General features: G+C 44.8%; 54 protein-coding genes (2 of these 54 running past the window's edge). 23 read left to right on the top strand and 31 right to left on the bottom strand.

Annotated elements, in window-relative coordinates; translation table 11 throughout:
- Positions 1-206 carry the final stretch of a DMT family transporter gene (locus JHD45_RS05245; RefSeq protein WP_199475445.1) on the top strand. Its footprint begins 733 nt before the window's first position, so only the last 206 of its 939 coding nucleotides appear in the window; the start codon falls outside the window, past its left edge; it ends in the stop codon at positions 204-206.
- 113 nt (positions 207-319) lie between these two features.
- Here the strand turns inward: JHD45_RS05245 and JHD45_RS05240 are convergent, their stop codons facing one another.
- The 6 genes from JHD45_RS05240 to nagB form a co-directional block, all read right to left on the bottom strand.
- On the bottom strand, positions 320-2,029 hold the full coding sequence (locus tag JHD45_RS05240) for an ArnT family glycosyltransferase (RefSeq protein ID WP_199475444.1): 1,710 nt from the start codon (positions 2,027-2,029) through the stop codon (positions 320-322).
- Positions 2,026-2,694 carry a TVP38/TMEM64 family protein gene (locus tag JHD45_RS05235; protein WP_199475443.1) on the bottom strand — a complete coding sequence of 223 codons (669 nt, stop codon included), beginning with the start codon at positions 2,692-2,694 and terminating at the stop codon, positions 2,026-2,028. The genes JHD45_RS05240 and JHD45_RS05235 overlap by 4 nt, the downstream gene beginning before the upstream one ends.
- A 3-nt stretch (positions 2,695-2,697) precedes the next feature.
- Positions 2,698-3,435, bottom strand: a complete 738-nt coding sequence (locus tag JHD45_RS05230) for a glycosyltransferase family 2 protein (protein WP_199475442.1) — start codon at positions 3,433-3,435, stop codon at positions 2,698-2,700.
- Positions 3,436-3,900: 465 nt separating this feature from the next.
- Positions 3,901-5,067, bottom strand: coding sequence for an N-acetylglucosamine-6-phosphate deacetylase (gene nagA / locus JHD45_RS05225; protein WP_199475441.1), 1,167 nt, complete (start codon positions 5,065-5,067; stop codon positions 3,901-3,903).
- On the bottom strand, positions 5,064-5,945 hold the full coding sequence (locus JHD45_RS05220) for a BadF/BadG/BcrA/BcrD ATPase family protein (RefSeq protein WP_199475440.1): 882 nt from the start codon (positions 5,943-5,945) through the stop codon (positions 5,064-5,066). The genes nagA and JHD45_RS05220 overlap by 4 nt, the downstream gene beginning before the upstream one ends.
- A complete protein-coding gene (gene nagB / locus JHD45_RS05215) occupies positions 5,942-6,742 on the bottom strand; it encodes a glucosamine-6-phosphate deaminase (protein WP_199475439.1) in 801 nt (266 codons plus the stop codon). The genes JHD45_RS05220 and nagB overlap by 4 nt, the downstream gene beginning before the upstream one ends.
- Positions 6,743-6,965: 223 nt before the next feature.
- Between nagB and JHD45_RS05210 the strand changes: the two genes are divergently transcribed.
- From JHD45_RS05210 to JHD45_RS05190, 5 genes are all read left to right on the top strand, one after another.
- On the top strand, positions 6,966-8,240 hold the full coding sequence (locus JHD45_RS05210) for an ABC transporter substrate-binding protein (RefSeq protein ID WP_199475438.1): 1,275 nt from the start codon (positions 6,966-6,968) through the stop codon (positions 8,238-8,240).
- Between the two features lie 94 nt (positions 8,241-8,334).
- On the top strand, positions 8,335-9,270 hold the full coding sequence (locus JHD45_RS05205) for a carbohydrate ABC transporter permease (RefSeq protein ID WP_199475437.1): 936 nt from the start codon (positions 8,335-8,337) through the stop codon (positions 9,268-9,270).
- Between the two features lie 10 nt (positions 9,271-9,280).
- Positions 9,281-10,144: a carbohydrate ABC transporter permease gene (locus tag JHD45_RS05200; protein ID WP_199475436.1), complete on the top strand. Its 864-nt coding sequence runs from the start codon at positions 9,281-9,283 to the stop codon at positions 10,142-10,144.
- A gap of 32 nt (positions 10,145-10,176) precedes the next feature.
- Entirely contained in the window at positions 10,177-11,292 is a 1,116-nt protein-coding gene (locus JHD45_RS05195) for an ABC transporter ATP-binding protein (protein WP_199475435.1), read from the top strand.
- A 59-nt stretch (positions 11,293-11,351) separates the two neighbouring features.
- On the top strand, positions 11,352-12,107 hold the full coding sequence (locus JHD45_RS05190) for a GntR family transcriptional regulator (protein ID WP_199475434.1): 756 nt from the start codon (positions 11,352-11,354) through the stop codon (positions 12,105-12,107).
- Between the two features lie 89 nt (positions 12,108-12,196).
- On the opposite strand, the gene JHD45_RS05185 is transcribed toward JHD45_RS05190, so the two are convergent.
- From JHD45_RS05185 to JHD45_RS05175, 3 genes are all read right to left on the bottom strand, one after another.
- On the bottom strand, positions 12,197-12,817 hold the full coding sequence (locus JHD45_RS05185; RefSeq protein ID WP_199475433.1) for a MarC family protein: 621 nt from the start codon (positions 12,815-12,817) through the stop codon (positions 12,197-12,199).
- Between the two features lie 73 nt (positions 12,818-12,890).
- Positions 12,891-14,228, bottom strand: a complete 1,338-nt coding sequence (locus JHD45_RS05180) for a DUF3422 family protein (RefSeq protein WP_199475432.1) — start codon at positions 14,226-14,228, stop codon at positions 12,891-12,893.
- A 129-nt stretch (positions 14,229-14,357) separates the two neighbouring features.
- Positions 14,358-15,311: a diguanylate cyclase gene (locus JHD45_RS05175; RefSeq protein WP_199475431.1), complete on the bottom strand. Its 954-nt coding sequence runs from the start codon at positions 15,309-15,311 to the stop codon at positions 14,358-14,360.
- A gap of 521 nt (positions 15,312-15,832) precedes the next feature.
- Here JHD45_RS05175 and JHD45_RS05170 point away from each other — a divergent pair.
- Both JHD45_RS05170 and JHD45_RS05165 read left to right on the top strand, forming a co-directional pair.
- The gene (locus JHD45_RS05170) at positions 15,833-16,399 is read left to right on the top strand and encodes a hypothetical protein (RefSeq protein ID WP_199475430.1); all 567 of its coding nucleotides are present in this window, start codon (positions 15,833-15,835) and stop codon (positions 16,397-16,399) included.
- 254 nt (positions 16,400-16,653) lie between these two features.
- The gene (locus JHD45_RS05165) at positions 16,654-18,138 is read left to right on the top strand and encodes a glycoside hydrolase (RefSeq protein ID WP_199475429.1); all 1,485 of its coding nucleotides are present in this window, start codon (positions 16,654-16,656) and stop codon (positions 18,136-18,138) included.
- Between the two features lie 13 nt (positions 18,139-18,151).
- On the opposite strand, the gene JHD45_RS05160 is transcribed toward JHD45_RS05165, so the two are convergent.
- Positions 18,152-18,721 carry a hypothetical protein gene (locus JHD45_RS05160; protein ID WP_199475428.1) on the bottom strand — a complete coding sequence of 190 codons (570 nt, stop codon included), beginning with the start codon at positions 18,719-18,721 and terminating at the stop codon, positions 18,152-18,154.
- Between the two features lie 300 nt (positions 18,722-19,021).
- Between JHD45_RS05160 and JHD45_RS05155 the strand changes: the two genes are divergently transcribed.
- Positions 19,022-20,323, top strand: coding sequence for an EAL domain-containing protein (locus JHD45_RS05155; RefSeq protein ID WP_199475427.1), 1,302 nt, complete (start codon positions 19,022-19,024; stop codon positions 20,321-20,323).
- A gap of 55 nt (positions 20,324-20,378) precedes the next feature.
- Here JHD45_RS05155 and JHD45_RS05150 read toward each other — a convergent pair whose 3' ends face one another.
- Complete coding sequence (locus JHD45_RS05150) at positions 20,379-22,016, bottom strand: NAD+ synthase (RefSeq protein ID WP_199475426.1); 1,638 nt, start codon at positions 22,014-22,016, stop codon at positions 20,379-20,381.
- Positions 22,017-22,089: 73 nt separating this feature from the next.
- On the opposite strand from JHD45_RS05150, the gene JHD45_RS05145 reads away from it, so the two are divergent.
- Positions 22,090-22,353, top strand: coding sequence for a PP0621 family protein (locus JHD45_RS05145; protein ID WP_199475425.1), 264 nt, complete (start codon positions 22,090-22,092; stop codon positions 22,351-22,353).
- A 13-nt stretch (positions 22,354-22,366) separates the two neighbouring features.
- Here the strand turns inward: JHD45_RS05145 and JHD45_RS05140 are convergent, their stop codons facing one another.
- The 5 genes from JHD45_RS05140 to JHD45_RS05120 all read right to left on the bottom strand — a co-directional run bounded on the left by JHD45_RS05140 (position 22,367) and on the right by JHD45_RS05120 (position 25,684).
- Positions 22,367-22,843, bottom strand: a complete 477-nt coding sequence (locus JHD45_RS05140) for a hypothetical protein (RefSeq protein ID WP_199475424.1) — start codon at positions 22,841-22,843, stop codon at positions 22,367-22,369.
- A 34-nt stretch (positions 22,844-22,877) separates the two neighbouring features.
- Complete coding sequence (locus tag JHD45_RS05135) at positions 22,878-23,798, bottom strand: hypothetical protein (protein WP_199475423.1); 921 nt, start codon at positions 23,796-23,798, stop codon at positions 22,878-22,880.
- The gene (locus JHD45_RS05130) at positions 23,791-24,252 is read right to left on the bottom strand and encodes a hypothetical protein (protein ID WP_199475422.1); all 462 of its coding nucleotides are present in this window, start codon (positions 24,250-24,252) and stop codon (positions 23,791-23,793) included. Before JHD45_RS05130 ends, JHD45_RS05135 begins: the two co-directional genes overlap by 8 nt.
- On the bottom strand, positions 24,243-24,749 hold the full coding sequence (locus tag JHD45_RS05125; RefSeq protein ID WP_199475421.1) for a GspH/FimT family pseudopilin: 507 nt from the start codon (positions 24,747-24,749) through the stop codon (positions 24,243-24,245). The genes JHD45_RS05130 and JHD45_RS05125 overlap by 10 nt, the downstream gene beginning before the upstream one ends.
- 68 nt (positions 24,750-24,817) lie before the next feature.
- Entirely contained in the window at positions 24,818-25,684 is an 867-nt protein-coding gene (locus tag JHD45_RS05120; RefSeq protein WP_199475420.1) for an alpha/beta fold hydrolase, read from the bottom strand.
- Between the two features lie 71 nt (positions 25,685-25,755).
- Here JHD45_RS05120 and pabB point away from each other — a divergent pair, with 71 nt between their 5' ends.
- From pabB to JHD45_RS05105, 3 genes are all read left to right on the top strand, one after another.
- Complete coding sequence (gene pabB, locus JHD45_RS05115; RefSeq protein WP_199475419.1) at positions 25,756-27,174, top strand: aminodeoxychorismate synthase component I; 1,419 nt, start codon at positions 25,756-25,758, stop codon at positions 27,172-27,174.
- 8 nt (positions 27,175-27,182) lie between these two features.
- Positions 27,183-27,842, top strand: coding sequence for an NUDIX hydrolase (locus tag JHD45_RS05110; protein WP_199475418.1), 660 nt, complete (start codon positions 27,183-27,185; stop codon positions 27,840-27,842).
- A gap of 112 nt (positions 27,843-27,954) precedes the next feature.
- Positions 27,955-28,689, top strand: coding sequence for a phosphoadenylyl-sulfate reductase (locus JHD45_RS05105; protein ID WP_199475417.1), 735 nt, complete (start codon positions 27,955-27,957; stop codon positions 28,687-28,689).
- 64 nt (positions 28,690-28,753) lie between these two features.
- Here the strand turns inward: JHD45_RS05105 and JHD45_RS05100 are convergent, their stop codons facing one another.
- Complete coding sequence (locus JHD45_RS05100) at positions 28,754-29,056, bottom strand: LysR family transcriptional regulator (RefSeq protein WP_199475416.1); 303 nt, start codon at positions 29,054-29,056, stop codon at positions 28,754-28,756.
- A 102-nt stretch (positions 29,057-29,158) separates the two neighbouring features.
- Here JHD45_RS05100 and JHD45_RS05095 point away from each other — a divergent pair, with 102 nt between their 5' ends.
- A complete protein-coding gene (locus JHD45_RS05095; protein WP_233407581.1) occupies positions 29,159-30,514 on the top strand; it encodes an anti-phage deoxyguanosine triphosphatase in 1,356 nt (451 codons plus the stop codon).
- A gap of 9 nt (positions 30,515-30,523) precedes the next feature.
- Here the strand turns inward: JHD45_RS05095 and JHD45_RS05090 are convergent, their stop codons facing one another.
- The 3 genes from JHD45_RS05090 to JHD45_RS05080 are packed head-to-tail and all read right to left on the bottom strand — an operon-like array spanning position 30,524 to position 32,945.
- Entirely contained in the window at positions 30,524-31,015 is a 492-nt protein-coding gene (locus JHD45_RS05090; protein ID WP_199475415.1) for a GNAT family N-acetyltransferase, read from the bottom strand.
- Between the two features lie 28 nt (positions 31,016-31,043).
- Complete coding sequence (locus JHD45_RS05085; RefSeq protein ID WP_418903772.1) at positions 31,044-32,084, bottom strand: DUF2333 family protein; 1,041 nt, start codon at positions 32,082-32,084, stop codon at positions 31,044-31,046.
- Positions 32,085-32,102: 18 nt separating this feature from the next.
- A complete protein-coding gene (locus tag JHD45_RS05080) occupies positions 32,103-32,945 on the bottom strand; it encodes a tetratricopeptide repeat protein (RefSeq protein WP_199475413.1) in 843 nt (280 codons plus the stop codon).
- A 105-nt stretch (positions 32,946-33,050) separates the two neighbouring features.
- Between JHD45_RS05080 and dsbD the strand changes: the two genes are divergently transcribed.
- The 9 genes from dsbD to purD all read left to right on the top strand — a co-directional run bounded on the left by dsbD (position 33,051) and on the right by purD (position 44,025).
- Entirely contained in the window at positions 33,051-34,865 is a 1,815-nt protein-coding gene (dsbD, locus tag JHD45_RS05075) for a protein-disulfide reductase DsbD (RefSeq protein WP_199475412.1), read from the top strand.
- 296 nt (positions 34,866-35,161) lie between these two features.
- Positions 35,162-35,614 (top strand): acetyl-CoA carboxylase biotin carboxyl carrier protein, encoded by a 453-nt coding sequence (gene accB / locus JHD45_RS05070; RefSeq protein ID WP_199475411.1) that lies wholly within the window; start codon positions 35,162-35,164, stop codon positions 35,612-35,614.
- Between the two features lie 21 nt (positions 35,615-35,635).
- Positions 35,636-36,976 carry an acetyl-CoA carboxylase biotin carboxylase subunit gene (gene accC, locus JHD45_RS05065; protein WP_199475410.1) on the top strand — a complete coding sequence of 447 codons (1,341 nt, stop codon included), beginning with the start codon at positions 35,636-35,638 and terminating at the stop codon, positions 36,974-36,976.
- A gap of 152 nt (positions 36,977-37,128) precedes the next feature.
- The gene (gene prmA / locus JHD45_RS05060) at positions 37,129-38,022 is read left to right on the top strand and encodes a 50S ribosomal protein L11 methyltransferase (RefSeq protein WP_199475409.1); all 894 of its coding nucleotides are present in this window, start codon (positions 37,129-37,131) and stop codon (positions 38,020-38,022) included.
- Positions 38,023-38,120: 98 nt separating this feature from the next.
- Positions 38,121-39,443 (top strand): DUF3426 domain-containing protein, encoded by a 1,323-nt coding sequence (locus tag JHD45_RS05055; RefSeq protein ID WP_199475408.1) that lies wholly within the window; start codon positions 38,121-38,123, stop codon positions 39,441-39,443.
- A gap of 156 nt (positions 39,444-39,599) precedes the next feature.
- A complete protein-coding gene (dusB, locus tag JHD45_RS05050) occupies positions 39,600-40,589 on the top strand; it encodes a tRNA dihydrouridine synthase DusB (protein ID WP_199475407.1) in 990 nt (329 codons plus the stop codon).
- A 92-nt stretch (positions 40,590-40,681) separates the two neighbouring features.
- Positions 40,682-40,960, top strand: a complete 279-nt coding sequence (fis, locus tag JHD45_RS05045) for a DNA-binding transcriptional regulator Fis (RefSeq protein ID WP_067015664.1) — start codon at positions 40,682-40,684, stop codon at positions 40,958-40,960.
- A gap of 91 nt (positions 40,961-41,051) precedes the next feature.
- Positions 41,052-42,629 (top strand): bifunctional phosphoribosylaminoimidazolecarboxamide formyltransferase/IMP cyclohydrolase, encoded by a 1,578-nt coding sequence (gene purH, locus JHD45_RS05040; RefSeq protein ID WP_199475472.1) that lies wholly within the window; start codon positions 41,052-41,054, stop codon positions 42,627-42,629.
- 109 nt (positions 42,630-42,738) lie between these two features.
- Entirely contained in the window at positions 42,739-44,025 is a 1,287-nt protein-coding gene (purD, locus tag JHD45_RS05035; protein ID WP_199475406.1) for a phosphoribosylamine--glycine ligase, read from the top strand.
- A gap of 109 nt (positions 44,026-44,134) precedes the next feature.
- Here purD and nuoN read toward each other — a convergent pair whose 3' ends face one another.
- From nuoN to nuoC, 11 genes are all read right to left on the bottom strand, one after another.
- The gene (nuoN, locus tag JHD45_RS05030) at positions 44,135-45,595 is read right to left on the bottom strand and encodes an NADH-quinone oxidoreductase subunit NuoN (RefSeq protein ID WP_199475405.1); all 1,461 of its coding nucleotides are present in this window, start codon (positions 45,593-45,595) and stop codon (positions 44,135-44,137) included.
- Positions 45,596-45,601: 6 nt separating this feature from the next.
- Positions 45,602-47,143, bottom strand: a complete 1,542-nt coding sequence (gene nuoM, locus JHD45_RS05025) for an NADH-quinone oxidoreductase subunit M (RefSeq protein ID WP_199475404.1) — start codon at positions 47,141-47,143, stop codon at positions 45,602-45,604.
- Positions 47,144-47,194: 51 nt separating this feature from the next.
- Entirely contained in the window at positions 47,195-49,036 is a 1,842-nt protein-coding gene (nuoL, locus tag JHD45_RS05020) for an NADH-quinone oxidoreductase subunit L (protein WP_199475403.1), read from the bottom strand.
- Positions 49,033-49,335, bottom strand: coding sequence for an NADH-quinone oxidoreductase subunit NuoK (gene nuoK, locus JHD45_RS05015; protein ID WP_067015680.1), 303 nt, complete (start codon positions 49,333-49,335; stop codon positions 49,033-49,035). The genes nuoL and nuoK overlap by 4 nt, the downstream gene beginning before the upstream one ends.
- Entirely contained in the window at positions 49,332-49,850 is a 519-nt protein-coding gene (gene nuoJ / locus JHD45_RS05010) for an NADH-quinone oxidoreductase subunit J (RefSeq protein WP_199475402.1), read from the bottom strand. The genes nuoK and nuoJ overlap by 4 nt, the downstream gene beginning before the upstream one ends.
- A gap of 11 nt (positions 49,851-49,861) precedes the next feature.
- A complete protein-coding gene (gene nuoI / locus JHD45_RS05005) occupies positions 49,862-50,404 on the bottom strand; it encodes an NADH-quinone oxidoreductase subunit NuoI (RefSeq protein WP_199475401.1) in 543 nt (180 codons plus the stop codon).
- A 14-nt stretch (positions 50,405-50,418) separates the two neighbouring features.
- The gene (nuoH, locus tag JHD45_RS05000) at positions 50,419-51,396 is read right to left on the bottom strand and encodes an NADH-quinone oxidoreductase subunit NuoH (protein ID WP_199475400.1); all 978 of its coding nucleotides are present in this window, start codon (positions 51,394-51,396) and stop codon (positions 50,419-50,421) included.
- On the bottom strand, positions 51,393-54,116 hold the full coding sequence (gene nuoG / locus JHD45_RS04995) for an NADH-quinone oxidoreductase subunit NuoG (protein WP_199475399.1): 2,724 nt from the start codon (positions 54,114-54,116) through the stop codon (positions 51,393-51,395). The genes nuoH and nuoG overlap by 4 nt, the downstream gene beginning before the upstream one ends.
- Positions 54,117-54,185: 69 nt before the next feature.
- Positions 54,186-55,517 carry an NADH-quinone oxidoreductase subunit NuoF gene (nuoF, locus tag JHD45_RS04990; protein WP_199475398.1) on the bottom strand — a complete coding sequence of 444 codons (1,332 nt, stop codon included), beginning with the start codon at positions 55,515-55,517 and terminating at the stop codon, positions 54,186-54,188.
- The gene (gene nuoE / locus JHD45_RS04985) at positions 55,514-56,029 is read right to left on the bottom strand and encodes an NADH-quinone oxidoreductase subunit NuoE (protein ID WP_199475397.1); all 516 of its coding nucleotides are present in this window, start codon (positions 56,027-56,029) and stop codon (positions 55,514-55,516) included. The genes nuoF and nuoE overlap by 4 nt, the downstream gene beginning before the upstream one ends.
- Positions 56,030-56,031: 2 nt before the next feature.
- Positions 56,032-57,671 carry the 3' portion of an NADH-quinone oxidoreductase subunit C/D gene (gene nuoC, locus JHD45_RS04980; protein WP_199475396.1) on the bottom strand. It continues 160 nt past the right edge of the window, so the window shows 1,640 of its 1,800 coding nt (coding positions 161-1,800); its start codon lies beyond the right edge, outside the window; its stop codon occupies positions 56,032-56,034.

Genomic DNA, 57,671 nt, shown 5'->3' with positions numbered 1-57,671 from the left:
TGTGCTGCACTGTTTTTGCCTTGTTTGCACAAAACTTTGGAGTGAAACATACCTCGCCATCACGCGTTGCCTTGCTTACAGGGTCTGAGCCAGCCTTTGGCGCTTTATTTGCCTACTACTGGTTAGGTGAGTCATTGGGGGCTATACAAATGCTAGGGGCGGTTTGTATTTTAGCGGCGACAATCATGGCAACTCTAAGAAAATAAATACCGTTTAAGCAAAAAAAGTCCCAGCAAGACTTTCATCATACTGGGACTTTTTTATTTTGTTTGCCATCGGATAAGGTCAAACCAATGGCAATAGATCACTCAAAAAGCCCTTAATAAAGTGTTTTCATCGGCAAATAATAGCGTTTTATCGTCTTAGGCCTTGGACAGGTTGGCGTCATCGCTTTTTCACTCAATAAAATCCAATCCTTACCGTGCGCCCGGCCTAAATCTTTCGCTTTGCTTAAATCAAAACATTGAATATTCTTGTCTCTTGCCGTCATCACATAACGATCGGCCTTCTCACTCATCCATAGCCAAGCATTTCTATCTTGCTCTTGAGTACTCGCCAAGTAACTAAATTGAGTAAGCGGTATCGGCGAGAAGAGCAAAAACTGTTCTTTAAAGCGTGTCATGCCAAGCTGACCATTGGGGCCAATATCATGGGCAACCGCCGCCATAATGCCTTTTGCCGGGGTTCTGATCGGATTAAACAACACGTATCCTACCGTACTGTACAAGATCCATGTAATCGCAAATGCCGCCCAATAAGCGCTAAGATCGACTTTATTACGTTTCCATAACAAAATAACAAACCAGCATAAAGACGCCGCCAAAAACAGCATACCAAATGGAAGAGTATGATCTCCCACCTGTTTAGTTACCGCATGAGATTTAGTAAAACACATCACCGCCGCAACCATAAAAAGCGAGCCCAGCAGAACAAAACCCACTTGTAAGACACGCTTAAACCAAGTTTGTAATCCTGTCTTAGTAAAATGCCCCCCCATTACCAAAGCCATTACTGGCAATGCAGGCAAAATATATAAATTACGCTTACCAGGACTGATACTGAAGAAAACAATCACTAGTACAACCCATAGCAACATACTGAATACAACAGGAGAAACCTTCACCTCACGCCAAAAAGATTTAGTAAATAAAAAGGTATAGAGCGGAAACCAAAGCAGAGGAATCACATCGACTAAAAAATAATACCAAGGCTGAATATGGCCCCAAGAGTCTGCATAGCGCTGACCTGTCTGCTTAAATAAAATATTATCACGATAGGCAATAAAATCAGGATTATTACTATGATCAGCAATATACAGCATAGGTAATAACCACGCAGCAACGACCAATAGCATCATTAATGGGCCAATTAATAACGACCAATTTATCTGTGCTTTTTCAAAGCGATGTTTCCCAGTGAAGTGCAAAAACAATACAGGAACAAGCAAGAATAACGGCAAAAAGCCAACCCCTTTGGTGATAATCCCTAGTCCCATAAAAGCCCAGCTTGCTAGATACCATTTAAAACTGGCTTGATAAAAAAAATGTCGTAACAAGCCATACATGGCAATCATAATCCAGCAAGCAACAGTGGCATCAATCTGAGCAGACTTTGATTGGATAATGAATTGTGGGGTAATAAGCAACAGCAAACAAGCATTGCGGGCCGTCTTAACATTCCAAAGTTTTGCCGCAATATCGAAGACGCAAAACAAAGAGACTAAACTCGCCAACGCATCAGGAATCAGGAACGTCGCCTTTAAGCTGCCAGTCAACCAATACAAAGAGGCCAGCAACCACATAAAAACAGGCGGCTTATCAGGGTATAACTCTCCGCCGCGCATGGGGAAAAACCAATTGCCAGAGTTCACCATTTCCTTTGCTACTTCCACAAACCGAGGCTCATCGGCTGGCCAGGGATCACGTAACCCAATTCCGGCTAAAATGACCACGGCAGCCACTAAAAATAACAACCAAAAGGTTCGTTTATAATCATAATCCGTGTTATGCATCGATTGAGGCGACATCATAAGTTACTTTCCACATTCAGTTTTGAGAGTTTATGTTTCAAATGATCTCTGTAAATTAAGCCTGTTAACACAAAACTTAATAGGGACAACCCAACACTAAGATAAATCATGCTTTGGTTGGCAGCATTAATACCGCCACCAACCAAAGCAAACACCAATGTTTGCGGAAAATACCCCAATACACTGGCCCCTAAAAAAGCGGTCAATGGCACACCAACACTGCCCGATAATAGATTGGTGACCAGATTACTCCCGACGGGTAACAAGCGAAGCGTCAGAATTTTCATGAAAGGAGCGCGGCTCGCAAATTGATTAAACTTATGCATGCGAAGGGGGAAACGGCGTGCAAGCACATGAGCGAAAACCACCCTAGCGGCCAAATAATTCCCTAAAGCAGCCATCAAGCAAACACTGATAGCAATTACAAGACCCACAGTCACCCCGTAGATGTACCCAAACATAAAAGCGACGGCTTGCCTTGGGCCGCCTAAACCAACAAACAGCATCGCCGCAATCGCCACTAGGGCATGACCAGTCCAACCATGATGCTGCAAATACTGGGACAGCCAGTTTTTATCAGATAAATGCTCCAATATGGGGTTGAGGCCTCCAGTCAATAACAAAGCCACTAACAGAGCGACAAGTACCCACTTTAGCCACTTCATGGATTAGTCCTGATTTGAAAAAGTCTTGGCAATAACTGGGTGTTTAGCTCGTTTATTCAACCAGATAACGCCCATAATATCGACAATCCCAACCCAAGCACGGTTCCATGCATTGTAGTTAGAAACCCCCGCGTTACGATCCCGATGGTTCACTTGGCACACCACCACTTCACCATCTATCCGTTTAATCAAGGCTGGCAGGAAACGATGCATATGATCAAAGTAAGGCAATGTTAGAAAGGTCTTCTTAGGAAATAACTTAAGCCCACAACCTGAATCTGGCACCCCATCATTGAGTAATTTTTGACGAATGTTATTAGCAACTCGAGATTGAAAACGAACCCAAGCGGTATCTAGACGCTTTTTGCGGTAACCAGCAACACAGAAATGTTCACTGTTTAACTGGGCAGCTTGCTGAATAAGTTTAGGATAGTCATTTGGATCATTTTGGCCATCCGCATCAGAAGTAATAATCCACTCACCCTTTGCGTGCTTGACAGCTGATAAAACGGCCGTGCTCTGACCGCAGCTTCTGGCGTGATAAATCACTTGCAGGTGACAACCAATCTCTTTCGCCGTATCGATAGCAACCTGTGCAGTGTTATCGTCACTCCCATCGTCTGTCAGTACAATTTCAAACGTATACTTAGAGGAGAGGCTTGCATATATTTCTCTTATCAATAATCCGATATTACCCTGCTCATTTTTAGCGGGTAATACAACGGACAAATACGGTACCATACCAACCTCATCATTCAGTCTTAATGAGCCTAGGGGGCTCGCACAAAACCCCCGAGCTAAACTTATTAATATAAAAAAACTGGCTAATGATCCCATGAATACAGTGAAAAAGCACAAAGCTTGACCGAAGATCAAATATTTTCCTTAATCTATGGCTTTTTCACAAATAGGAATAACGTTCCACTGTAATGCAAAAAAAAAGAGTTAGAAAATTACTTTTTAATTACATATTATTTGCATATTAAGTATTATATAAAATACTCCTTCAACTTAAATAAACTATATACAAATAAGATCGGAGAACCTTTGGCAAGATATGATATTTTATTATTATAAATATAACTAAAAAATATAGTTTATTATTGAGAGTAGAAAAACATGGCGCTAACAAAAGAGGATAATAGATCACCAGTGATGATTCTAAATTCACTATTAATTGCCGCCATGGGGTATATCTAAATTTAGCTATACAACGTTATTCATAGCAGTATACTGCACACCATCAATCCAAGTGGCCTGAACAAAGAAATCGTCATCCAATGCTACCACACTGGCACGAAACCCTGGCTTGATACGCCCAAAGTGATCGTCAATGCCTAAAAATTCTGCCGGCCTTAAGGACGCCATCTGCAATGCTTCTGTTGGTGTACGACCAATCAAAGAAATCGTATTGCGAACCGCTGTTGCCATATCTAAATCCGAGCCCGCTAGCGTGCCATCTTCTGTTGTTACCCGTCCATCGCTACGTAAAACCTTCTTCCCTAAAAAGGCCATTTCTTTTTCATGAGATCCCACACTTTGAATCGCATCGGTTACCAAAAGCATATGTTCGCACCCTTTCGCGGCCATTGCTACACGCATAGTGGCAGGGTGAACATGATGGCCATCGGCAATCAACCCACACCAAGTCAGCAAATCCGTTTGTAATGCAGCCCCTACCACACCTGGTTCACGACTCACTAACGGCGTCATGGCATTAAACAAATGGGTAAAACCACGTGCTCCGCTTTTTACTGCCTGCCTCGCCTGCTCATACGTGGCCGCTGAATGCCCGATACACACAATCCCCCCTTCGGACACAATCCATTCAATAAACCCATCAGGTACTTGCTCCGGCGCTAAGGTCATCATTAATTTGCCAAATTGGCTAACCTCTAACAATGACGACAGCTTGTTTTCTGTCGGTTTACGCAATTTAGATTCATTATGCACTCCTTTGCGAATGGGATTAAGATAAGGCCCTTCATAGTGAAGGCCGAGAATACCGCTCATTTTTTCTTTAAGCGCTTGACAAACCGTTTGATGCGCCTGAGACATAATCTCATAATCATCTGAAATCAAAGTCGGCATCATCGCAACGGTACCAAATTGAGCATGAACCAATACCATCCTTTCCAACGCCTCTAGAGTCGGCGTATGATTAAAAAGGCTTCCTCCTCCTCCATTGACATGTACATCAATAAAACCTGGCGCCAATACCGCCACTTGTTGCACTTTATCCGAGGACGGCACATCCATAGTAATAATGGATTCAATCACATCACCTTTCAGAGTGACTTGTTGATTTGTCAGCCAGTTTTCCCCATCAAATAATCGTTTGGCAAATAGAACTGTTACCTTATGTTCCATCATATTGCTTTCCTTCCTATCTGAGCTTTGGCCATTAAAATAGCACCAGCCATGGCATCACCTTGCGGCGGATAAAAGTAAGGCGAAAAACGCTCGGGCAAATACGCTAAAATAGCCTCTGACACACCTCCAACCAAGGCGATCTTCTGTGCCCCTTTGGTGATTAACGCGTCTAAATACTGGCTAATCCATTCCACTTGTTGCTGAATAATTTTTAGGGCAATAGGATCTTTTTGTTGAGCAAACTGAAACACTTGAACAGCAAAGGCACCGTATTCTTTCGGCAGTGGCGCACGGTTTTGATACAACACATACTCTTCTGCTGATAAAGCGAATTCAGCATTAATACTGTCAGTCAATGGTGTGGAAGGTGAAATGCCATCCAAAGCCGCTAATGAATACTCCAGGGCAGCAAGACCAATGCGTGCCCCACTGCCTTGATCAGACAAAGGAAAACCCCAACCGCCAACAATGCTGAACCTTTCGTTTTGATACACCACACCGCAGCTGCCAGTGCCCAATATCAATAAAGCGCCATCCCCACCGTTAAACGCCCCCAAACACGCTGCGTGAGCATCGGTTAATAAATAGCGCTGACCGAAAGGAGATTTTTGCGTAATAACTAACTCCTGCTCCAATGGTTGATTCGCACCCGCCAACCCCAAACCTAGCGTAATTTTTGCGTAGGCTTCAGGAGAAATATTGCCTTGGCGACACACTTCAAGACAGGCATTAATTATATTCTGCCAGGCTGCCTCAATTCCGATTCTTGGATTACCAGAACCCCCAACGGCTTCACCCAATACATTGCCATCACCATCAACCAAACGGGCTCGACAAAAAGTGCCCCCGCCATCTACACCAATGTATAAGCTGCTCATACCCAACTTCCCTCGTGCAATTGTTGACGTTTTTGTTCACACCATTGGTAATAGTCTTTTAAAGTAAGCTCACTCGCCGCCTCTTCATCCAATACAATGGTAGCGGCTGCATGCAGTTGCAAAGCAGACGCGGGACACATAGCGCTCAATGGCCCTTCAATCATGGCTTTTACTGAATTCGCTTTGCTTTGTCCTGTGGCCATCAGCAAGACGGCTTTGCTTTCCAAAATCGTACCAATCCCCATGGTTAGCGCCAGATGGGGTTGAAACTCATCGTCAGAAAAAAAGCGTTTATTCGCTTCTACAGTGGACTCTGCCAAGGTTTTAATGCGCGTACGAGAGGCAAAACTGGATGTCGGCTCATTAAAACCAATATGACCATTTACACCTATCCCAAGAATTTGTAGATCAATGCCTCCTGCGTTTTGTATTTTCACTTCATACTCTTGGGCATTACGCTGTAACTCGCTGACATTCGTGGTTTCCGCTAAGGGAACATAGGTATTCGCCAGTTCAATATCAATCTGTTCAAACAGATGGTGATTCATAAAGGTTCGATAACTCTGTGCATGAGTATCAGGAATACCAATGTATTCATCTAGATTAAAGGTCACACTTTGCTGAAAAGACACCTGACTGGACTGATAACGCGCGATAAGCTCCTGATACAAAGCAATAGGAGTCGACCCTGTCGCAAGCCCCAATACTGGGTTTGAACGGGTATTCAAGATATCCACTACACGATCAGCGGCATAGTTCGCTACGTGCTGAGCGGTTGGGAGAATGATAATTCGCATAGAAAGCTTCCTCTTAACAGATACCAATATAATACCAAATAAAGAAAAAGGTCAAAAAATATTCACTAATTTGCCATAAACATTTGCTTGACAGAAAAATTGGTGCTAATTTTCACAAAATAACGATACCTAAAAAATACCAATATTGGTATTTTTTAATAAAAACAAAACCAAGAGAACCACAAACAATCACAAGAGAACTGCAAACAATCGGAGAGTAACCATGTTAAATGTTCGTTCCGTTAAGCTCATGAGTAAATTCACATGCGCCACTGCTTTACTGCTTGGCAGCATAGGTTTAGCGCAAGCTGACAGTACGCTATCCATCGAAAGTTGGCGTAGCGACGATGCCAATATCTGGAATGATGTCATCATCCCAGCCTTTAATAAGAGCCACCCTGATATTAAAGTGACTTTCGCTCCAACACCTCCAACTGAGTACAACTCAGCATTGCAAGCGAAATTGAAAGCAGGCTCTGCAGGTGATTTGATTACTTGCCGTCCTTTCGATACCTCCCTTGAACTTTACAAACAAGGCTACCTAACCAACTTAGACAATCTAGCTGGCCTGAAAAACTTCCCGGAGGTGGCGAAAAGCGCTTGGCAAACAGATGACGGCAAAGATCAATTCTGTTTACCCGTTGCTTCAGTGATTCATGGTTTTATCTACAACAAGGAGATCTTTAAGCAGCTCCATCTAACACCACCAAAAACACGCGCTGAGTTCTTTAAGGTACTAAAGACAATTAAAAACAAAAGTCGTTACATCCCAATGGCAATGGGCACAGCGGATCAATGGGAAGCGGCGACAATGGGCTTTCAAAATATCGGACCGAACTATTGGAAAGGTGAAAAAGGCCGCAAAGCTCTATTAAGCGGCAAAGAAAAGCTGACGGACAAGCCTTATGTGGATACTTGGAAAGAGCTTGCGGAATGGAGGCCATACCTAGGTCGTGGTTTTGAGGCACAGAAATATTCTGATTCACAAAACCTCTTCACGCTTGGTCGTGCAGCCATTTACCCAGCAGGCTCTTGGGATATTCAAACCTTTAACAACCAAGCTGACTTTAAATTTGGTGCCTTCCCACCACCCGTCGCCAAAGCCGGCGACACCTGTTACATCAGTGATCACACTGACATGGGTATTGGCATCAATGCCCACTCTAAAAACCAAGCAGCGGCAAAAGTCTTTCTCAATTGGATGTCGAGCAAAGAGTTTGCAACGCTTTACGCAAACGCAGTACCAGGCTTCTTCCCACTGTCTAAATTCAAAGTGGATATTAAGGACCCTGTTGCACAAGAGTTCATGAGCTGGCGTAACAAGTGTAAGTCAACCATACGTAATTCGTACCAAATCCTTTCTCGCGGAACGCCTAACCTTGAGAACCAGTTATGGAACGTGAGTGCGCAGGTTATTAACGGCACCATGACACCAGAACAAGCCGCCAAAGAAACGCAAGATGGCCTAGAACAATGGTACAAACCTCAGCAGAAATAACAGGGAGCTAAACCTGATAGGAGACCGTCCTTCCCCAGAGACTGTCTCCTATATTTTGTCGCTTTTCGAGAATGTACTTTTACCGAGATACGTTATGACTTCATCCAACCAACATGATGAGAAAAAACCGTTTCCTTGGCACCTGGTGTTTTTCCTTGGGCCAGGTTTGCTCATCTACGTCGTTTTCAGTGTGTATCCTCTACTGGATACACTTGTCTTAAGTTTATATCAGGAGCAAGACGGCCATAGCAGCTTTGTTGGCCTACAAAACTTTATTACACTTATCACCGATGACACTTGGTCACATGCCTTTTGGAATGCCTTGGCCAACAATTTTGAATTCTTTGCGATTCATATGCTACTGCAAAACCCAATCGGCTTGATTTTAGCGGTTTTGCTGAGCTCACCTAAGTTACGTTTATCCAGCACCTATCGAACCCTTATTTTTATGCCAACCATGTTGTCCGTGGTCATTATCGGCTTTGTTTGGCAATTACTGCTCAGTCCCATTTGGGGAATTGCAGAGAATTTCCTTTACGACATTGGTCTGGGTCAATACTTCGATGCTTGGCTAGGCAAAGAAAGCAGTGCCCTAATTACCTTAGGCTTTATCTCAGTCTGGCAGTTTGTGGGCATTCCTATGATGCTAATCTACGCCACCTTACTGAATATTCCAGACGATATCATCGATGCAAGCGTGGTCGATGGAGCGAATTCATTCCAAACCTTCTGGCATATCAAACTACCTTTGATTTTGCCAACCATTGCCATGGTGTCAATTCTTACTTTCGTCGCGAACTTTAACGCGTTTGAACTCATCTATGCGGTGAAGGGAGCCCTCGCTGGCCCCAACTTCTCCACCGACTTAATGGGAACCTTCTTCTACCGAACCTTCTTTGGCTTCCAATTACAACAAGGTAGTGCCTCGATGGGGGCTGCAGTGGCGACGCTCATGTTCTTAATCATCTTGGTCGGCGTTATGTTGTTCCTATTCTTTATCCAACGTCGCATTCAGCGATTCCAGTTCTAAGGAAGTTATTATGAAACTGATTCATCGCCTTATGCCTTCTAACGGATTACGTCAATTACCTAAAAGTGTATCGGTTCATGCGGTGTTATTAGCCTATACCATCATCGCTCTGTTCCCAATTTTGGTGGTGGTGATTAACTCTTTTAAAGATCGCCGTGCTATTTTCCGAGACCCATTAGGTTTACCCACTCATGATTCGTTCACTCTTGTTGGTTTCCAACAGGTATTATTACGCTCAGACTTTGGCCTGTATTCATGGAACAGTCTAGTCGTCACGATTCTCGCCGTAGGCTTGGTTCTATTACTCGGCGCCATGGCGGCTTGGGCATTAACAGAATACAAATTCAAAGGCAATTTACTCATCACCTTTTTGTTTGCTATGGGCATCATGATCCCTATTCGTTTGGGTACCGTGAGTATTTTGAGTTTGATGGTGGATTTACATTTAGTGAATACATTGACAGCTTTGGTCTTGGTCTATATTGCCCAAGGTTTACCGCTCGCCGTCTATATCTTATCTGAGTTTGTACGCACCATTCCCAAAGAGCTGACCGAAGCAGCACGCTGTGATTCGGTAAGCGAATACAAAATTTTCTTCTGCATCATTTTGCCACTGCTTAAACCCGCGATGGCAACCGTTGCTGTCTTTACCATGATACCCATTTGGAATGATTTATGGTTCCCATTGATTCTTGCACCAGGCGAGTCGACTCGCACTATCACCTTGGGTGTACAACAATTTGTCGGCCAATACGTGACTGACTGGAACTCGGTTTTATCAGCTTTAACCATGGCGATTGTTCCAGTACTTATCCTATACACCATTTTTTCAAGACAATTAATCCGCGGCTTAACCAGCGGTGCGGTCAAATAATCTACTTAAACTGACCGCAGGAGACCCAATTTATGGCTAGTGTAAAACTGAATAATATTAAAAAACGATTTGGCAATGTCGACGTGCTGCACGGCATCGACTTAGATATTAAAGATGGTGAATTCGTTGTTCTCATCGGTGAATCGGGGTGTGGTAAATCCACGCTACTGCGTCTTTTATCTGGCCTTGAGGACATTTCAGAAGGCGACCTTTACATAGATGACGAGCGAGTGAATGGCCGTTCGCCCGCAAAACGCGGTATCGCCATGGTCTTCCAGTCTTACGCCTTGTATCCGCATATGAATGTGTTTAAAAACATGGCGTTTGGCTTGAAAATTTCAGGCAAGGACAAAAGCCATGTGAACGAAAAGGTCATTGAAGCGGCGAAAAAACTAAAAATTGATCACCTTCTGGATCGTTTACCACGGGAACTTTCTGGCGGCCAACGCCAACGTGTTGCCATTGGCCGCGCTATCGTGCGTGATCCTAAGGTATTTCTTTTTGATGAACCATTATCCAACCTAGATGCCTCCCTTCGAGTTCAAACTCGCGTAGAACTTGGCAAACTGCATCAGGAATTAAAAGCCACCATCATTTATGTGACCCACGATCAAGTGGAAGCTATGACATTAGGTGATAAAATCGTCGTGATGAACAAAGGTCGCGTAGAACAAGTGGGCGCACCATTGGATCTTTACCACCATCCCAAAACCCAATTTGTAGCAGCCTTTATTGGTTCACCGAAAATGAACTTTTTACAGGGCAAAGTCCAACAAGCTGACTCAGAGAATTCTCAAGTTGTGTTAGAATCTGGCCGCGTTATTCGAGCGTCAATTGACACATCATCGCTTAATGAAGGTGATACCGTCCAGTTGGGGCTGCGTCCAGAACACATTGCTTTGAACTGCAGTGAGAATACCTTTGAAGGCACAGTGACCTTGATTGAACACCTAGGTGAATTGTCTTATTTATATGTCGACGTTGGTCAAGAAGGTGAATTGGTCCTAAAGGTCAATGGTGATAATCAACATCAAGCTGGTGATCGAATTCAATTTGGTATTAAACCGAATTATTTGTATCTTTTCGACCATGAAGGCAAAGCATTAACGAGAATCAATGCTCATCAGTCTCCCTCTATTCCCTTGTAGAGAGACGAATGCAGCAACCCAGTTTTAATACGGAAACTCCATCCGTTTAGGAAGTAACCATGAGCAAAAATCGGGTTAACGAACTATTTGGTACAGCCGATGCTTTGAGAGAAAAAGGAATGCCTCTCTACATGCAGGTGAAAAAAGCCATTCAGGCTTCGATCACGGCTGGGCGCCTTTTAAGTGGAGACACACTCCCACCTGAGCGAGATCTTGCGAAATATTTAGATGTTTCCCGCGTCACCATTCGACGTGCTATTGATGAGTTAGTAAAAGAGGAAGTTCTGACTCAACGCCAAGGTGCGGGGACATTTGTCAGCGAACGGGTTGAGCAACCACTCAACCATCTTCGTAGCTTTACTGAAGTTATGATGGCGCGGGGTAAAGACATCACCTCTAAATGGCTCGACCGATCCCTCGGCATGCCCCACGACGATGAATGCAAAGCTTTACAGCTATCGCCTGAACAAGAGGTGGTGCGCTTTTATCGCCTTCGTTTTGCTGATGGCAAACCCATGGCGTTGGAGATGGCGACCATTCCCAGCCGCTATATTGTGAATCCGTTTGCCATGGAAGGGTCCCTATACAGCTTGCTCGAAAAACAAGGTTGTCGCCCGGTTCGCGCTTTCCAGCGCTTACGGGCTATTAGCATTGATGAGCAAAGAGCGAGCTTACTCGATATCCCAGCGCTTAGCGCGGTACTCTATATCGAACGTACCGCTGTCACCCAAGATGGCACCCCGATTGAATTTACTCGCTCTTGGTTTCCTGGAGACTCTTACGACTTTGTCGCCGAAATCCACAACACCATTTAGTGAATATGCTTAACCATCAGGTTGTTAACTTGTCATGTTCGACAACCTGATATTGGGCTTGATCACGATGCTTTAGCTTTATAACGTTCCTACGCAGGTAACCATTTAAAATATTCACCAAGCCCAGCCAATATATTGGTTGTCGCAATAGCGGACAAAATCAACCCCATCACACGACTCACTACGCTCGCACCACTGCTACCGATCAGTCGGTGAATAACGCCTGCAAGCAACATAAAAATATACGCTACAACCAGTACAACCAACATCACTAAAGCAGTTTGCGTCTGCTCCCAAAGACTAAATAGATTATTCTCTGTCAACAATACTGCCGCAAGCATTGCCCCTGGACTAGCAATAGAAGGCACCGCAAGTGGAAAAATAGCCGTTTCTTTATGATCCCCTTGTAACAACTTAATCTCTTCTTCTGGCTTGCTATCCCCAAAAATCATATTTAACGCAAACAAGAAAAGCACAATGCCACCCGATATTTGAAATGCAGGCAAAGGAATGGATAAAGCTTTTAGTATTAACTCCCCCATCACAACAAAAAAGATTAAGACACCAGCAGAGACCAACGTCGCTAGCAATGCAATACGCCGCTTCGTTTTTTGATCATATTGATCCGTCACCGCGATAAAAACAGGAATGGTTCCAATCGGATCAATTACAGCGAAAAAAGTTATAAATACAGCAATAAAATCTATCATCCAGAAAACAGTCCCTCTAAATGCTCATATTAGTCGACAGAATCATGACTTCTTTACTTCTCATCCAAGAAGATTAGATGCCACCACCTTCACTCACCTTCTCTTTCGCCAGTTTTAAAAAACGCTTATGAATTTGGTGTGTTGCCAACCACACTCCACCCACGACAATGGGAACGGCAATGCCCATAGCCAAACTTTTATCAAAATGGACTCCTCTGTCATAAAGCGCTTGAATAAGAAACTTTAACAACCCAATGCTGTAATAACTGATCGCGGCAACCGATAACCCTTCCACTGTGTGCTGCATCGCCAATTGGATTTTTGAGCGACGATCCATTGATGCCAATAGCGATTGATTTTGTGATTGAATCGACATTTCCACTTGGGTTCGCATCATGTCAGACACTCGATCAATACGTCTTGACAGGTTTTCTAAATGCTCGCCCGTGGCTTTACAGGTTCGCACGGCAGGCGTAAGTCGGCGAGTCATAAACTCGGTAATGGTTAAATGCCCCGACACTTCATCTTCTTTGAGCTCGTTTAAGTTTTTAATCACCAAATCATGGTAGGCATTAGTCGCACTGAAACGAAACGTGGTTTGTGCTCGGGCAGCCTCCACCCAAGCCGCCATATTAATAAGTTCGGTCAACAAAGCCTGTTCGTCTAATTCCTCTTTGGCATCTGCTAAACGCGCCGTCATCATCGCCAACTGTTGATCCATTTGTGCCAATTGAGGGTTGTATTTGCGTGCGATAGGTAACGCTAATAGGGCAAACAATCGGTAGGTTTCTATTTCGACCACACGCTGTACCATCCGGCCTAATTGGCTATCGCTCATGTTTTTGTTATATATCAAAAAACGACCACAACCATCACTATGAAGCTGGAAAGTAGTCCAAACTTGCGCATCACCATTTTGTGGACGACTTCCCACTAACCTCATCTCTTCGAAATAGCCCTTTACCTCAAATAAATCAGGCTCTGGCTGAGTACGGGCATCGGCAACCTCCACATGGAAAGCCGCGATGACGGTACCTGGTATCGCTGCCAACCAGTCTTTGGGTAACAGTCCTAAAGGGGTGTCAACAAAATGACCATTGGGTGAATCTTTTGTGGTGATCACCATGTAAGACGTAAACTCTAAATGTTTATCACGACGAATACGAAATTCGCCAAAATCAACATCGAAGCACACCCCATCTTCCAAAGGGGGAACTTGACCAAAATCCTCATACAGAGCACAAAACACATCAAATTCTTTTTGCTTCTGCTCAGGGCTAAGCAAAATAGCCAGATAACTTACCTGTGCAGGACTTGGTAATACTTGAAATGGTCGTGAATGCATTTCAGCATAAAGCGTTTCACGAGAGGGATGTAAGGTTAAGCCATAAACATTATTCGCAGAATTCACAAAACGCCCCAAGCTAGAGAATGACACCCTTACTTTAACAAAGGATCATTAAATGAATAAACGGTTATTGACCGTCAAGCAGAAAAATAGGAATGAAAATGAGTGAATACCTCTCTTTAATCAAAAAAGTTAATTATTTTGATCTTCCAAGAGGCTCTTCAGGTTTTGACTGTCATCGTCACGGGTCCAACAGACTCGATTTTTGCCTTCCTTTTTAGCAAGGTACAACATTTTATCCGCTGAACGAAAAAATGTGTCAATATCATGGGAGCTTGATGGCCGACAAGTCGCTCCCCCGACACTTATGGTGACGATCCCAACACGCTGATCATCACTATGGTAAGGCAAATCTAATTGTTCTACAGCCTTAAGACAATTACACATAATGGCCAAGGACTCTTCTTCTAACAAGCCTGGCAAAAGGACGACAAATTCTTCTCCGCCATAACGCGCTACTAAGTGCGTTTCATGGCTAAACTGCTTAGAAAATACATCCGCCACTTGTTGGAGCACACGATCACCGGCGGCATGGCCGTGGCAATCATTGTATTGTTTGAAATTATCAATATCGATGATGGCCATGGAAATCAGGCTTTGGTTACTTATTGCTACATCCCACTCCATTGAAATGACATCTTGATATTTACGACGGTTGGCAAGTGACGTTAAAGGATCAATATTCGCTAAACGCTCTAACATACGTTGCTGCTTCACTAATTTTAAGTGCAACTGAATACGAGCTCGGACAATATTTGTATGAAGAGGCTTCTGGATGTAATCACTTGCACCTAACAATAACCCCTTTTCCTCATGAATTTCATTGCCCAGTGCCGTGATGAAAATAATTGGAATAGCGCAGGTGCGAACATCATGACGTAACTGCGTCATGGTCTCAAAACCATCCATACCAGGCATCATTACATCCAACAAAATTAAGTCAGGTATCAGCTCAATGGCTTTTCTAATGCCCTGCTCGCCACTTTTCGCTAATATCACATCCACATCATCACGTAATATACTGCTAATGACTTTTAAATTAATAATTTCATCATCAATTACTAAAACTTTTTGTCGTTCAGTCATTTAAGGGTCACCTAAAAATTTTTTGAAGCAGCTAACGGACCCTGTCTGCGGCCTTTTTATATTCTATTTTCGTTTACATCACTTCGAAATTTATGATCGCTCCGCCTGATCCATCATCAATGTCTGACGGAGGGATTCAAGATCCCCTTTCACCAATAATAAGTTTACCAAAAAGAAGATTTCTTCTAATAACCATTATATTGGCACTAAACCGCTTCTCTTTAGCTCATATCCTGCCTTTTTATAGCCACTACGGCTATAGCAGATATTAGGTTATACCGACATAGAGAATAATGAACGGATGATTACTCGTTTTCTAGACAAACCGATCCAGAAGTGGAAGCAAGTCCAGAAGAGCAAAAACACTTACATAAGTTGTATTTGATTTGACCGTAAGATTTATGTCAATACAATGGTGACAATTCGTGAACAGAATAACCTATTATCCTACCTAATCCTTGTTACATATCAGTGGAATTAAGATAGACTTACCCCCGTATTATTGTTGGGTAGAGACAATTATGAAACGCCATATTTTATCTTGGTCTGTTAATGGCTTTGCGACAATTTTTATCGGCTCTCTGATCTCGATTAGCCATCCAGCTGACGCCCTTGATCTGGTCGACTTTGGTCGCTCTTGCCTCAAACAAGAGCAAGCATTAAATGCTGACCGAAAGGCAATAGAAGCCAGAGAGTTAAATAGACTAGCAGAAGAACAACGTCAAAATGGTATACCTGAGGACGAATACACTCAGGCACTGGCAGACTTAAAAAACACACTCGACGACTGTACAGAAACCGAGCCAAACAGTGGCTATTGTCATCAGGTACGTATGCAGTACAACGAACTACAATATCGTGCGGAGAAAGCTAGAGAAGACAACTTTACCGAACTAAACAGCGATACGCTAGCCAATACCGACTCTCTTTATGAACGCGAATTATTTATACAAAAAAAGGAGCGATTTGAAGATCTATGTCGAGACAGTGACGCACACTACGCCCTAATTAACAATCCACAAGCCTATCAAACCGTTTGTAGTTCGGAGAAGGCGAAACGCTCTATCACTTGCGCATTCACAAATTAACATGAGCCAGCACATTACTAATTCAATTGCTTAGAGCGATGCTAAAGTCAACATCGTATTAACATACGCCTGCTGCCGACCACGTTAATGGTCTTCTATTTGGTTGTCTTTCCCTTTTTTTAAAGATCCTGCTTTTTCATTTTTTATGCAGGTAGCAACTACTACACCACCACTTTTTCTTCTAAGTGTCACATTCACTTTGCATACTAAGGCATTAGACAAAAGCTTATGGTGACCATTTGGAGGCTTATTCCTTGTTTAAACGAAATCGGCTGATACGTTGGCCCCATCGACGCAGTGTGCTGCGTCAAACACTAAAACCTCAAAGTAATAACGTCATCGTTAACCTAAATCAAACTGGCACTATTGCTCAGGTAGATGATAAATACCTTTCCTTCTCTATCGACATTTCTGTTCTAGCGGGTGGCTTTTGGTGGGAAGGGAGCACCAGCAGCCAACAAGGATTGGGGACTCAAAAAATACCACCGTTGAACCTGCAACCTGGAAAACTAGACAAATTAGTACAAACCTTAGGGCCCGCCTATTTAAGGGTTGGAGGTTCTGAAGCAGATAATATTCACTATTTCGACACAGGAGAGGCTATCAGTAATACTCTCGTATTACGTAAAACTATGTGGGATGACTTACATAAATTCTGCGAACGCCTAAACCTATCCCTTATGTTCACATTTAAATATGGCCTTTTTAACCGCCAACAACACGGTCATTGGCAAGCTGACGAGGTCATCAAGTTACTCAAATACAGTCAAGACAACCATCAACACATCGCTATTTGCGAGCTTGGCAATGAACTCAATGCCTACTGGGCTTTTCATGGTATTACCTCTCAACCCAGAGCTCGTCTTCTTGCGAAAGATTATGACACCTTTATTCGCACCGTTAGACAACACAGTCCGAACAGTAAAATAGCGGGTCCCGGCAGTGCTTTTTGGCCTAGACTAGGAGAAACCATAAAACCCTTTAGCAACATCACTCCAAGCTTTCTGTCCTCTTTAACCGAAAAACTCGATATTGTTGATTGGCATTATTATCCTTTTCAAAGCAGTCGATCCCCCATTCGTACTCGTGCCGCGACACTAAGAAACACCTTATCTGCGCGATCTTTACTCGACTTCCAACGCTATTTGACACAGCTCACAACCTACCGAAACAGGTATCAACCACAAGCAGATATATGGACAGGTGAAACTGGCTCAGCACAGTGTGGTGGGGAAGCCAAACTATCTGATCGATTTGCTTCTTCTTTTTGGTGGGCCGATCAGTTAGGAAGAGGGGCACGCCTCGGTCAAAAAGTAATGATCAGACAGAGTTTGATCGGTGGAGATTATGCCCTGATTAATCGACAATCTCTTAAGCTCAATCCTGACTATTGGCTTAGTTGGCTCTGGAATAAGTTGATGGGAAAAGAGGTGTATGACGTAAGAAGCAGTGATCCAGACGTGCTTGTCTACTGTCACAGTGCGCGAAAAGAAGGCAAGTGCACTCTCATGATTCTTAACATGTCGGCACGCCATAAAATCATCCAGTGTCAGGGGTTTGGAACAAAGAAAAGACGTTATGAAATGACAGCGGACTCATTGACATCAAGGAAAATCAGAATCAATGGTATTCGCCCAAAATTTAATGGTGGACAAGTCAAATTAAAAGACTTCCCAGCCCTATCAAAGCTAAATGTTGTCAGTGCTTATAGCATTAGTTTCTGGTGTTTTAGTTTATAACGAAATCATGCCATTAATAACAAAGCCCTTTCATAACGGGCATTAAATTGGCGAGCCCTGTGGTATCAAAAACGGCGTTGACCGACGGCGCATGATCTGTTGTCGCCTGAACCATAAACTGTTTTGACTTAGCCAGCTCGCGAATAAAATCCATTGGCTTAGAAACCTCCAGAGATTCGCGGCCAACAGCGGTATCCCACTTCGCAGACTGATTTGGGCCATTATCAAAATGATAGATAACAGAAGGAGAACCCTCTTTTAGCTTCACTCCCTCCCAGTGAATCTGGAAATTGACTTTCTTATCTTTACAACGAATGGTCATTTCAACAGGACGATCAATATAGTGCACACTTGATGAAGACAATAATGTCGCGATAAACACATTCGGTGTATCGCTGTCTTTCGTCGCTTGAATGGTATACACCCAATGTCCGTTATTGATTGTTTTCGGAACAAGCTTCAGCCGCTCAGAATGACTCAAACAAGCGATCAAACTGTTCATGTCATGTATGTCGCATGAAGGGAGGGAGGCAAAGGCCACGCTTGACACAAGCAACAACCCCATCAGAATAAAACGAAACATTTTCTTCCTACAAATAAAAAGCTGTGCATAGGATACAAAAAAACGACACAAATTAAACGTGACAAGTACATGCAAACACTTTTTTTACATTTTTAACGGATCATTAAACAAGCCATTTCATTTTTCTTCTGATAAAACACCGCTTTGTGGTCTTTTCAGTGCAATAACTTCTTTCATAATTTTCCTACACATCAACACAGACTCTTACAGTAAGCTAGTGAATATCCTTATACAATCAGCCTAATCAAAATCAGTACGCTCACAAAGGAACACGTCAGCACTTCAACGTAAGGCCACCGTATGGGACCACATTATAAAAGCGATTTAATCGAGCCCCAAAAACAAACGATGCTTAGTATCATCTCAGGACAATCGTCCGACACGACGACCTCCAATGACCCAAGCTACGATCTTGACTACCTCATTAATGCCGTACGTATTCATTTAGGAATGGATGTTGCGTTTCTTTCCCGTTTTCATAATGGTCAGCGTGAAATATGCCAGATCGACATCAATCATGATAATGAAACGGCCCTTAAAAGTGGCCATGTTGACCTCTGTGAACAAACTTACTGCCAATTAATTGCTGACAACATTTTGCCAGAAGTGATTCCAGATACCTCACTCAATGCCATCACAAAACGTCTCAGCATCACCCACCAGCTTAATATAGGCAGCTATATTGGCGTACCGATTATTTTCTCTGACAAATCGATATATGGCACGCTATGCTGCTTCAGCAAAAAGCCGGATCCTACGCTTTCTAAAAAAGACGTATCGTTAATGAAGCTCTTTGCGAAAGTCGCCGCTCGCAACTTAGAAGACAGAATAAAACAAAACACGATCAAGCAAGCACTACGTAGCCAGATCACCACCATTATTCAGAATCAATTACTATCTATTGTTTTTCAACCCATATACGATATTGTTAATAAGCGCGTTTTAGGGTTTGAATGCTTATCACGCTTCAATATCGAACCCGTTCGAGCACCAGACTATTGGTTTGACATAGCGGAGCAGGCAGGACTTGGCGAAGAGCTCGAGATGTTTGCCATTGAAACCGCTCTAAAGCATCTTGAATACATCCCTGACTGCTTTTATATCACCCTAAACCTATCTCCTAAATACATCTATTCCGAGCGCTTTCGCGAGTTATTAGAGCATGCTCCGTTACAGCGAATTATATTAGAAGTCACAGAGCGAGAAGTCATCGATGACTATCAAGCCTTTCAGGACACCCTTAAGCCTTTTCGAAGAAAAGGCTTGCGCCTTGCAGTTGACGATGCTGGTGCCGGCTTCGCCAGCTTTCATCATATCCTAGAATTACAAGCAGACATAATTAAACTAGACCGAAGTTTAATTAACAATATCAATGCGGATAATGGTCGCCGTGCCCTGATTACTGCCTTAACCAGCTTTGCTAAAGAAACCAGTAGTAAAGTGCTGGGAGAAGGTGTTGAAACTCAAGAAGAAGCAGATACCTTGACATACTTGGGAGTGGAAAAAATGCAGGGCTACTACTTATGCCACCCAATCCCTTTAAGCGAGGCGCTAGCCTTTAGCTTCGAATTGAATGTACAAAACGAGCAAAAGGCCGAATAACCCTTCCTTTTTAGGAAAAACGATGAAGAGCGATTAACTCAACGCATTGACAGTGCTAGTCGCCGATGTGCCAGCCATTCGTTATCGGATACCGACGATCTCGTCCGAAACCTCGTGCCGTGACACGCACTCCCGTTGGTGCTTGACGACGCTTATATTCGTTCACATCTACAAGGCGTAAAACGCGATAGACAGTGTCACGATCAAACTGTTTAGTCGCCAAAATAGCCTCGGCACTCAAATCTTGTTCGATGTACATGTGCAAAATTTCATCAAGCACATCATAGCTTGGCAAAGAATCTTCATCGACTTGATCGGGGGCTAATTCTGCGGAGGGGGGACGACTGATTACACGCTCGGGAATCACATGTCCTAATGAATTACGGTAATGACAAAGCTTAAAGACAAGCGTTTTAAAGACATCTTTTAAGACAGAGTAACCGCCAACCATATCCCCATAAAGCGTCGCATAACCAACCGCCATTTCACTTTTATTGCCCGTTGTCAGCACCATCAAGCCTTTTTTGTTGGAAATAGCCATTAAGACCACACCACGAGTACGTGCTTGCAAGTTTTCTTCTGTCGTATCTTTTGAAAACCCATCAAACTCAGGTGCTAGAGCATCGCTAAATGCGGACACCATAGGCTCAATAGGCAACACACTGTATTTCACCCCCAATAGATTCGCTTCTTCTTCAGCATCTTCTAAACTCATAGAAGAAGTATAAGTATAAGGCATCATCACCGCCTGAACACGATCCGCCCCAATGGCATCCACCGCCACCGCCAAGGATAAGGCGGAATCCACACCGCCACTTAAACCAAGTACAATGCCTTTAAAGCGATTTTTATTAATATAATCACGCAGCCCCAAAACCATCGCCTGATAAACACTGGCCTCGACATCCAGTGCCGGAGCGATTTCTCCTGCAACAGGCATGACTTTATTCGGTTGGCTTTCATCAACGATCACATCAACACAGTACAAGCCTGCTTCAAACCAAGGGGCTTGCGACACTTTCTCACCGCGCGCATTCACCACAAAAGAGCCGCCTTCATAGACTAATTCGTCTTGGGCTCCCATATAGTTAACATAGACAATAGGCAGGCTCACTTCCGTCGCTCGCTGATGTAGCAAGGCTTCTCGCTGACCCATCTTTTCAATATGAAACGGCGATGCATTTAAGTTTAGAATGATTTCAGCACCGGCTTCTTTAGCCTGTGCAATGGGGCCTGGATGCCAGATGTCTTCGCAAATGGTTAAGCCAAATTTGACCCCTTTAATATCCACAATGCAGGCGTCACGACCTTCCCTAAAATAGCGTTTTTCATCAAATACTAAAAAGTTTGGCAACTCTTGCTTAGCGTATTCCCCCAACAACTTTCCTTGATAGATAACACCTGTACAGTTAAACAAGTCACCATCAATGCGACGTGGGTAACCAACCACTACATAAATCCCCTGAACTTCCTCAAGAAGCTTTAATAAAGCAGATTCGATACGGCCATCCAAACTCGGGCGCAATAGTAAATCTTCTGGAGGATAACCCGTGAGCGTTAATTCTGGAAAAACGATCACATCTGCTTGGTCCCTATCACGGGCTTGGTTGGCCGCATCAATAACAGCTTGTGTGTTTTTTGTGATGTCACCAACTAGCATATCTAGCTGTGCCATTGCGATTCGTAATGTCATACAGTTGCTATCTCGTAAACTCTGTTAGAATATGCATCTTATTGTCTGGAATTACCCAACCTAGGTAAAGTATATGATCGTACGTTTGATCGTTTTTATTGCAATTTTCCTTATTGGCTGGTGGATATATCGCCAATTCATCGCTTTTAACCGAGCAAAAGCCACCTCAAACATGAATCGACCTAAGAAAGGCCAAACAACAAACGATGAAGAACCCATGGTTCGTTGTGAACAATGTCGAACCTATGTGCCTCGCTCACATGCTGTTCACGACCAAGAGGCTCATGCTTTTTGCACAAAAGAGCACTTACAACTGTTCCATAAGCAAAAAAACTAATCACTCAAAAACATCATTGCGCTGTGGTAACGAAACCATGACTGACGATGTGATGGTTTTGCCACCACCAACAATGAAATCGAAGGTGGATCAAATACGCCGTCTGATGTATGGAGTTAAGCTTGCGAGCGCAAAGTCGATAAAAATGTTTATCCGCTCCCAAGGTTATCTGATCAAACTGATAGCGGAGCTGTGTCCTTTGATAACGCCACAAGTGATCATGGGAAATAGAGGCATTATTCGACAACGCGCAAAATCCTGAACATTGGCTCTTTTGAGCCGACGACAACGCAACATGCTGCACAACTTGTTCAGAGAAAGCCTGCCAAAGTCGCTGATTCTGATCGACCTCTTGCCGCTTTTCGCGCCACGCCAAGTGGGTTTGCAAGCGTTGCTGGTAGGCAAAGGATAACCCTGCCACCACGACCAAAAACACAATAATAGGCAATGAAATCCAGCCTCCTTGATGACCGATGAACCGATGTTTCACACTATATCCTTTGCTTTTCTACCCTATCCAACCTCTAGCCGGTAAACACAACGATAGTATTGGCAACCCCTTCGCAGGGAGCGTTATATTGCCATTGTTCCCCACGCATCGAGTGGTACGTTCGTTGACGTTGTATGGACTTTGCCACCTCACAATCATTTAGCTGATAAAGATATTCCACCCACAACCCTAATACCTTACTCATATCATAGGTACCATAGTCTTTATCAATCGCATCCACTTTTCCGTCCTGATTGTTGTCCAATAAAGGAAACACCGCGAGTCTCTTTAGTCCCAACCAAAGAGCCAACGAACGCCCACTAAAAACCGGCGTACGCCAAAATGCGGGCTGATCGTTTTTACCCCGCCCCACATACCAATAAAAAGAAGCTCGACTTTCCAGCACTCCTGTCTGTCCGACTAAAGAAACAGCCTTATTCGAGTCTGTGGACATCACCGTTAATGAAGACAATTGAAACGTTGTACTCTGTGCTGACACTCGGGAGACTCGAGCATCGACATTCCCCAAACATGTCGACACATTCGCCCTTTCGCCTGGCGAAAAGCCACATTCATTGGTTAACGTTAAAGGATTACTCAGTGATCGAATAGAAAGTCGACAAGCACCACTGTCCGTCGCTTGTAGCCAATCGGAATGATCATCCACATCTCGACTCTGCAAACGCTTAGTCACCTCCCCACCCTTACCGATCCGTAACTGACTATGATCATTCGGAGAACAGCCCGCAGGACGAAGGCGTGACCATTGCGCGCTAAACTGAGACGCTAATGCAGAGGAAAAAGTTTCTTGCTCTGAAAACATCCTCGCCAGAGCATCATGTGTTTGGAGTTGCCAGATAGCACGGCCGATCAAAGGCACAATAATAGCGATCAAAGCACAGGCGACCATCACCTCAAGCAACAAACCACCATGCAACCTATATCGCTTATTCATGCCACCCACCTTGTTCTTCCTTACCACCTGCGAAAGTATTCAACGAAGCACTTTGTGCGGCATCAAACCACTGCCGTAACCCTTCGCCAGAACAATGCTGGCAAAGTGGATAGGTCTGTCTATGTGAAGAGGAGAAACCAACATGTTCACGCCAAGTGTCCTGACCAGTCAGGCTTACCATTGCATCGGCTCTGGAACGATTTTCACGCTTTATTTGGTTGGCCTTTGAGTGCTCAATGGTTTGCCATTGCACAACAATTTGGCGCTGGGCTAAGGTCAATACTAAGCCTAATAAAGCGAGACTTATCAGGATTTCGAAGATCATCCAACCTGCTTGTCGACTTCGAGTACATTTGCCTTGACATGATGCAAAACGACCTTGAGAGCCTTTTTTGAAGGAGGAAGAGTGAGAAGGGGAAGATCGAAACCGACTCATGGCAACTATTACACGCATGACTCATCTGTTCGACGAACTTTAGAGCGATAAAAACGCCCACTTTGATTCAAAATAATGTCAGCCGTCCAACGACCAAAACAAAATACAAAAGTACCATTTTGGTAACTAGACAGACCATTAGGGAGAAACTCAATACGCGACTTATTCGATGGGAATCCTTGCCAATGAACGGTTACATCATGATCGAATTGAACCCGACGGTATTCTTTGGCATAACCTTCTTGCTGCCGGACTTCAAAACCTGACGACCATATCCCGCTACAATTCTCTCCTCCGCAAACAAAACTCATTGCGCCGGATTTAATCGCCATTTGGCGAGCTTCAAGCAGTGCTTCAGACAAACTATCCATGTCTTCTTGCAGGATTTGTCTGTCTTGATGTTCCTTTTGATAGACAAAAAAATGAGTGGCGCCGAAAAAAGACAAAATGGATAGAATGGCGAGAACACATAGCACTTCAATAAAAGCAAAACCACCTAAGCGGGGCTGATTCATATGGAAACCTCCTTGTCTCCAACTCCGTAACAGTCTTGTTTAAAAATCTCCTCACAGCAAGCCAGATGCTAAGCGGGGAAAAACCATTTATCAACGAGTTTGGCAATTTGTCGTGGTTTTTGGAAAGGCAAAGAATGATCACAACCACTGAACACCTTATGATGCCACCCCTCGTAGCGCTCACTCAACAATTGATAATGCTCTTTGAGTGCTGCATTGCTTAGCTCCCCAGAGAGCAAAAACACTTCTTTCGCTGCCTCGATCATCGCCTGTCTGTACTCAGGGGCAGCGGCAATAACTTCCACATGGTTTGTTACCGCATCCAAAGCAAAAGCAAAACCCAATGGACGATGGGCCAAACGAGATTGCGTTGTCGATTCAGCGGCGGGGTTCTTGCGGCGATTGGGCGAAACGGTGTCCATAAAACTCGCCACTCCCAGCTCAACATCACCCGTTTCACGAATCGTCTGAGAGGCTTGCCGATATTTTTTACGCACTTCAATAAGCGCCTGTAGATCTTCCCGATCAAGAGACGCCGGCTCAAGCAAAGCCATTTTTAATGGTGTTAATCCTGCCATCACTCGATGATGATTAAGATTAAGCGCAACCAGTCCCCCTAAAGAATACCCCACCACATCAAATTCCCGCCAATCTAGAGACAGTAAAAGCGCCTCGACTTCACCTGTAAGCTCAGCAATAGTAACAGGAGCTTCTTTACCGCCATGGTGGTAAGACGCTCCCATACCTTTTAAATCAGGCATAAGAATCCATCGCCACTTTTTTAAAAATGGCAACATAGGTGAATACGTAATATCCCCATCAACTCCAGCACCATGTAACATTAAACAGGCTCGATCTGCATCCGCCTCAGGATTTTCATGGAGACGATAGGCAATACGACCATTCTTTAAAGAAAGAAAAAAAACATCAGACACTTGTAATAACCCTGTAGGAGCCCCTATTAAAGACTACAATATTTTGTTTTACATGAGCGGTTGCCCTTATTATGCCAGAAATAACACTGATAGACCTACCATATCAGAGCTCATTATTGCCCTTCTTCCAAGCAATAAGACACTTACCTTACCCAGCCATACTGGACAGCAACCACGAACATTTTCCAGATACGCAATTCGACATACTCGTCGCCAATCCACTTGCTCGCATTCACCCCAAGTCCCATAACACACTAATCGATTGGCGTGACAAGGTGTTATACAAACTCAGTGATACTGACAATCCAATGGCTCTTCTCAACGAGCTATACACCCACATTGTACAGGAAGGTTGGGCGAAAAATGCCCCCACAGACCTTCCGTTTACTGGCGGATTACTAGGGTATTATGGCTATGAAAGTGGTCATTATGTTGAACAGCTGCCCGACTCAGTCAATCACGACATACAACTTGATACTCTTAGCATGGGATTATATGGATGGGCCGTCGTGACAAACCACCCTCGCCGTAGCACTCAGTTAGTCATCACCCCTTGGTGCTCTCTTGAAGAATCCCACTCAATCCTTTCTCTATTGCAAGGAGCACAACAAACAACAGAGAACCACCAAGGGGCAGCCTCAGAATTTAGGCTGAATAGTCGATTCACATCGAATATGAGTGCTACTTCTTACGCCGCGAAGTTTGATCGAGTAAAAGCCTATATTCAAGCAGGTGATTGTTATCAAGTAAACTTAGCACAACGGTTTTCGAGTACTTACCATGGAGATCCACTCACCGCTTATCAACAATTAAGAGCTGTGTGCCCCACTCCTTTTTCAGCCTATTTAGCGCTATCACCAGACCAGGCAATACTAAGTCACTCCCCAGAGCGGTTTTTACTGTGTGATAAGGGACGTATAGAGTCTAAACCGATAAAAGGGACCATCGCCCGAGGTGAAAACCCTCAAGCGGATAAACAAAATGCCGATACTCTACTAGAATCAAAGAAAGATCGTGCCGAAAACCTTATGATTGTTGATTTATTGCGGAATGATCTTGGGCGCACCTGTTTAACAGGTAGCATTAAAGTACCGTCACTATTTACTCTTGAAAGTTACGCTAATGTTCACCATTTGGTATCAACGATTGAGGGTAGAATAGGCTCGCGAGACCAGGCCATTCATGTTTTTCACGAAAGCTTCCCTGGCGGTTCTATCACAGGTGCACCTAAAATAAGAGCTATGCAAATTATTGATGAGCTTGAACCGGATGAACGTTCCGCCTACTGTGGTTCCATCGTGTATTTCAGTACCAATGGTCAAATGGATTCGAGCATTACCATCCGCACTCTGGTGGCCGATCAGGGAAACATCCACTGTTGGGCGGGTGGTGGTCTTGTCGCAGATTCAATCTGCGAAGAGGAATACCAAGAAACCTTTACCAAGGTAGGCAAATTGACCCATACTCTTGAACACGTTTTTTTGAAGTAGGCCGTATTATGCCCCATATATCGCAGTTTTTAGACGCCTTACCCCTTCAACCTTCTATGGATGAGATACGCGCAGCTTTAGACCATACACAAGATGTTCATCCCATTTACAATCCCGACAAGGATCTATCGCCAAGTGCTTACAAATTAAAATACCGTTCTGCTGCGGTGTTGATTCCTATTTGGCAAAACCCAGACGACGAACAATTGTATGTATTACTCACCAAGCGCGCCCTTCATATGCGCAATCATCCAGGACAAATAGCTTTCCCCGGTGGCAAGCATGACCCGACAGATGCCAGCATTCAATACACAGCATTGCGAGAAACTTTCGAAGAAATCGGCCTTGCCCCTGATTGTTTTGATTTGATCGGCGAATTGGGTGAATACTGCACCATTTCGGGGTTCTGCATCAAACCCATTATTGCCGAAATGACTCGACTCAGCAAAATGAGCCTGTGCGAAGACGAAGTAAAATCGGTTCATTGGGTACCACTTAGCCACCTCCTCACCCCCAGTAATTATCGTTTTCGCAAAAAGAAACTCGGTAATGTTTCGCGCGGCTACTTTGAAATAGATTACCAAGATATTCGCATATGGGGAGTCACTGCGGGCATTTTGTACGGTCTTTACGAGACTTTGGCTCAATATAACAAGCAACTTTGCTAACGGACATAAAAAACTTACGCAAAGAATAAGGTTAGCGTGCTTTCGTATTTTGCATACAACACACAACTTGATATGGTAGACCCAACATACATTTGACGGTGGTTACAATCCTATGTCTACTTTTGATTTAGCGTCTTTTATTGCCAGCAATAATGAAGACCAAGCACAAAAAATCCTCCACAATGCGTTAAAAGCATTCGACAACATCGCCATTTCGTTTAGTGGTGCAGAAGATGTCGTACTCATTGATATGGCGGTAAAGGCTAAGAAAAATGTTCAAGTTTTCTCTTTGGACACAGGGCGACTACACCCAGAAACATATCGCTTTATTGAGCAAGTCCGTAAGCATTATCAGATTGACATTGACATTATGTCTCCAGATCGTGAGGCGTTAGAACACTTCACCAAAGAGAAAGGGCTATTTAGCTTTTTCGAGGACGGTCACAAAGAGTGTTGCGGAATACGAAAAGTCGAGCCATTAAAACGCAAACTTGCGCAATTGGATGCATGGGTAACAGGTCAACGCAAAGACCAAAGTCCAGGCACTCGCAACGTGCTAGCTTTTGCAGAGCTGGACAGTGCCTTTAGCAAAGAGAACAAGCCGCTTTATAAATTCAATCCGTTGGCCAATTGGTCCTCTGAAGACGTCTGGAACTACATCAAAATGTTTGACGTACCCTATAACAAGCTTCATGCTAAAGGATTTACTAGTATTGGCTGCGAACCATGTACTCGACCCATCCTACCGAACCAGCATGAACGCGAAGGCCGCTGGTGGTGGGAAGAATCCGAGCATAAAGAATGCGGATTGCACATCGGCAACCTGATTCCAACCGCGCAGCAATAACAGACTCAATACAGATGTCGTTTAACCAAGTTATGCGGTAAAACGACATCTACTATAGCCCCTATCAGCCAACAACCAACTGATCCGCTTCTTTTTTCGAGTTTGCAATACGCTTGTCCCACTGACTAATAAAACGCGCATAGCAGTTTTCCAGCTCATTAATATGCTGAACCAGAACTTTTCCTGCAGCCGTCAACTCTGTCGTTCGCCCATGACGTACCAACAAAGTCGCCCCAAGTCCTTGCTCGAGCTTCTTAATATGTTGACTCACTGCAGGCTGAGTTAACCCTAAACGCTGTGCAGTTTGCGTAAAACTGCCCGTCTCAACCAGTGTTTTAAATGTTTCTAAATGATGTGTATTAAGCATAACGATTCCTTATAGTAAGGTTATTATACGAAGCCTATCATTCAGAGCATTGACCTAAGTCGTGTTTTAATGAAAGACTGATCACTCCTTGGATAATAAATTATGAGCAAGATGAAAGAGCAGTATTCAGCGTTACCTTGGCAAGAAAGGCAATCAGGTCCCAAGCCCGCCCGCGAAAACGATTATCGAACCCCTTACCAACGAGATCGCGCTCGCATCATTCACAGCGCTGCTTTTCGTCGCTTGCAGTCCAAAACGCAAATTTTAGCCATTCGCCAAAATGACTATAGCCGAACACGCTTAACACACTCTCTCGAAGTCGCACAAATCGGTAATGGTATTGTTCATCAACTAAAATACAGCGCACCAGCAAACGCCGACTTTCAGGCTTGGCTTGCGGAAGATGCCTTAATAGAAACCGTTTGTTTAAGCCATGACATTGGCCATCCACCTTTTGGCCACGGTGGCGAAGTCGCGCTGAATTTTATGATGCAAGATAACGGCGGATTTGAGGGCAATGCACAATCCCTTAGGATTTTGGGCAAACGCGGCTCTTACTCGCCGATATATGGCATGGATGTCACCAGAAGATCCTTACTAGGTATATTAAAATACCCTGTGCTCTATCAGGATGTGGTCGGTCACTACCCCCCAAAACCGGAACGGTTCCGTCAATTTAAAGCCTCGCAATGGGCACCACCAAAATGTGTCTATAAAGAAGAGCAAGACTTGCTTGATTGGATTATTGCTCCTTTTAGCGAAAGCGACAAAGTACGATTTCAAGCGATACGCCGCCCCAGCCCTCATGCCCATGCCAAAGCCAATCACGCCAGTTTTGACACCAGTATAATGGACCTCGCTGACGACATCGCTTACGGCGTCCATGATCTAGAAGATGCCATCGTACTTGGCATGGTAACAAAAGAAATGTGGCTAGAGCATTTGGAACCAAAACTAGCGGATTTAGGAAGCCAATTTCTAACGAACAACCTCACCACACTTCGTCATCAATTATTTAGCCGAGAAAGCCATCTCAGAAAAGAGGCCATTGGCAGCTTAGTTAGCTGGTTTATCACCTCTTGCCAAGTCGAAGAAGACACATCCTTCGAGCATCCATTGTTACGCTACCAAGTCACCTTACCCGAAGGCCAACGGCAAGCACTGGCGTTATTGAAAGCGTTTGAAATGCAGCACATTATTCAAAAGCCTGAAGTACAAATGTTGGTGTATAAAGGTCAGCAAATGTTATTAGAAATGTTTGAAGCACTAGCGGCTGACCCAAGTCGATTATTACCGAAGGAAATCGCAAAAGAATGGCATCAAACAACCCATGAAAAAGGTCATGATGGTATGAGAATTATCTGTGACTATATGGCATCCATGACCGATGAATACGCCAGCCGCATGTACAACAAACTGTTTGTACCAAGCTTTGGCTCCGTGTTTGAACCGATGTAGTCAGTCTTTTCAAAACACTCTCCCTAATAGGAGTACATCTTCTTGATCCCCTTGGCATGAGGCGATCTTGGGGAGTACTCCCCAAGACTCAAAACCCTGCTTTTCGAAGAATCGCAAACTGACCATATTTCTTGCGTAGATATACGCCACCAAATGAGAAAAGTGTAGCGCATCTTTATGATCAGCCAAGTATTCTATAAACGCCGCTGCTGCACCTTTTCCTCGCCATTCAGGCAACAAATAGACACTCACTTCCGCAGCCATATCAAACGATGGCAAGCCGTAAAAGGGCTCTAATGCCCCCCAACCAATCACCCTCCCCTCAACATTCACGACAAACATAGGACGCTCTGGTGTGGCACTTTCGACCCACTCCATTACGTCTATTAAATTAATGTCTTTATTGCGATCACCAGAGAAAGCAAAATCATCACCTTGCTGATAGATAGCCAAAATATCAGGCGCATCATCAATGGTCGCAACGCGCAGGCTAAACACCATGGACTCCTTAAGTGCTAGAGACAGGGCGTTAGCCCTGCTGTAGCAATCGACGCAGATCGATCAAAGCCGCATTGGCACGAGAAATATAAGACGCCATCACCAAAGAGTGGTTTGCCAATAGGCCAAAACCACTGCCATTGAGAATCATTGGCGACCATACTGTATCTTGGGTCGCGTCTAATTCATGAATAATCTGTCGTAGACTAACCAAAGCATTTTTATCTTTTAAAGTCGGCGCAAAGTCCACTTCAACGGCTCGCAAAATCTCAAGTAACGCCCAAGTTGTACCACGAGCCTCATAGAACACATTATCTATCTGCATCCAAGGGGTGCGCTGATACGCCCGTTGATGGCCTCCATCAGCGGCATCCTCGTCTGATACCCCAGCAGGCGTCATGTTTTCATCAACAACACTTGCAGATAAACGTTGTGCCAAACTACCAAGACGGGTATTCACATCAGACAACCAATCCACCAAGTTATCCGCACGCGCATAAAACTTCGCAGGATTACCAGAACCCGCCGTACCAGACAGACGATTTAAGTAATCCATCAATTCTTTATTACCTCGGCGATATTCACTCTCACTAGAAGGTAATGCCCAGCTTTTGTTATCAAAATTAAACTGAGGTTCAGCAATTTTGAGGTTTACATCCTCGGTTGATTGAGACTGTGAGCGGCTAAACTCTTTACGCATCGCGCGGGACAAATCTCGAACCTGAACCAATACGCCAAACTCCCAAGACGGCATATTGTCCATAAAAACCCCTGGCGGCATCACATCATTTGAAATATACCCACCTGGCTTATTCAGCAGGGTACTCACCAACTCATGCAATGTACTACCGAGTGTGTAGCCAACCACCAAAGGTTTGTTGGGATCATAACCATGCTCGGTAGCTGTTTCTCTGGCCACTTTATTGACATCAAACTGAGCAGGCTCATTACTCCAATACATGCCGACCACAGTGAGCACGACCACCAATAACAGGATCAGTCCTAATACGGTCTTCCACAACCACGGAGAATGCTCTTTTCCTCTAAACACCGAGCCCAGTTTATGCATCATACTCGCCATTACGTCACCTTAATCCTTTTGTAATTCTATTAAATAGTCGCTGCGATGATAGATCATAGCGCGCACTCTAAACTCACTGATTCGACTGTTAATAATCTGATATAGCAAACGTGCTTGCTTATCATTTGGCCAATAAATGATTACTTCACTTTTATCTTTTGCCACTTTGTCAATGATCGGTTGTATTTTCGCAAGTATTTCGTCATCGCTCAAACTAAATAGGTTTTTTGGTAAAAAGTATTGACCTTCTTTCGCTTCTTGCGCTTTTTTAGCCGTCCTGTCAGTCGTATTCGCTTCCTTATGCTGAGTACTGGTCTGATGTCGTACAGGTTCTGCCTGATGATATGTCGCTTGTTGACGCCGCTTTTTAAGCCCCTCAATGCGACCTTTCATCTCGTTAATCACTGGATCTTTAGGATTAACTGAGTATGCAGAACTGAGATAGGCCGTCGCTTGTTTATAATCCCCTTTAATCGCTGTCCGCCAAGCCCAGTCAACATAGGTATCAACAATCTTCTTAATCCCCATAGTTGCTCGGTAATTTCCTGGGTCACGACTGAGCGCTGCTTTAAAATACAAATTGGCATTATCATCCACAGGCGTGAGCAGACGTTCTTTGGCTAACGCTTGCTCTCCTTTCCAAACCAAGCGTGCTATCACCGTTTTATCCGAATTAAGCTTCGCCTTCGTATTCTGGTGTGCTGACGCCTCAATAGGCCGATTTTTTTCACTTGGATTGACCGCTTTACTGGATTCTGGAACCGAAGCACCTTGTGCTGTTTGTTTAATATTTTCTTGGCACCCAACAAGGTAAACCACTGAAAACAATAAAAATAATGCTTTTATTTTCAATTTAACCCCTTTTAACTAGCAACTTTTTCAAGGATTGATAGTCTATATAGGCTGTCAGCGTGAAGGAATAGGGTCACGCGTTCAACTCATTTTATGTAGATTATTATGCGCTTAATTTGTCTGTTTGTTTTACTCTTTCTTCAAGGCACTGCCTACGCCTTCAATTTCAACTCCCCTCACAGCAGCAGTTTAGAACCTTCTTTTTTAAAAGCACAAGACGCTTTTCAACTGTCCTTCGATGCCCCTCAAGATGGCAAATTAGTTGCCCACTGGAACATTGCGAACGGTTATTATTTATACCAGAGCCGAATTTCACTTTCTGGCCCTCAAGCGGACAAACTAAAAATCACCCAATTTCCAGATGGCGAACACAAAACCGATCCTTATTTTGGCAACGTTATTATTTATAAACATTCCCTCTCTTTGCCTATTGATTATGACACGACATTGACCCCAGGCACGACAATCCATGCCACACTGCACTACCAAGGCTGTGCAGACAAAGGGCTTTGCTACGCACCACAAACGGTTCCGGTTGACTTCACCGTTCCAGACTCCTTAAAAGATCAGCTTGCCCTGCAATCGCAAGCCATACAGCCGCCCTCTGTCAGCAAGGGAGGAGCGAGCCAAGTGACATTATCAGAAGCCAATTCGATTAGCCAAACCATAGCAGAAAGCTCTTTTGGGGTCGCTCTGTTCGCCCTATTTGTTTTTGGTTTATTACTCTCTTTCACTCCTTGTGTTTTACCAATGGTGCCGATTGTTAGTGCCATTGTCGTTGGGGCTCGCCGCTCCAAACTAGGGGCCTTTTATTATAGCGCCATCTATGTGCTAGCCATGGCCCTTACCTATGGCGCCATTGGCGCATTAGCAGGATCCTTTGGCGTAGGGCTAAATCTACAGGCACAATTACAAAGCCCTATTTTATTGAGTATTAGTGCTGCCTTATTTATTCTCTTAGCCTTGTCTATGTTTGGAGTCTTTGAGTTACGTCTACCTGCCGCTTGGCAAACACGCCTGCAACAAACGAGTAATAATCAACATGTCAGTGTTAGCTCAACGCTCAATACGTTTTTGGCTGGCATTCTTGCCACATTAATTGTTTCCCCTTGTTTATCTGCTCCTGTTGCGGGGGTGTTACTGTATATTTCAAGCCAAGGCGATATCTGGTACGGCGCACTCATGCTGTTTGTAATGGGGCTTGGTATGGGGGTTCCTCTTTTATTAGTCGGCTTATTTGGCGCCCAAATACTGCCTAAAAACGGGCCTTGGCTGAATGACATAAAAATCATCATGGGATTCGGCTTGTTATCCATTGCCATCTGGCTGCTTGTCCGTTGGCTGCCAGGCAATTCTGACTTGTTTTTATGGGGCGCGTTAGCGCTAGGGATCGCCAGTTACTTTTGGCATCAAATACACATCAACAACTCACACCCCGTTCGTTGGTTCTTTGCTCTTATCTTTACCCTAATAGGGGCCATAGAGCTTTATGGTGGCACAACAGGCGCTAACTCTCCGTTAACCCCAATAAAAAGCGTGACGAACAATCGGACTCAAACCGTCCCCTTTAAAACCACTATCCACAACCTATCAGACTTACAATCTGTGATTAACAATGGCGACAAGCGGCCTATCGTACTAGATGTCTATGCTGACTGGTGCATTAGTTGTCAAATAATGGAACATCAGATCTTCCAAGCGAAAGAAATACAGCCGTTACTCAACCAAGTTCAGTTGGTTCGGGTGGATGTCACCGACAACACCGAAGGCAACAAAGCGTTTATGAAGCACTTTCATCTTTTTGGTCCGCCAGCCTTACTTTTCATAAACGCTCAAGGACAAGAACAAAAGTCCCTTTCATTGATTGGTGAGTCCAGTAAACAGGACGTATTAACACGACTTAAGTTTGTAACAAATTGAAAAGAAAAAAAGAAATAATCTCTTAAAATAAAGGCTTACAATTGATCAAAAATAATACCAACCTCTATTTTATGGGTTTTTTTACTGCATAACTGGACAATATCGCGTTTTTTAACGATAATTTCCCGTCACATAGCTCTGCCCTTCACGCTTGAGCCTTGCGTTATAATACGGATCGAACAAGGTTTTGATTCTATTTTTACGAGGGCTCTTTATATTCAGAGCATGCCAGATTCTTAATGATTAGCGCTTTAGCAAAAGCGCTAAACAATAAACACCGACAGAAGAGAGTAACAATGGATATTCGCAAAATTAAAAAACTAATCGAGCTTTTAGAAGAATCAAATGTCTATGAGATCGAAATCAAAGAAGGCGAAGAAGCAGTTCGTATCAGTCGTGGCGGTGCTCCAGTTCAAATGGCTCCACAAATGATGGCCAGTGCCCCTATTCAACACGCCCCAGCACCAGCTCCAGCGGCCTCTTCTGCTGCACCAGAAGCGGCGGCCACCATTTCAGGCCACACAGTCAATTCTCCAATGGTTGGTACTTACTACAAATCTTCCGCACCAGGCGCAAAACCTTTCATTGAAGTAGGTCAACAAGTCAATGTAGGTGATACCATCTGTATCGTAGAAGCGATGAAAATGATGAACCAGATCGAAGCGGACAAATCCGGTACCATTGGCGCCATTCTTGTTGAAGACGGCGAGCCCGTTGAATTTGATCAACCACTTGTTACCATCGTTTAATCCACAGCAATAGGTTTCATCATGCTAGATAAGGTATTGATTGCAAACCGAGGCGAAATCGCGTTACGTATTTTACGTGCGTGTAAAGAACTCGGCATCAAAACCGTTGCGGTTCACTCTAAAATCGACCGCGACTTACTTCATGTTCGCTTAGCAGACGAGTCTATCTGTATCGGACCCAACCCTTCCACAGACAGTTACTTGAATGTGCCTGCGATTATTAGTGCTGCGGAATTAACAGACACCTCAGGCATTCACCCCGGATACGGCTTCCTTGCTGAGAATGCAGACTTCGCAGAACAGGTAGAACGTTCTGGATTTGCTTTCATCGGCCCAAGAGCAGAAACCATTCGTCTAATGGGCGATAAAGTATCTGCGATTAAAGCGATGAAAGAAGCAGGTGTCCCCACGGTCCCTGGATCGAATGGCCCCGTTCCTCACGATCCAGAAGAATGTCTTCGCATTGCTCGCGAAATAGGCTTTCCGGTTATTATTAAAGCCGCTGCTGGTGGCGGTGGTCGGGGTATGCGCGTTGTTCATAATGAAGGCAGCCTACTTAAGTCTGTTGGTGTCACACAGTCTGAGGCAGGCTCTTACTTCGGTGATAGCACGGTTTATATGGAAAAATTCCTAACTAACCCTCGCCACGTTGAAGTTCAAGTGCTCGCAGACGGGCAAGGTAATGCGGTGCATTTATTTGACCGTGACTGCTCTTTGCAACGTCGCCACCAAAAAGTCATTGAAGAAGCTCCAGCTCCCATGCTCGACGAAACTTCTCGTCAAGCATGTTTACAAGCTTGTGTTGATGCTTGTATTAAGATCAATTATCGCGGTGCAGGTACCTTTGAGTTTTTGTACGAAGACGGCAACTTCTACTTCATCGAAATGAACACTCGTGTCCAAGTAGAACACCCTGTTACAGAAATGGTGACGGGTGTCGACATCGTAAAAGAGCAACTGCGCATAGCAAGTGGTATGCCTTTGTCGATGAAACAAGAAGACATCAAGCTTAATGGCCATGCTGTCGAGGCTCGAATCAACGCAGAAGACCCAAAAACCTTTATGCCAAGCCCCGGTAAAGTCAATTACTTCCATGCACCTGGTGGCATGGGTGTTCGCGTCGACTCGCACTTGTACAGTGGCTATTCTGTGCCACCGACTTACGATTCCATGATCGCGAAAATCATCTGCCATGCCCCCACTCGTAAAGAAGCACTTAAGCGTCTTTCCGGTGCTCTTGATGAAACCTTCATTGATGGTATTAAGAGCAATATATCCATGCAAAAAGAATTAACGGAAGACCTTAATTTTATTGCTGGTGGCGTTAATATTCATTACCTAGAGAAAAAACTCGGGCTATAAGGCAAGGGACGAACAAGTCCTCTTGTCTCAGTTTGTCTCTCTTAATCGGCCCTTGGTGATTAAAATCATTAAGGGCCGTCATTTTCTTCTCGCGTCCCCCTTCGTGCTTCGTTATTCTATTCACTGATTTGTTTTATTTGGATTGCTTTTTTATGCCTTGGCTGCAAATACGTCTACACACTACCCCTGATCATGTTCCTAGCTTTGAAGATACCCTTCTTGATTGTGGCGCCATGGTTGTCACATTCGAAGATGTTCATGACGACCCAGTATACGAACCAGACCTCAATACCACCCCCCTTTGGAAACACACCAAGGTCACTGGCCTTTTTGAAGCCGATGCAGACATTGAACACATTCGCCCTGCAATTGAGCACAAAGCGGAAGCCCTTGGCGAAACCGACATCGATATAAAAATAGAGATCGTCGAAGACAAAGATTGGGAACGAGAATGGATGGACAGCTATCACCCTATCCAATTTGGCAAACATCTTTGGGTTTGCCCAAGCTGGCGGGATGTACCGGATGAGAACGCTGTGACATTGATGCTGGATCCCGGCTTAGCCTTTGGCACTGGCACCCATCCAACCACCGCACTATGCTTGCAATGGCTAGATTCAATTGATTGCCAAGACAAAACCATTATCGATTACGGGTGCGGCTCTGGCATTCTTGGCATTGCTGGTTTATTACTTGGCGCGAATAAAATGGTTGGCATCGACATTGACCCTCAAGCAGTGCAAGCGACACAAGCAAATGCTGAGCGTAATCATATCGACCCAAACCGAATCGAGGTAAAATTGCCGCCATATGAATCAGACTTACAAGCCGATATTGTCGTCGCCAACATTCTTGCTGGACCATTAGCTCAATTAGCAAACACTATTTCGGCTTTAGTCAAAACTGGCGGACAACTTGCACTATCTGGCATTTTGGCGAATCAAGCCGAAGAAGTTATTTTGGCTTATCAAGACTGGTTTACCATTGAGTCTATTGTCGAGCAGGATGAATGGGTTCGCATTGTGGGCACAAAAAATTCCGAATAAAAATTCGGAGCACAATGTCTATCACATTGTAAAATTTGACTTTTTAAGCGAATATTGACATCTACTCTAGAAATCGATTACTGGAAGGCTGCACCCTAATGACCGAAAGCTTCATCACTCGTTGTCCAAAGTGTTCCACTGCATTTCGTGTGAACAATGACGTATTGAGCATGGCTAAGGGCAAAGTACGTTGTGGTCAGTGCTTCCATATTTTCGATGCCAAGCAACATATTAACTCAGCAAAAAAAACCACAACTCCAACACCTCAAGAAAACAGACCTTCTGAGACAACCGTAGAAACACCGCAACCTGCACCTCAAAACGCCCCTGAACAGCCCAAAACCAGCACAATGCTCTTTACGTCAGCGGACGAAGAACCGGTTAATCCTGAATGGCTGCAGACCTTGTTTACAGAAGATGATCTGGCCCCCGGCTCATCCGAAGATTTTCGCTTTTCACACGAATCGCGACAACCAACACAAGAAACTCGAAGATCGATCAATTCGATTTCAACCAGTCCAACGAAAAAAGAAGCACCGACACAGCAAAGCACCTCTGATATTCAAGCGACAGTATCGGAACAAGCGGAAAAAGACCTCGCCCCTTGGGAGCGAGAATTGGCAGAAGTCGAGCAAGCCATTCGCACCAAGCCTTCTGGTACGAATACACTCCCTCCTAAAAAGGAAGGCACGCTAAAAAACCTACAGCAAAGTGACCTCATAGACAAAATAGACAGTCGAATTAATGCACAGCCGAATCAGCCAGAACCTGATTATATGCAAGCCCTGCATTCATTGGCGCAAAATGTCGCTGAAAGCGCATCTACTGGAGAAGCAACACCCTCTTACGCTCTCAATAACATCAGCACTTACGATGCTACAGACCCACTAATGGGCGATTACTATATCGAGCAGACAGATAAGAAAAAAGCAACCAAAACCTGGATTTGGACATTGGGCTGTTTCCTTGGCTTGGCGTTATTAATAGCACAAATGACCTCCACTTTTTTTGAACAAGGTAGCCGTTCTGAGACCTTTCGAGGCTTTTATCGTACCCTTTGTGCCTATTCAGGCTGCACACTCCCACCGTTTGAAAACATCAAAGCCATCAGTATTGAGCACGTTCGTATACAAAGTCACCCCAACCAGCCTGATGCCTTGCTTGTTAATGCGATTATGACCAACAACAGTCGATACGCCCAACCTATGCCCAAACTTGCCTTAGAGTTTTTTGATCTCAATGGTGCACCAGTCGCAGCTCGACTCTTTGCCCCCCATAATTATCTGGATAAAGATTTTCTAGACATCACTTACATGCCACCTAATACGCCTATTCATATCGTCATTCCAATACAAGATCCTGGTGATCGGGCGGTGACTCATCAACTAAGAATTTTCCCATCGGACACTCGCTCCTATTAGTTTTGTGCTTATTTTGCTGCAGATGCAAAATAAGCACAAAATTTAGTCAATTTTTTCTCTGTCAAGACTTCAAAAATCTCTATCGACTAGGTATTATTCACGCCCGCTCGACAGTGTCGCCGATCTTTAACATTCGATTTAGTATTCAGGAACAATATGGCATTTGCTATTGGCCCATATCGCGTTGACAAACCCGTTATTCTTGCTCCGATGGCAGGCGTAACAGATTTGCCATTCCGCCGTCTATGCCGCCAACAGGGTGCTGGATTGGTAGTGTCTGAAATGGTCACTTCCGATGTTCGTTTATGGAACTCAAATAAGAGTCGTCATCGTCTTATTCATGATGATGAAGTCTCCCCGAGATCTATTCAGATAGCGGGGGGGGATCCAGAAATGATGGCTCAAGCGGCTCAACAAAATGTTGAGTTAGGCGCGCAGATCATTGATATCAATATGGGCTGCCCCGCCAAAAAGGTATGCAATAAAGCCGCTGGCTCAGCATTACTCAAAGACGAATCACTTGTTCGAGAGATACTAGAATCGGTTGTAAATAGTGTTCACGTTCCTGTCACATTAAAAATTAGAACAGGCTGGAGCAAAGATCAGAAGAATGGTCTAGCCGTGGCAAAAATGGCACAAGATATTGGCATCCAAGCCCTAGCCATTCATGGACGTACCCGAGAATGCAAGTTTCAGGGTCATGCCGAATACGATACGATAGCAGAAATCAAGCAACATCTGTCTATCCCAGTATTTGCCAATGGCGATATTACTGATGCAAAATCTGCTAAATTTGTGAAGGATTACACTCAAGCAGATGGCATCATGATTGGTCGTGCAGCTCAAGGAAGACCATGGATTTTCAACGAAATAAATCACTATTTACAAACCAACGAGCTGTTAGCACCTCCTTCTCTTGATGATGTGCAACAACTTGTTACCAACCATGTGAAAGCCTTGCACCAGTTCTATGGTGATTACCTTGGTGTGCGTATTGCTCGCAAACACGTCGGTTGGTATTTACAAACGTTAGCGGACAAAACACAATTTCGCAGCCAATTTAACCGTATAAATAATACGCGCGAACAGCTCGATCAATTGAACGAATTCTTTGTTTGTCATATGACAAACGAACCTTGTACTTGATGTAGCGCTACGATGGTCAGCGGCCACAGGCTTGTTGATCTATCATAACAATACATTAATAAATGGTTAGCTTTAAACTAGAAGGTCATTCTGTGGTAGAACAAACTCATACTCAAACGTTTCAAGCCGCTTCTTCGGAACAATCACAAACACTACGTGATAATGTTGAAAAAGCCCTGCAAAACTACTTCGCTCATCTTGATGGGCAGCCAGTGACTGACTTATATCAGTTAGTCTTAGCCGAGGTTGAGGCACCTCTGCTCGAGTCTGTCATGAGCTACACAAAAGACAATCAGACTAAAGCGTCAACAATCCTAGGGTTAAACCGAGGCACGTTGCGCAAGAAACTGAAGCAGTACGGTATGTTATAGTGATACTTTAAAAGGGCGATTTTCGCCCTTTTTTTGTTTATATCGCCCCCCTCACTTGTTTAATTAGTAAAAACCAATTGCGAGAACCATGATGGCAAATCACAACACAGTTACTCCAATCAAGCGCGCGTTAATCAGTGTTTCCGACAAAACAGGCATTGTCGATTTCGCTCGTGAACTAACCGCCCAAGGCGTTGAAATCTTATCAACAGGTGGTACTTACCGCCTACTACTTGATAACGATGTCAAAGCGACTGAAGTATCCGATTACACAGGTTTCCCTGAAATGATGGATGGCCGAGTCAAGACGCTACACCCAAAAGTTCATGGTGGCATTCTTGGTCGTCGCGACATGGACAGCGCCATCATGAAAGAACATGGCATCGACGAAATCGATATGGTTGTTGTGAATCTTTACCCCTTTGAAGCCACCATTGAGCGTCCTGATTGTGATTTACCAATGGCAATCGAAAACATCGACATCGGTGGCCCTACTATGGTTCGTTCAGCAGCCAAAAATCATAAAGACGTTGCCATTGTCGTTTCTCCAACTCATTACGAAGAGATTCTAACCTCATTGAAAGAAGCGGGTGGCCTGACTTACGAGCAACGTTTTGACCTTGCAGTCAAAGCATTTGAGCATACTGCCCACTACGATGGAGCAATTGCTAATTTCCTTGGTAAAAAAGTCAGCGGTGGCAGTGAGGATTTCGCACGCACCTTCAACTTACAATTCAATAAGCAAGAAGAAATGCGCTATGGCGAAAACCCACATCAAAAAGCCGCATTTTATGTCGAAGCAAACCCAAAAGAAGCTTCTATTAGCACCGCGAAGCAACTTCAAGGTAAAGCCTTATCTTACAACAATATCGCCGACACGGATGCAGCCCTTGAGTGTGTTAAGAGCTTTGACAAGCCCGCTTGTGTGATTGTTAAACACGCCAACCCTTGTGGCGTAGCAACGGCTAACAACCAATTAGCTGCCTATGAACTGGCTTTCCAGACAGACCCAACCTCAGCATTTGGTGGTATCATCGCTTTCAACCAAGAGCTGGATGCGCAAACAGCCCAAGCTATTGTTGATCGTCAATTCGTCGAAGTGATCATTGCTCCAAGCGTAAGCAAAGAAGCAGCAGAAGTCGTGGCGACTAAACAAAACGTACGCTTGCTTGAATGTGGCCAATGGTCGAATGACAAACCAGCCGCACTCGACTACAAACGCGTTAACGGCGGTTTGTTAGTTCAAGACCGCGACGATGGCACCATCACACTTGATGACCTTAAAATTGTTTCTAAGCGTCAACCTAGCGAAGCAGAATTAAACGATTTATTGTTTGCATGGAAAGTTGCAAAATTCGTTAAATCCAATGCTATTGTCTATGCCAAAGCAGAACAAACCATCGGCGTCGGCGCTGGTCAAATGAGTCGAGTTTACAGTGCCAAAATTGCTGGCATTAAAGCAGCGGATGAAAACTTAGAAGTGGCCGGCTCCGTAATGGCCTCCGATGCCTTCTTCCCATTCCGTGATGGTATTGATGCAGCGGCTCAGGCAGGCATTACCGCTGTCATTCAGCCAGGCGGTTCAATGCGTGATGCAGAAGTCATCGCTGCGGCAGACGAAGCTGGCATGGCAATGGTCTTTACTGGTATGCGCCACTTCCGTCACTAAAGAGACGTCACAAAAAAGACACCACGAAAGAGCTGTCTTAAAGAACGCTATTGAATGACAAGTCAGAGGCCGACACTCACCTCTGACTGACAATATAAAGGATAAAGTAATGAAGGTTCTTATTATTGGTAACGGCGGTCGCGAACATGCTCTAGCATGGAAAACTGCCCAATCAGACGATGTCACCACAGTGTTTGTTGCGCCTGGCAATGCTGGCACTGCAGCAGAAGACAAAGTCGAAAATGTTAATATTGGTGTGACAGACATTGCAGAATTGGTTGCTTTTGCGAAAGAAGAAAGCATCGATCTGACCATTGTTGGCCCGGAAGCCCCCCTAGTTATTGGAGTGGTTGACGCCTTCGAAAAAGAAGGTCTAGCTATTTTCGGACCAACGGCGGCGGCAGCACAACTAGAAGGTTCTAAAGCCTTTACTAAAGACTTTTTGGCTCGTCACAATATACCAACCGCAGCCTATGGCAACTTCACAGAAATTGAGCCTGCTGTCGCGTACATTAAAGAACAGGGTGCACCAATCGTTGTCAAAGCGGATGGCCTAGCCGCTGGTAAAGGGGTAATTTTGGCACAAACCGAAGCCGAAGCCATTGCTGCAGTGGAAGACATGTTACAAGGTAACTCCTTTGGTGATGCAGGCAGCCGAGTTGTTATCGAAGAATTCTTAGTAGGTGAAGAAGCCAGCTTTATCTGTATGGTGGATGGCGAAAGCGTCCTTCCTATGGCCAGCAGTCAGGATCATAAAGCCCGTGACAACGGCGATAAAGGCCCTAATACAGGTGGCATGGGTGCCTATTCTCCTGCCCCAGTGGTGACGCCTGAAATCCATGATCGCATTATGAATGAAGTCATTATGCCAACCGTAAAAGGTATGAATGCTGAAGGCAACCGTTACCGTGGTTTCTTATATGCGGGAGTGATGATTGCCCCTGATGGCACTCCTAAAACGCTAGAATATAACTGCCGTTTTGGCGACCCTGAAACACAGCCAATCATGATGCGCTTACGCTCAGATTTAGCGAAAATGTGTTTAGCGGCCATTAATGGCGAACTGGACACCGTTGAAGCCGATTGGGATCCTCGTGCCAGTTTGGGCGTGGTATTAGCGGCTGGAGGCTACCCGGCTGATTACGCAAAAGGCGATGTAATCTCCGGTCTCGACACCTCTCTTCCTGCGCATCAGAAAGTGTTTCAAGCAGGTACAGCAATACAAAATGGCAAAACCGTTACCAACGGCGGCCGTGTACTATGCGCCGTCTCTCTAGGCGATACCGTTGCAGACGCTCAAGCCGGAGCTTATGAAGTGGTTAACACATTGTCTTGGGATAATGTCTACTTCCGCACAGACATTGGTCATCGTGCCATTGCTCGCGAACAGAAATAACATTCGCATTCGTAAAAAAAGGCTCGTCATCCGACGAGCCTTTTTTATTGGTCCATTTTTATTGGAGTATTGGGCAACGACAAACACCTAGGTTACCCAATAAACAAAACTACCAAGGTTTAGCGAATAGAACACAGTCAATCAATGGTTGAGGGTATACCCCTAAGATAACCACAACAGCGGCAGAGACAAGCAGCACCAAAGCACCTGCTTTTGTCGAAAAACCGCTTGTTTCAACCACGTCTGCAACATGACTATTAAGAGAGGGTAAGAAAACACTGATGGCCACTCTCAAGTAATAGTAAAGACCAATGGCACTACCCACCACCACAGCGGCACTTAACCACCAAAGTGAACCTTGCATCGCAACAGCAAGAACATAGAACTTACCGATGAAACCAAGCGTCATGGGAATACCAGCCAAAGATAACATCATAAGGCTCATAACCACGGCAATAAGTGGGCGACGCTTAAAGAGGCCTCGGTAGTCGGAGATCTCCTCAACATCCTGACCTCTGTTAGGACTGGATAGTAAACTCACTGCCCCAAAGCTACCCAAGCTCGCGAATAGATAGCCAACCAGATACACACCCGTTGTTTCAATCGCCAATTGACGGTCTTTAATAGCCACAAGCACAATAAGTAAATAGCCTAAGTGTGCAATGGAAGAATACCCCAATAGACGCTTAATATTCGTTTGCGAAACTGCCATAAAGTTACCAAACAGAATCGAAGCAATTGCTATCACACTCAGAACTAATTTCACTGATGGCAAATCAATCAAAGGCGCTTCAATAAAGATGCGTACCAACACAGCAAAAATCGCAATCTTACTACTGGTTGCTAAGAAGGTTGCAACAGGAGCTGGCGCACCTTGATACACATCGGGTGTCCATAAATGGAATGGCGCCAAGGACAGCTTAAAGCAAATCCCTACTAGCAACATACCGATCCCCACCAACAGCAAAGGCTGTTGAGCCACACCTTGGCTTAAGCCACTTGCAATACCAGCAAAAGACAAAGACCCCGTATCGGCATACAAAAGCGCCATACCAAACAGCATAAACGCCGAGGCCCCAGCCGATAGCAACATATACTTTATCGATGCTTCTAACGAAGGCTTCTGCTGGAAAACATAACCAACCAAACCAAACAAAGGCAAAGAGACCAACTCAATACCTAAGAACAGTGTGGCTATATGATTTGCACAAGCCAGCAAAATAGCGCCACCAGTTGAAATTAATACCAATAAATAAAATTCGTCTTTATTATCTTGATGTTCTTTCAACCATGAATAGCCAAAGATACAAGTAGCGAGCCCCGCTATTAGCACTAAACCTGAATAAAACAGGGTAAAGCCATCCACTTGTAGCAGTGACGTTAGATGAGCCGGAATCTCACCGGAAACAAAAAACAGTGACAATATCGCGGCAATAAGCCCAATTATACTAAGACCAGCCGTCATTTTATGACAACGTCGCCAAGCAATGGCAAGCATCACCACAATGACCGATAGATCAACGATCAAAAGTGGCGAGAAAGCGGCCAGCTGTTGAATACTAATGCTCATGGAAAATTACAGCCCTGTGGTTGATGTACCTGTGATTGATAGAGATGAAGCCGTCATAAAATAATGCTGAATATTGGCAATCGCAGCATGAGACGTCTCAAGCACACCTTGCGGAAAGATACCCAGCAACACTAACAACACCACTAAAGAAAGAATCATTGAAAACTCTCTTATTGACATAACTGCCAATGGTGCGTCCGATTTTGCTTCACCATAGTATGCACGATGAATCATGACGAGAGAGTAAACCGACGCAAACACTACGCCAAACGTCGAAATAATGGTAATTAAAGGCACAACCTTATAACTACCAAACAGCATCATAAACTCACCAACAAAGTTACCTGTTCCCGGCATACCCAGAGAGGCGACAGCAAAAAACAGCGACAAGCCGGGCATATAGCGTAAACGACCCCACAGGCCACCCATCTCTCTCATGTCTCGTGTGCCTATACGCTCGTAGAGCTGACCACAAAGAATGAATAGACCAGCAGCAGACAAACCATGAGCGATCATCATGACAATCGCACCTTGATAAGCAAGCTGGCTGCCAGTGTAGATGGCCACCATAACGAACCCCATATGGGACACACTACTGTATGCAATCAAACGCTTAATGTCGGTTTGAGAGAAGGCCAACCAAGCTCCGTAGAAAATACTAATGACCCCTAACCACATCGCAATCGGCGCAAACTCGGCGGAAGCATGTGGAAAGAATGGCAACACAAAGCGCAATAAGCCATAAGCCGCTGTTTTCAGAAGCAAACCAGCAAGATCTACTGAACCGGCAGTAGGCGACTGAGCATGAGCATCCGCTAACCACCCGTGCAATGGGATCAAAGGCATTTTCACTGCAAAAGCAACAAAGAACCCAAGCATCAATAAGTAAGCTACTGGACTGCTCATCTTGGTGCCAATCAGATGGTTATAATCAAAGGTCCAAACCCCTGTTGCACGATAATGCACAAACACCAAACCGATGATTGCCACCAACATAACCAAGCCGCTGACCTGGGTGTAGATGAAAAACTTAATCGCGGTTGCAATTCGTGTACGCTCATCAGATCCCTTATGACCCCAAAGTGCGATCAAGAAGAACATAGGAATCAGCATCATCTCCCAGAAGAAGAAGAATAGGAACATATCGATCGCTAGGAAGACCCCCATTACACCACCGACAATCCACAACAGATTGAGATGGAAAAGACCTTCTCGCTTATCCACTTCGTTCCAAGAGCACACGATAGAAAGCAAGCCTAGAAAAGCCGTTAACACCACCATCAGCAGTGATAAGCCATCCAACGCGAAATGAAACGAAATACCGAATCGAGGAATCCACGGCAAAATAAACTCAGATTGCCATTGCGGGATACCCTGGGGCATGGCCAATGAAAAATGCCCCTGCCCCCACATCATCAGTGATAATAATAAAGTTAGCACCATGGAGAGCACGGCTATCCAACGAGGTAACGCTCGACTAAAGCGTTCGCTCTGCCAACACAACAAACCGCCAATAAAAGGCAGGAGAATGAGCCAAGGTAATAGCATGGCGTTATATGATCCTCTTCAATTGATAACTCTCACTAAAGCCCATCTGGATTAGCTCCAAAGCAATAGGCCTAACACGACCACCGCACCCATTCCAATCGATGCGATATACCAACGAACTTGGCCATTTTCACTTAGAGCTAGCCCCTTATTAGAGCCGATCACGAGAAAACGAAGACTGTCTATCGTTGCGTTAATAGGGTCTCGGCGAAGCAGACGAGCAATGCCTAAGTAAGGTCGCACAAACAACTGGTCGTACAACCAATCGAAGCCCCATGCATGAAACCAGTATTGTCCCAACAATCGACCCAGACCAGTCTTGGCAATTTTACTCACCAAACTTCTATCACCTAGCCATAGGAAGGCGGCAATCAAGACACCAGCAATAGCACAGCCACCAGAAATCAACTGCACCACCATAGACTCATGCCCTGGCATCGCTGGTAACGCTTTTTCAAGAGGCTGCTTAATCAGAGCACCAACAAAAGTAGACAAGACCATCAAAACAAGCAGAGGAAGGTAATGAGAAATACCACGTCCCGGAGTGGCCTTGATCTGGTCTTGACCATGGAAAGCAATGAAGATCATACGGAAAGTATACAAGCCTGTTAAAAACGCCCCTACCAAACCAGCAGTCAATAAATTGATATGCCCAGTGGCCAGCGCACCAGAAAGAATCTCATCTTTACTGTAGAAACCTGCCGTGACAATCGGAAGTGCCGCCAGGGCCCCACCACCGACTAAGAAGCAGGTGTACACGAATGGGATATGTTTGCGTAACCCGCCCATTTTGAAGATATTTTGCTCGTGGTGACAGGCGATAATGACCGACCCTGCAGACAAGAACAATAACGCTTTAAAGAAGGCGTGAATCATTAAATGGAAAATCGCAGCATCCCACGCTTGTACCCCTAAAGCCAAAAACATATAACCGATTTGACTCATGGTGGAGTATGCGAGTACACGTTTAATATCGGTCTGAACCAACGCGGCAAACCCGGCAATAACTAAGGTAATTGCGCCGATAATACCGACTAAGTGCAACACTTCTGGCGACAATAAGAACAAAGTATGCGTACGTGCAATCAAGTACACACCTGCGGTCACCATAGTCGCAGCGTGGATCAAGGCAGACACTGGCGTTGGACCTGCCATCGCGTCAGCCAACCAAGTTTGCAATGGTAACTGAGCAGATTTACCCACCGCTCCACCAAGCAACATTAAGGTTGCCCAAAACATAACCGACGAGCCCACCGCAACCTGGCCAGGCGCAATAGAGGCCAATTTTTCGATATTTAACGTGCCAAACTGGGTGTACAGAATAAAGAGCGCAAAGGCTAGAAAGACATCACCAACACGTGTCACGATGAAGGCTTTTAATGCCGCTGCGAGATTATCACGACCTTCATAATAGAAACCAATCAGTAAATAACTGCATAACCCTACGCCTTCCCAACCAAGGTAAAGCAGTAATAAGTTATCGGCTAACACCAATATCAACATGCTGGCAATAAACAAGTTGGTGTAAGTAAAAAAGCGAGAATAGCCCTTGTCGCCACGCATATACCACGAAGCGAACAAGTGAATAAGCGATCCCACACCTGTTATCACACACATCATAGTGAAAGACAAACCATCTAAATGCAGCGTTGCCTGAACATCAAAATTCCCTTGGTGAATCCAAGTCCACAAAGGCTGGTTGAACGAGATAATCTGACCATCATAAAGCTTCGGCAAATAGTCGAGTCCAATATACACTGTGGTCAATGCGGCCAACATCACCGAACCGACACCAATGACAGCGGAAAAATTCTCCGACCAGCGACCACGAGAAAACGCCAGCAATAGGAAGCCGATTAACGGCAACAGAATAGTTAAGTAAAGTAAATTCATCCGCGCATCTCACTGACAGTATCAACATTCAAAGACTGGTTACGTCGATGCAATTGCAATAACAAAGCCAAGCCAATACTGGCTTCAGCCGCAGCCAGACTGATGGCCAAAATATACATAATCTGACCATCTGCTTGCTGCCAGTAACTCCCCGTTGCAACAAATGCGAGCGCCGCCGCATTAATCATCACTTCAAGAGAGATCAGCATAAACAATAAGTTTCGACGAACTAACAAACCGCTAAGACCCAATACAAATAGTATTGAGGCTAGAATCAACGCATGGGATAACGGAATCATGCCTCTTCCTCCATAGAATCCAGCTTGGTTTTATCTCGACCCACATGAAATGCCACAACAAGCCCAGCCAAAAGTAACAGTGATGCCAACTCAACGGCCAAAACATAAGGGCCAAATAAGCTAACACCGACACTTTTACCCCCCAACATATGGTAGTGAATCGCACCATGTTGAAGGCTATTGATACCATGCACTAAAGCGACCAGTAGCAGAGCAGAAATAATCCCAGGTCCAATCCATAAAGAGGGACTCAACCATTGGCGCTCCTGTCTAATCTCTTCGCCACCAAGGTTTAACATCATCACCACAAACACAAACAACACCATAATGGCGCCCGCATAAACGATGATCTCCAGCGCTCCGGCAAAGTTTGCACCCATAGAAAAAAACACAACGGCCACCGCCAGTAACGACACAATCAAGTACAACAGAGCATGCACAGGATTTGTGTGGCTGATGACTCGAACGGTGGTCAGTACGGCAATGGCCGCCGCAACATAAAAAACAATATCCACAACAGCGCTCCTTACGGCAACAAACCTTTCACATTAATCGGTTCCGCTTCGTTCTCGGAAGAGCCTTTTGGTCTGCCCGCAATAGACATACCCGCCATCCGATAGAAGTTATAATCTGGATACTTACCTGGGCCTGAGATCAACAAATCTTCTTTTTCATAGACCAAATCCTGACGGTTGTATTCACCCAACTCAAAATCAGGCGTCAACTGTATCGCCGTCGTTGGACAGGCCTCCTCACACATGCCACAAAAGATGCAACGTGAAAAGTTAATACGGAAAAAGTCAGGGTACCAACGTCCCTCTTCGTCTTCCGCCTTTTGCAATGAAATACAGCCTACCGGACAAGCGACTGCACATAAGTTACAGGCCACACAACGCTCTTCGCCATCGGGATCACGAGTCAAGACAATGCGACCACGGTAACGAGGCGGTACATACACAGGCTCATCTGGATACATCTGCGTTTCGCGTTTCGCGAACGAGTGCATCCCGATCATCCAAAGGCTGCGCACTTGCGTGCCGAAACCAACCAGTAATTCTTTCAGTGTCATGGTTGTCCCCTAAATTAATTGTTTTGAATCAGCACGATGGCTGCGGTTACCAGTAAATTGATCAGCGTAATCGGCAGACATATTTTCCAGCCAAACGACATCACTTGGTCATAACGAGGACGCGGCAACGCAGCCCGAACCAAGATAAACATCACCATGAAAAAGCCTGTTTTCAAAGCAAACCAAACAATTGGAGGCAACCATGGTCCATGCCAACCGCCAAAAAATAAGGTCACAATCAATGCAGAAACGGTCACAATACCAATGTATTCACCGACAAAGAACAAACCAAACTTCATACCAGCGTATTCGATATGATAACCATCGGCCAACTCCTGCTCAGCTTCTGGCTGATCGAAAGGATGACGGTGACAAACCGCAATACCCGCTATCACAAAGGTCACAAAACCAAAGAACTGCGGAATAATATTCCACATATGTGCTTGGTTATTAACAATATCCGTTAGCTGGAACGAACCGGCTTTCGCCACAACGCCCATCAGAGATAACCCCAAAAAGACCTCGTAGCTCAATGTTTGTGCTGACGCACGCACCGCCCCTAAAAGAGAATATTTGTTATTACTGGCCCAGCCAGCAAAAAGCACAGCGTAAACCCCTAACCCTGCCATCATCAGAAAAAATAACAGACCGATATTTAAATCGGAAACGATCCAGCCAGGGCTGACAGGCACGATGGCAAACGCCAATAACAAAGAGGTAAAGGCAATCAAAGGTGCTAAGGTAAAAATAAAGCGGTCTGAAAAAGGTGGAATCCAGTCCTCTTTAAAAAACATCTTGATCATATCGGCAACGAGTTGCAAAGAACCGCCCCAACCCACTCGGTTCGGGCCATAGCGGTTCTGGAACAAGCCGAGTAAACGACGTTCACCAAAGCTCATAAAGGCACCACACGCTACCACAACCATCAAAATAGCAAACGCTTTACCAATGGCAATCAAGGCAGCGATAACCTCGGGAGAAAAGATGCTCATGCGTGTCCCTCCTGCAAATTATCAATCATTTGACCGGCAAGGCTGGCGGGTAAACCATTCGTACCCAGCGGCAAGCCAATGGTACCCACACTGATGTGATCACTAAATGACAAAGGTAATTGCCATTGTTGACCACCCCAAGCGAAACTCACCATGGCATGCTCATTCACCCCCAATGTTTTCGCGTCTGCTGGATGGATGGTTACCGTTTGCTGTCCCGCACGCTCTTGGATCACCGCACTGCGTTGTGATAGTTCATCACTACCAAACAAACGGTAATTTGCAGCAACTTGCCACTGACCTTCTGTCGCCACAAAAGACGCTGGAATCTCAGCGAAGTATTCCCCTTGATTAGAGGTTTCAATCAAACGCACACCTGGATCACCATTGCGCAAATGCCCGCCTACTTCGTCTTGGAATTTGTTCCAAGCTTGTGGAGAGTTCCAACCTGGCGCCCAAGCAAAGGCTACTTCATTGCGATCTGCTTTCGGGTTATTGTTGCCTTCCATAGAGAAGGCAAATGGCGAGTCTTGGTCTTGCGGTTGGCGTGGTTCATGAACACTAATATTGGCACGCATGGCAGTACGACCACTGTAACGGTGAGGTGATCGAGCCATTTTCTGACCATGAATTCTAAAATCAGCATTTGGCGCTGCCCCAACAATTCCTGCCAGTTGTGGCATTTCACTTGCTAGAGCGGCAATCAACTGGTCAAGCGTACCAGCATCGGAAGAGTGAGCGTTTTTCGCAGAATTGACCAAATACAACCAACGCCATGCGGCAAAAACAAGCGTACCCGGCTTGTAATAGCTTGGGTCATATACTTGGAAGAAACGCTGAGCACGTCCTTCCAAATTGACAACCGTTCCGTCAGCTTCTGCAAAACTGCCCGCCGACAACACCAACTCTGCTTTTTTCGATGTGGCAGAATATTGATGATCGACAACAATTAGATGCTTCAATTGATCCAAAGCTTGATCTACCCGTTGTGCCGACATTCGTTGGTACAAGTCATTTTCCAATACGATGGCAGTGTCAGCCCCGTCAGATATAGCAGACAAAGCCTCATCCAATGATTTACCGCCCAACATGGCTAAGCCCATGCTGTTCACTTCACGAGCAACCAGCGTCAAACCAACCTCATCAACACCCTGAGATTTAAGGGCTTTGGCAATATTTGCCGCCGCATCAATCAGCGTTATTTCCCCAGCTTGGCTACCAGAGATAATCAGGGGCTTACGAGATTGTTTTAGCGCAGAGGCAATAAAGTCAGCTTTTTTCTGTAACTCGTCATTAAGATCTGCCACAGCTGGTGCGCTTGAATCAATAGCGTGAGCAATGGCGAAGCCTAAACGTGCTTGATCCGCTGCTGGGGCACTATAATGCCAAGCTGTGACATCATCTAATCGAGTACGATCTGTATGCGTGGTAAAAATCGGATACTTTGCATGCTGACCGATATTTTGGATCGCCGCAATTTGCCACTCAGCCACACTCTGCACAGCGGCCATTTCACGCGCTTTCCCTTTTACCGCTTGTCGTACAGACAAAGCGACGCGAGCAGCGGTTTGCGTAATGTCTTCACCCAAAATAATCACGGCATCGTATTTTTCAATTTCGCGCAGCGTTGGGGTATATACACCAGACGTTTTCAAAACCTGCAACATTCGTTCGAGACGCTGCTGCTCACCAGCCTCAATACCCGTAAAGAAGTTGTCTGCTCCGACCAGTTTACGCAAGGCAAAATTACTTTCTAAACTGGCTCGTGGCGAACCAATACCAATCACCCGAGTCGAGCCTTTGATAATATCACTGGCGCTTTGAACGGCTTGCTCAGTATTAAGAGTAACTTGCTCTTCACCTTGGTAGGTAAACGGCTGTTTTGGACGTGTTTCTAAATTAGTGTAACCATAGCCAAAGCGACCTCGGTCACAAAGGAAATAGTGGTTCACATCACCGTTGTAGCGGTTCTCAATGCGACGGACTTCACCGTAGCGTTCACCGGGGCTGATGTTACAACCCACACTACATTGCTGACAGATACTCGGTGCAAATTGCATGTCCCACTTACGGTTGTAACGCTCTGTATGCGTCTTATCAGTGAACACACCCGTTGGACACACTTCGACCAAATTGCCGGCGAACTCACTTTCTAAAGTACCCGACTCTGGGCGACCAAAGTACACATTATTATTCGCCCCATAGACCCCAAAATCTGTGCCATCAGCGTAATCTTTGTAATAACGAGTGCAACGATAACAAGCGATACAGCGGTTCATTTCATGGGAAACAAAAGGCCCAAGCTCTTGGTTTTCGTGAGTTCGCTTAGCAAAGCGATAACGTCGAGAATTGTGGCCTGTCATTACCGTCATGTCTTGTAGATGGCAATTACCACCTTCTTCACACACTGGGCAGTCATGGGGATGATTCGACATCAACCATTCCACGACGTTTTCTCGAAATGCCTTCGCTTCTTCATCTTCAATCGAGATATAAGCGCCATCACTCGCAGGTGCCATACACGACATCACCAAACGACCACGTGTATCATCGGCATCTTTATATTGTTTCACTGCACACTGGCGGCATGCGCCGACACTACCCAGCGCCGGATGCCAGCAAAAATAGGGAACATCAAGTCCTAGAGACAAACAAGCCTGTAATAGGTTGTCTGCTCCATCAACTTCATATTCTTTGCCATCTACATGAATGGTTGCCATAAGTCTTATGCTTCCCACAGGCCCATCGATATTCGATAGGCGTAAACACACAAAATAAAACTGAATAAATTACTGTTGATTCGGTTGAATACCGCGAATCTCACGCAAATTATTAGCTTGACCTGAAATACCCGCTTCAAATTCTTTGCGGAAATATTTTATTGCACTTTGTAACGGCTCAACGGCCCCCGGTGCATGAGCACAGAAGGTATGACCAGGTGCTAATGAACGACATAACTGCTCAAGTGTTTCAATGTCGCCTGGTTGCCCCTCGCCATGTTCAATTGCTCTAAGAATTTTCACACTCCATGGCAAACCATCACGACAAGGCGTACACCAGCCGCAGGATTCACGAGCAAAAAACTCTTCCAAGTTGCGCACCAAAGAGACCATATTGATTTTATGATCCACAGCCATAGCAAGCGCCGTTCCAAGACGACTACCTGCTTTTTGGATATGTTCAAAATCCATTGGCAAATCCAAGTGCTCCGGCAATAAGAAATCAGTGCCCGCACCACCTGGTTGCCAAGTTTTTAAATCCAAGCCTTCTTGCATGCCACCCGCGTAATTTTCCAATATTTCACGCGCTGTCGTACCCATAGGCAATTCCCATAAACCAGGATTATTCACCCGTCCCGAAAAGCCCATTAATTTGGTGCCGCAATCGCTACTGCCGTTAGTAGTCAACCCCTTGTACCAATCCACGCCGCGATTAAGAATGCTTGGTACGTTACAAATGGATTCCACGTTGTTGACGCAAGTCGGTTTCCCCCAAGCGCCTGATACCGCAGGAAATGGCGGTTTGGACCTAGGATTGGCACGGCGACCTTCAAGAGAGTTAATCAATGCGGTTTCTTCACCACAGATGTAACGCCCTGCACCAGTATGAACAAACAGCTCAAAATCTTTGCCACTGCCTAAGATGTCTTTACCAAGCAACCCAGCTAATTTAGCCTCTTCAATGGCCTTACGAAGGTTTTCCGCCGCTTCAACGTATTCTCCGCGCAAGAAAATGTAACCACGGTAAGCTTTGATAGCATGAGCAGCGATAATCATGCCTTCCACCAAAAGATGCGGCATCTGCTCCATCAACAAGCGATCTTTGTAGGTACCTGGTTCCATTTCATCCGCGTTACAGATCATATAGCGGATATTCATTGATTCGTCTTTCGGCATCAGACTCCACTTTAGTCCCGTTGGGAAACCTGCCCCACCGCGACCACGTAAACCTGCGTCTTTCACCAAGCTAACCACTTCATCAGGATGCATAGCTAACGCTTTTTCAACGCCAACATATCCTTCTTTGCGACGATACTCATCTAACCAAACAGGTTGTTCATCCTCGCGAAGACACCACGTTAGCGGATGACTTTCAGCCGTCTTATTGATCGATAGGCTCATTGATACTGCTCCAAAATGTTTGCCAGATTAGAAGGAACCAAACGCACGTGAGTATCATCGTTCACCATCATAGTTGGCCCTTTGTCACAATTTCCCAAACAACAGGTAGGAAGTAAGGTAAAACGGCCATCCGGCGTCGTTTGACCCGGTTTGATCTTAAGTTGTTTTTCTAACTCAGTGACAATTTCTTCAAATCCAGTGATATGGCACACCACACTATCGCAGTAACGAATGATATGTTTCCCAACTGGCTGGCGATAAATTTGGCTGTAAAAGGTCGCTACGCCCTCAACATCGCTGGCAGGTATTCCCAGAAGGTCAGAAATCGCTTTGATGGCACCATCAGGCACCCAACCATGACGTTTCTGAACAATCTTTAGAGCTTCGATGGAAGCGGCTCGTGGGTCTTCGTAATGATGTTTTTCATGTTCAATGGCCTGAGCATCGGCGTCACTCAAAACGAAATCATCACTGTCATCACTTACGGTGACTATTTTAATCGGTTGATTCATGGTTAACGGTCCACATCTGACATAACAAAATCAATACTGCCCAGGTACACAATAAGATCGGATACCAAACTGCCACGAATCACCGATGGAATTTGCTGCAAATGAGGGAAGCTTGGTGTACGAACACGGGTACGATAACTAGTAGTGCTACCATCACTGGTGAGGTAGTAACTATTGATCCCTTTTGTCGCTTCAATCATTTGGAAAGATTCATTAGCTGGCATCACAGGTCCCCAAGACACTTGCAAAAAGTGTGTGATCAAGGTTTCTATGTGCTGCAAGGCACGCTCTTTGGGTGGTGGCGTGGTTAACGGATGATCCGCCTTAAACGGACCAGACGGCATATTGTGATAACACTGAGTCAAAATTTTCAAACTTTGACGAATTTCTTCTACTTTGAGCATAACGCGGTTATAACAATCGCTCACACCGCCACCGACAGGGATCTCAAAATCAAAGTTTTCGTAGCCTGAGTAAGGTCGCCATTTGCGCACATCAAACTCTATGCCAGTGGCTCGCAAACCTGCGCCTGTTACCCCCCAAGCCAACGCTTCTTGCGCGTTGTAGGTTGCTACCCCTTGAGAACGCGCTTTAAGCACAGTGTTTTTAAGCGCCGCTGTCACGTATTCTTCAAGACGTTTTGGCATCCAATCTAAGAAAGCTTTTAATAGTCGCTCCCACCCTCTTGGTAAATCATGGGCCACACCACCGATGCGGAACCAAGCCGGGTGCATACGAAAACCGGTAATGGCTTCCACTAAATCATATATCTTCTGACGGTCCGTGAACGCGAAGAACACTGGCGTCATGGCACCCACGTCTTGGATAAAGGTTGAGATATAAAGCAAGTGACTGTTGATACGAAATAATTCGGACAACATGACGCGAATCACTTCCACTCGTTCAGGTACTTTAATTCCCGCCAATTTCTCAACAGCCAAAACATAAGGCATTTCATTAACACAACCGCCTAAGTATTCGATACGGTCGGTATAAGGAATGTAACTGTGCCAAGACTGGCGCTCGCCCATCTTTTCAGCACCACGATGGTGGTAACCGATATCAGGCACACAATCGACGATGTCTTCACCATCGAGTTGCAAAACGATACGAAACGCCCCGTGCGCAGAAGGATGGTTAGGCCCTAAGTTAAGGAACATAAAGTCTTCATTTTCCTTACTACGCGCCATCCCCCAATCTTCAGGGTTAAACGTCAGCGCTTCCATTTCGATTGCTTCTTTTTGACGAGTTAACTCAAACGGATCAAACTCTGTGGCACGAGCTGGGTAATCTTTACGTAATGGGTGGCCTTCCCATGTGTCAGGCATCATAATGCGACGTAAATTAGGGTGTCCAGAAAAGACTATACCGAACATTTCCCATGTTTCACGCTCATACCAATTGGCGTTAGGGAACAAGCTAACGATACTGGCTAGCTCTAGATCTTTTTCACTTAACCCCACCTTAAGCATAATGTCATGATTACGCTCCATCGAGATCAAATGATAGAAAACCGTATAATCAACCCCTTCTGGTATCTCTTTTCGATGGGTCCGAAGACGCTCATCCACCCCATGAAGGTCGTATAGCATTGAGTAGGGTTTGGAGGTGTTTTTCAAAAACAATATAACGTCTTTGATTC

The organism is Marinomonas spartinae (genome assembly GCF_016461715.1).
GTDB classification, from domain to species: domain Bacteria; phylum Pseudomonadota; class Gammaproteobacteria; order Pseudomonadales; family Marinomonadaceae; genus Marinomonas; species Marinomonas spartinae_A.
Note: the sequence above shows the minus strand (reverse complement) of the source record. Positions and strands in the feature narration are given on the sequence as shown.

Bases quoted from the DNA above. Each gene is read 5' to 3' on its own strand.
- JHD45_RS05240 (WP_199475444.1), bottom strand. From the start codon at position 2,029: ATGATGTCGCCTCAATCGATGCATAACACGGATTATGATTATAAACGA.
- JHD45_RS05235 (WP_199475443.1), bottom strand. From the start codon at position 2,694: ATGAAGTGGCTAAAGTGGGTACTTGTCGCTCTGTTAGTGGCTTTGTTA.
- JHD45_RS05230 (WP_199475442.1), bottom strand. From the start codon at position 3,435: ATGGTACCGTATTTGTCCGTTGTATTACCCGCTAAAAATGAGCAGGGT.
- nagA (WP_199475441.1), bottom strand. From the start codon at position 5,067: ATGATGGAACATAAGGTAACAGTTCTATTTGCCAAACGATTATTTGAT.
- JHD45_RS05220 (WP_199475440.1), bottom strand. From the start codon at position 5,945: ATGAGCAGCTTATACATTGGTGTAGATGGCGGGGGCACTTTTTGTCGA.
- nagB (WP_199475439.1), bottom strand. From the start codon at position 6,742: ATGCGAATTATCATTCTCCCAACCGCTCAGCACGTAGCGAACTATGCC.
- JHD45_RS05210 (WP_199475438.1), top strand. From the start codon at position 6,966: ATGTTAAATGTTCGTTCCGTTAAGCTCATGAGTAAATTCACATGCGCC.
- JHD45_RS05205 (WP_199475437.1), top strand. From the start codon at position 8,335: ATGACTTCATCCAACCAACATGATGAGAAAAAACCGTTTCCTTGGCAC.
- JHD45_RS05200 (WP_199475436.1), top strand. From the start codon at position 9,281: ATGAAACTGATTCATCGCCTTATGCCTTCTAACGGATTACGTCAATTA.
- JHD45_RS05195 (WP_199475435.1), top strand. From the start codon at position 10,177: ATGGCTAGTGTAAAACTGAATAATATTAAAAAACGATTTGGCAATGTC.
- JHD45_RS05190 (WP_199475434.1), top strand. From the start codon at position 11,352: ATGAGCAAAAATCGGGTTAACGAACTATTTGGTACAGCCGATGCTTTG.
- JHD45_RS05185 (WP_199475433.1), bottom strand. From the start codon at position 12,817: ATGATAGATTTTATTGCTGTATTTATAACTTTTTTCGCTGTAATTGAT.
- JHD45_RS05175 (WP_199475431.1), bottom strand. From the start codon at position 15,311: ATGACTGAACGACAAAAAGTTTTAGTAATTGATGATGAAATTATTAAT.
- JHD45_RS05170 (WP_199475430.1), top strand. From the start codon at position 15,833: ATGAAACGCCATATTTTATCTTGGTCTGTTAATGGCTTTGCGACAATT.
- JHD45_RS05160 (WP_199475428.1), bottom strand. From the start codon at position 18,721: ATGTTTCGTTTTATTCTGATGGGGTTGTTGCTTGTGTCAAGCGTGGCC.
- JHD45_RS05155 (WP_199475427.1), top strand. From the start codon at position 19,022: ATGGGACCACATTATAAAAGCGATTTAATCGAGCCCCAAAAACAAACG.
- JHD45_RS05150 (WP_199475426.1), bottom strand. From the start codon at position 22,016: ATGACATTACGAATCGCAATGGCACAGCTAGATATGCTAGTTGGTGAC.
- JHD45_RS05145 (WP_199475425.1), top strand. From the start codon at position 22,090: ATGATCGTACGTTTGATCGTTTTTATTGCAATTTTCCTTATTGGCTGG.
- JHD45_RS05135 (WP_199475423.1), bottom strand. From the start codon at position 23,798: ATGAATAAGCGATATAGGTTGCATGGTGGTTTGTTGCTTGAGGTGATG.
- JHD45_RS05130 (WP_199475422.1), bottom strand. From the start codon at position 24,252: ATGCGTGTAATAGTTGCCATGAGTCGGTTTCGATCTTCCCCTTCTCAC.
- JHD45_RS05125 (WP_199475421.1), bottom strand. From the start codon at position 24,749: ATGAATCAGCCCCGCTTAGGTGGTTTTGCTTTTATTGAAGTGCTATGT.
- pabB (WP_199475419.1), top strand. From the start codon at position 25,756: ATGCCAGAAATAACACTGATAGACCTACCATATCAGAGCTCATTATTG.
- JHD45_RS05110 (WP_199475418.1), top strand. From the start codon at position 27,183: ATGCCCCATATATCGCAGTTTTTAGACGCCTTACCCCTTCAACCTTCT.
- JHD45_RS05105 (WP_199475417.1), top strand. From the start codon at position 27,955: ATGTCTACTTTTGATTTAGCGTCTTTTATTGCCAGCAATAATGAAGAC.
- JHD45_RS05100 (WP_199475416.1), bottom strand. From the start codon at position 29,056: ATGCTTAATACACATCATTTAGAAACATTTAAAACACTGGTTGAGACG.
- JHD45_RS05095 (WP_233407581.1), top strand. From the start codon at position 29,159: ATGAGCAAGATGAAAGAGCAGTATTCAGCGTTACCTTGGCAAGAAAGG.
- JHD45_RS05090 (WP_199475415.1), bottom strand. From the start codon at position 31,015: ATGGTGTTTAGCCTGCGCGTTGCGACCATTGATGATGCGCCTGATATT.
- JHD45_RS05085 (WP_418903772.1), bottom strand. From the start codon at position 32,084: ATGATGCATAAACTGGGCTCGGTGTTTAGAGGAAAAGAGCATTCTCCG.
- dsbD (WP_199475412.1), top strand. From the start codon at position 33,051: ATGCGCTTAATTTGTCTGTTTGTTTTACTCTTTCTTCAAGGCACTGCC.
- accB (WP_199475411.1), top strand. From the start codon at position 35,162: ATGGATATTCGCAAAATTAAAAAACTAATCGAGCTTTTAGAAGAATCA.
- accC (WP_199475410.1), top strand. From the start codon at position 35,636: ATGCTAGATAAGGTATTGATTGCAAACCGAGGCGAAATCGCGTTACGT.
- prmA (WP_199475409.1), top strand. From the start codon at position 37,129: ATGCCTTGGCTGCAAATACGTCTACACACTACCCCTGATCATGTTCCT.
- JHD45_RS05055 (WP_199475408.1), top strand. From the start codon at position 38,121: ATGACCGAAAGCTTCATCACTCGTTGTCCAAAGTGTTCCACTGCATTT.
- dusB (WP_199475407.1), top strand. From the start codon at position 39,600: ATGGCATTTGCTATTGGCCCATATCGCGTTGACAAACCCGTTATTCTT.
- purH (WP_199475472.1), top strand. From the start codon at position 41,052: ATGGCAAATCACAACACAGTTACTCCAATCAAGCGCGCGTTAATCAGT.
- purD (WP_199475406.1), top strand. From the start codon at position 42,739: ATGAAGGTTCTTATTATTGGTAACGGCGGTCGCGAACATGCTCTAGCA.
- nuoN (WP_199475405.1), bottom strand. From the start codon at position 45,595: ATGAGCATTAGTATTCAACAGCTGGCCGCTTTCTCGCCACTTTTGATC.
- nuoM (WP_199475404.1), bottom strand. From the start codon at position 47,143: ATGCTATTACCTTGGCTCATTCTCCTGCCTTTTATTGGCGGTTTGTTG.
- nuoL (WP_199475403.1), bottom strand. From the start codon at position 49,036: ATGAATTTACTTTACTTAACTATTCTGTTGCCGTTAATCGGCTTCCTA.
- nuoK (WP_067015680.1), bottom strand. From the start codon at position 49,335: ATGATTCCGTTATCCCATGCGTTGATTCTAGCCTCAATACTATTTGTA.
- nuoI (WP_199475401.1), bottom strand. From the start codon at position 50,404: ATGACACTGAAAGAATTACTGGTTGGTTTCGGCACGCAAGTGCGCAGC.
- nuoH (WP_199475400.1), bottom strand. From the start codon at position 51,396: ATGAGCATCTTTTCTCCCGAGGTTATCGCTGCCTTGATTGCCATTGGT.
- nuoG (WP_199475399.1), bottom strand. From the start codon at position 54,116: ATGGCAACCATTCATGTAGATGGCAAAGAATATGAAGTTGATGGAGCA.
- nuoF (WP_199475398.1), bottom strand. From the start codon at position 55,517: ATGAGCCTATCGATCAATAAGACGGCTGAAAGTCATCCGCTAACGTGG.
- nuoE (WP_199475397.1), bottom strand. From the start codon at position 56,029: ATGAATCAACCGATTAAAATAGTCACCGTAAGTGATGACAGTGATGAT.